The following is a 57097-nucleotide window of genomic DNA, read 5'->3' on the forward strand; positions in this document are numbered from 1 at the left end:
CCCGATGTGACTTTGCTCGAAAGGGTGCTCAGTGGACTTCGCAAGCTCTAGTGGTGTGGCCGGTTCTCCTCCGGCTCGTGCGACCACGTCGGCGAAGATCGTGGTGGCGGGTGGTTTCGGGGTGGGGAAGACCACGTTCGTCGGTTCGGTGTCGGAGATCAATCCGTTGCGTACCGAGGCGGTGATGACGTCGGCGTCTGCGGGGATCGATGATCTGTCGCAGGTGTCGGGGAAGACCACGACGACGGTGGCGATGGACTTTGGTCGGATCACGCTGGATCAGGATTTGATCCTGTATCTGTTTGGGACGCCTGGTCAGGATCGTTTTTGGTTCATGTGGGACGATCTGGTGCGTGGTGCCATCGGTGCGGTGGTGTTGGTGGATACGCGGCGGTTGGCGGATTGTTTCCCGGCGGTGGATTACTTCGAGAACTCGGGGTTGCCGTTTGTGATCGCGTTGAACGGGTTCGATGGTCATCAGCCGTACTCGCCGGACGAGGTGCGTGAGGCGTTGCAGATCGGGCCGGAGACGCCGATCCTGACGACGGATGCGCGGCAGCGGTCGGAGTCGAAGTCCACGCTGATCACCCTTGTCGAGCACGCCCTCATGGCCAGGCTGCGCTAACCCGTTTTGGAGTGCGGTCCGCGATCGGGTAATGTTCTGTCCGTCGCCGGGAACGGCGGCCACCTGACCAGAGCCCCCGGGACGGGGGTTGTGTTTTGGTGGGGTATGGTGTAATTGGCAGCACGACGGATTCTGGTTCCGTTAGTCTAGGTTCGAGTCCTGGTACCCCAGCGCAACGAAGTTGCTGATGTGCTCGCCCCCGTTGTGTAGCGGCCTAGCACGCTGCCCTCTCAAGGCAGTAGCGCCGGTTCGAATCCGGTCGGGGGTACAGGTCCTCTCCATCGCGAGGAGGGGATCGTCCAAGGCCCCCGTTGTGTAGCGGCCTAGCACGCCGCCCTCTCAAGGCGGTAGCGCCGGTTCGAATCCGGTCGGGGGTACCGGTCAGGATCTCTGAGGGCCTCCCGCGGCGCGGGAGGCCCTTTCCCTTTGCCGTGCCGCCCCCGTGCCACTACCCGGACCTCGACGCGTCCGTCATCCCGTCCTGCGCAGCGCGTCCGTGAGCCGCGCGGCGGCGTCCACGACCGCCTGGGCGTGCATCCGCCCCGGGTGCCGGGTCAGCCGCTCGATCGGCCCGGAGACCGAGACGGCGGCCACCACGCGGTTCGACGGGCCGCGCACGGGCGCGGAGACGGACGCGACGCCCGGCTCCCGCTCCCCGACGGACTGGGCCCACGCCCGGCGCCGTACGCCCGACAGCGCCGTGGCCGTGAACCGGGCGCCCTGCAGCCCTCGGTGCAGCCGCTCGGGCTCCTCCCAGGCGAGCAGCACCTGGGCCGCCGAGCCCGCCTTCATGGGCAGCGTGGAGCCCACCGGGACGGTGTCACGCAGACCCGAGAGCCGCTCGGCCGCCGCCACGCAGATGCGCATGTCGCCCTGGCGGCGATAGAGCTGGGCGCTCTCGCCGGTGACGTCCCGCAGATGCGTGAGCACCGGCCCGGCCGCGGCCAGCAGCCGGTCCTCGCCCGCCGCCGCCGCCAGCTCGCCGAGCCGGGGGCCGAGGATGAACCTGCCCTGCATGTCCCGCGCCACCATGCGGTGGTGTTCCAGGGCCACCGCGAGCCGGTGGGCCGTGGGGCGGGCGAGACCGGTCGCGGAGACCAGCCCGGCGAGGGTGGCCGGACCGGACTCCAGCGCGCTCAGTACCACAGCCGCCTTGTCGAGTACGCCGACGCCGCTAGAGTTGTCCATGCAACGATACTCGCGTCTCACACTGTGAAACGCAAGTTCAAATATCCGGCGCACGCGTCACCCTGGAGGGACCGGTCCCCGTCCGGCGCGAGGGGAGCGGACGGTGCCGGCGGGCACCGGCACGACACACGGGCGTACGCACACACGCAGTTCGCGATCAACGACGATGGGAATGCGATGGGAAGGACACTCGCGGAGAAGGTCTGGGACGACCACGTCGTCAGGCGTGCGGAGGGCGAGCCCGATCTTCTCTTCATCGATCTCCACCTGCTGCACGAGGTCACCAGCCCGCAGGCCTTCGACGGCCTGCGCAAGGCGGGCCGTCCGGTGCGCAGGACCGACCTGACCATCGCCACCGAGGACCACAACACCCCCACCCTCGACATCGACAAGCCGATCGCCGACCCGGTCTCGCGTACGCAGCTGGAGACCCTGCGCAAGAACTGCGCCGACTTCGGCGTACGGCTGCACTCGCTCGGCGACGTCGAGCAGGGCGTCGTGCACGTCGTCGGCCCGCAGCTCGGGCTCACCCAGCCGGGCACCACCGTGGTCTGCGGCGACAGCCACACCTCCACGCACGGCGCGTTCGGCGCACTGGCGTTCGGCATCGGCACCAGCCAGGTCGAGCACGTGCTCGCCACCCAGACGCTGCCCATGGCCCCGTTCAAGACCATGGCCGTGACCGTCAACGGCGAGCTGCCCGACGGCGTCACCGCCAAGGACCTGATCCTCGCGATCATCGCCCGCATCGGCACCGGCGGCGGCCAGGGCTACGTCATCGAGTACCGCGGCGAGGCCGTCGAGAAGCTCTCGATGGAGGCGCGGATGACGATCTGCAACATGTCCATCGAGGCCGGCGCGCGCGCCGGGATGGTCGCGCCGGACGAGACGACGTTCGCGTACCTGAAGGGCCGCGCGCACGCCCCGGAGGGCTCCGGCTGGGACGCGGCCGTCGCGTACTGGCGGACGCTGCGCACCGACGACGACGCGGTCTTCGACCGGGAGGTCGTCATCGAGGCCGCCGAGCTGGCCCCGTTCGTCACCTGGGGCACCAACCCCGGGCAGGGCGCGCCGCTGTCGGAGCAGGTGCCCGACCCGGCGTCGTTCACCGACGCCAGCGAGCGGCTCGCGGCACAGAAGGCGCTGGAGTACATGGGCCTGACCGCGGGGCAGCCGCTGCGTGAGATCGCGGTCGACACCGTGTTCGTCGGCTCCTGCACCAACGGCCGGATCGAGGACCTGCGCTCCGCCGCCGGGGTGGTCAGCGGGCGGCACGTCGCCGACGGCGTACGGATGCTGGTGGTGCCCGGGTCCGTACGGGTCGCGCTGCAGGCCGTCGAGGAGGGGCTCGACAAGGTGTTCACGGCCGCCGGCGCCGAGTGGCGGCACGCTGGGTGCTCGATGTGCCTGGGCATGAACCCCGACCAGCTCGCCCCCGGCGAGCGCTCGGCGTCCACCTCCAACCGCAACTTCGAGGGCAGGCAGGGCAAGGGCGGCCGTACGCACCTGGTCTCCCCGCAGGTCGCCGCGGCCACCGCCGTGACCGGCCGGCTGTCCTCCCCGGCCGACCTGATCACCGCGGAGGTCTGATCCATGGAAGCCTTCACCACCCACACCGGGCGCGGCGTGCCGCTGCGCCGCGGCAACGTCGACACCGACCAGATCATCCCGGCCCACTGGCTGAAGAAGGTCACCCGGGACGGCTTCGAGGACGGCCTCTTCGAGGCGTGGCGCAAGGACCCGGAGTTCGTGCTGAACAGCGATGCGTACCGGGGCGCGAGCGTCCTGCTGGCCGGCCCGGACTTCGGCACCGGCTCGTCCCGCGAGCACGCCGTGTGGGCGCTGCAGAACTACGGCTTCAAGGCGGTCGTCTCGTCCCGCTTCGCCGACATCTTCCGCGGCAACTCGCTCAAGAACGGCCTGCTGACCGTGGTGCTGCCGCAGGCGGACGTCGAGCGGCTGTGGGAGCTGGTCGAGGCCGACGCGCAGACCGAGGTGACCGTCGACCTCGAAGGTCTGGAGGTACGCGCCGGCGGTACGCCCGGCGCGCCCGCGTTCACCGCGCCGTTCGAGCTGGACGAGAACGCCCGCTGGCGGCTGCTGAACGGTCTCGACGACATCAGCATCACCCTTCGGTACGAAGCCGACATCGCCGCCTTCGAGGCGGCCCGGCCGGTGTTCAAGCCGCAGACCGTACCGAGCTGACCGGCGGTTTTCCGCTGCGCACCCGCCCCGTGCCCGCCACCGACCGGTGGCGGGCACGGGGTTTTGCGTGTCGCCGCGTTGGCATGCCGCCGAGCGACAACTCACCGCAGATGACACAATCGGCGCATGGATCCCGACGGCCAACTCGCGCTCTACGAGGCCGTCGCCGCCGGGCTCAAGGAAGCCCACCGCAAGGTGCGGGAGGTGGCCGCCACGGACGCCGAACGGGCCGAGCTGACAAGGCGCCTGCTCGCCATCACGGGTGCCGCAAAGCACGATCTCGCCGGAGCCGCAAGGCGACTGGAGCGCCTGCGGCGGGAGCTGGACGCACGGTCGTAGCGGGAGTCCGTTGCGACACAAGGGTGATGAGAGACGTTTTGCCTTTGATTTGCGGTATATATCTGCCTAACGTGCGAAAAGGCTTGAACATTTCGTTCGGCAATCAATGCCTCCGAAGGGGAAGACGTGAACAAGGCACAGCTCGTTGAAGCTATTACCGACAAGATGGGTGGCCGGCAGCAGGCCGCCGACGCCGTGGACGCCGTCCTCGACGCGATCATTCGTGCGGTCGTCTCCGGCGAGCGCGTGTCGGTCACCGGCTTCGGGTCTTTCGAGAAGGTGGAGCGGCCCGCGCGCTACGCCCGCAACCCGCAGACCGGCGAGCGCGTCCGGGTCAAGAAGACCTCCGTGCCGCGCTTCCGTGCGGGCCAGGGCTTCAAGGACCTCGTCTCGGGTTCCAAGCGGCTGCCGAAGCACGACACGGCCGTGAAGAAGGCTCCGAAGGGCAGCCTGACCGGCGGCACCAAGACCACCGCCAAGGCCGCTGCCAAGAAGGCCGCCAAGAAGGGCGCGGCGAAGAAGACCACGGCGAAGAAGACGACCGCCAAGAAGGCGCCGGCGAAGAAGACCACCGCCAAGAAGGCGCCGGCGAAGAAGACCACGGCCAAGAAGACCACGGCCAAGAAGACCACGGCCAAGAAGTCCGCGGCGAAGAAGGCCACCGCCAAGAAGACGACCGCCAAGAAGTCGGCCAAGAAGGCGCCGGCGAAGAAGGGCACGGCCAAGAAGGCACCGGCCCGCAAGGCCGCCGGCCGCCGGACCACGGCCAAGAAGACCACTGCCAGGAAGCGGTGACGGATCCGGCGCAGGGTCCGCAAGCGGGGCCGGCTCCCCTCGGGGAGGCCGGCCCGCGGCATGTCCGGAGCCGGCCGGGCGCCGCCGCAGGGGACCGGGCGGTACGGGGCCCCGCCGTACGGGACGGCGCCTCGCTGGTCCGGACGGCGCCGGGGCGCAGTGCCCGTAGCGTCAGAGCGTCTGCAGCGTCACGAGGACGATCCTGCGCCCCTCGCCCTCGCCCTCCGTCTCGATCCGCACCCGCTGTCCCGGCCTGAGCAGCCGTAGCCCCCCCGCGGCGAACGCGACCCCGTCGAAGGGCAGCGGCGTGCCGTCGTCGAGGAGCACGCTGCCGCTGCGGGTCTGCGGGTCGTACGTGAACGCTGTGGCCTGCATGCGCGGCAGGCTACCGGCCCGCGCTCACCGGCACACGCCGTCCGCACCGGCGGCGCCCGCCACGGGTCCGCCGCACGCCGCCAGCCTGGCTAGCGCCGCCGCCGTGTGCGGCCCCACCCCCAGCGCCAGGGCCGCCCGCAGGTCCGCGCCCGTATCGACGTCCTGGCGTACGGAGTCCACCCCGGCGAACACGATCTCCCGCGCCCCGGACGCCAGGTGCCGCGCCCGCGACGCGACCCCGAACCCCGGCGCCAGCGCCACCCCCGCACCCGCCGCGAGCAGCGTCGTGCCCACGCCCGGGGCGTCGGCCAGGAACGCCCGCCCGCCGCCCGCCCCGGCCGCGCCCGCTGCCCCCGCGGCCCCGTCCAGCACCCGGGCCAGCTCCGCCGGGCGCAGCGCCGGCAGGTCCGCGTTCAGCGCCGCGACGGCGGCGCCGGGGCGCTCGGCCCGTACCCGCTGCTCCCCGTGCGCCAGCGCGGCGTTCAGGCCCGCCCGCGGGGCGTCCGGTACGACCCGCGCCCCCGCCGCCGTCAGCCGGCCCGCCGCCTCGGCGTCGTCCGTGACGACCGTCACGGAGCCCACCGCCGGGCAGTCGAGCGCCGCGCCCACCGTGTCGAGCGCGAACGCCAGGGCCAGCCGGCCCCGGCCCGGCTCGCCCGCCGCCGGGCCCAGCCGGGACTTCGCCAGCGCCAGCGGTTTCAGCGGCACTACGACATGCCAGAGCCGCCGGTCCGGCCGGCCGGGGACTTCCGTCTGCGCAGGTGCCATGTGTTTCGCCATCGTCGTTCCGCCCCATTGTCGCCTGCCCGTGCTCCGCCCCGCGGGGTGGGCCGGTCACATGGGCGTACGGTGTTCTCGACAGACGTGAGACCCGGGGCGAGACTGTTTCGGCCACGAAACGTGCACCGAGGAAATCCGGGAAGGTGAAAAGGACCGTGTCACGGCGGAAGATCGGCTTCTGGTACCGGCTGGTCGCGGCCATCTGCAAGCCGCCGCTGCGGGTGCTCGTCAAGCGGGACTGGCGTGGTGCGGAACACATACCGGCCGGCGGCGGATTCCTCACCGCCGTCAACCACAACTCCTATCTCGACCCGTTCTTCTATGCCCACTTCCAGTACAACACCGGCCGTGTGCCGCGGTTCCTGGCGAAGGACGGACTGTTCAAGAAGGGCATCGTCGGCACGGTGATGCGCGGCACCGGTCAGATTCCCGTCTACCGCGAGTCGACCGACGCCTCCAGCGCATTCCGGGCCGCGGTCAAAGCCGTCGAGGACGGCGAGTGCGTGGCGTTCTACCCCGAGGGGACGCTCACCCGCGACCCGCGGCTGTGGCCGATGAAGGGCAAGACCGGCGTCGCCCGGGTCGCGCTCGTCACCAGGGCGCCCGTCATCCCCGTCGCCCACTGGGGCGCCAACGAGGTGCTGCCGCCGTACAGCAGGCCCAGGCTCCTGCCGCGCAAGACCTTCCACTTGCTCGCCGGGCCGCCGGTGGACCTGTCGGAGTTCTACGGCAAGGAGCCCACCCCGCAGGTGCTCGCGGCGGCCACCGAGGTCATCATGGACGCCGTCACCCGCCTGCTGGAGGAGCTGCGCGGCGAACAGGCGCCCGCCGAGCGGTTCGACCCGAAGGCCGTACGCGCCGAACAGCGCCGCCGCTCCGCGGACCGTAAGGAGAACTCGTGACGCGCTGCGCCGTCTTCGGCACCGGCTCGTGGGGCACGGCCTTCTCGCTGGTGCTGGCCGACGCCGGCTGCCGGGTGACGATGTGGGGCCGCAGAGCCGCGCTCGTCGACACCCTCAACGCCACCCGCGAGAACCCCGACTACCTCCCGGGCGTGCGCCTGCCCGACGCCGTCACCGCGACCGCCGACCCCGCACAGGCCGCCCGGGACGCCGAGTTCACGATCCTCGCCGTACCGGCGCAGACGCTCCGCGGCAACCTGGAGCGCTGGGCGCCGCTGCTCGCCGACGGCACCGTGCTCGTCAGCCTGATGAAGGGCGTCGAGCTGGGCACCGCCAAGCGCATGAGCGAGGTCACCGAGGAGGTCGTCGTCAAGGGCGCCGCCAAGGACGCCGACGGCGCCGTACGGGCCGGCGGTGGCGACGGCGCCGACGGCGTGCGCGGCCGGGTCGCCGTGCTCACCGGACCCAACCTGGCCCGCGAGATCGCCGCCCGGCAGCCCGCCGCCGCGGTGGTCGCCTGCGCCGACGAGGCGGTCGCCCGGCGGCTGCAGACCGCCTGCCACACCCCGTACTTCCGCCCGTACACCAACACCGACGTCGTCGGCTGCGAACTCGGCGGCGCCGTCAAGAACGTCATCGGGCTGGCCGTCGGCATCGCCGACGGCATGGGCCTCGGCGACAACGCCAAGGCGTCGCTCATCACCCGCGGCCTCGCCGAGACCGCCCGCCTCGGCGGCGTGCTCGGCGCCGACCCGCGCACCTTCGCGGGCCTCGCCGGCATGGGCGACCTCGTGGCCACCTGCTCCTCGCCGCTGTCCCGCAACCACACCTTCGGCACCAACCTCGGCCGCGGCATGACCCTCGCCGAGACCATCGCCGCCACCAAGCAGACCGCCGAGGGCGTCAAGTCCTGTGAGTCCGTGCTCGATCTGGCCCGCAGGCACGCGGTCGACATGCCGATCACCGAGACCGTGGTGAGCATCGTGCACGACGGGAAGCCGCCGCTCGTGGCGCTGAAGGAGCTGATGTCGCGCAGCGCCAAGGCGGAGGGAAACTGACGTTCCCGGGTGCGTCTACCCAGACCGTTTCCGCCCCCCGGGCGGCCCGCCGTGCACGAGGGGAAGCCGCCGCTCGTGGCGCTGAAGGAGCTGATGTCGCGCAGCGCCAAGGCGGAGTCACACTGACGTTCCCGGGTGCAGCGGGTAGGGTGCGAGCGATGAGCAGCGAGCACTCCTACGAAAACCAGGGCCGCAAGCCGCGCGTCGCCGTCGTTTTCGGCGGGCGCAGTTCCGAGCACGGCATCTCCGTGGTCACCGCGGGTGCCGTGATGCGAGCCATCGACCGCGAGAAGTACGAGGTACTGCCCATCGGCATCACCGCGGACGGCCGCTGGGCGCTCACCGCGGACGACCCCGAGCGGATGGCCATCGCCGACCGCCGGGTGCCGCGCGTGGAGGAGCTGGTCGACGCGGAGGCGGAGGAGGGCGCCGTCGTGCTCTCCGCCGACCCGGGCAGCCGCGAGGTCGTCTACACCGAGCCGGGGCAGGTGCCCAAGGCGCTCGGCGAGGTCGACGTCGTCTTCCCGATGCTGCACGGCGCGTACGGCGAGGACGGCACGCTGCAGGGCATGCTCGACCTGGCCGGCGTGCCCTACGTGGGCTCCGGGGTGCTGGCGTCCGCGGTCGGCATGGACAAGGAGTACATGAAGCGGGTCTTCGTCTCGTACGGGCTGCCGGTCGGCCCGTACACCGTGGTCCGGCCGCGCGAGTGGGAGCAGGGCGCCCCGGGCCGGGAGGGGGCGGCGGCACGCAAGAAGATCGTGGACTTCGCCGCCGACCACGGCTGGCCGGTGTTCGTGAAGCCGGCGCGGGCGGGGTCGTCCATCGGCATCACCAAGGTCACCGAACTCGGCGCGCTGGAGGAAGCGATCGCCGAGGCGCGCCGGCACGACCCGAAGATCCTCGTGGAGGCGGCGGTCAGCGGGCGCGAGATCGAATGCGGCGTGCTGGAGTTCGAGGACGGGCCGCGGGCCAGTGTGCCCGCCGAGATCCCGCCGACCACCAGCCACGACTTCTATGACTTCGAAGCCAAGTACATCGACTCCGCCGACGGCATCGTGCCGGCGCCGCTCACCGCGGAGGAGACCGCCGAGGTGCAACGGCTCGCGGTCGCGGCCTTCGAGGCGTGCTCCTGCGAGGGGCTGGTGCGGGCGGACTTCTTCCGCACCGACGACGGCCGGTTCGTGATCAACGAGATCAACACGATGCCCGGCTTCACGCCCATCTCGATGTACCCGCGGATGTGGCAGGAGAGCGGCGTGAGCTATCCGGAGCTGGTCGACCGGCTCATCCAGGCGGCGCTGCGCCGCTCGACGGGGCTGCGCTAGCGGTCCACGGGCCGGCCCCGTTTTCGTACCGCCGCTTCCGTACGCCGCCGTTTCGTACCGCCGCTTGGTGTGCCGCCGCCGAGGGCGTCAGAGCGTGCCCGGGACGGACGTGTCGACCGCTTCCGCCAGGTCCGTCAGCGCGTTCACCTCCGGCGCGTACGCGTCCGGCACCGTGACCTCCACGAACGCCCGGCGCTGCGTGGTCGTGAAGCGGACGCCGCCGTCGAGCTCCTCGTACAGCCAGTCCACCCCGTTGACCGTCACCCCCTCGGTGCCGGGGTTGTAGTGTTCACTCCCGGGCGTGAGCACCTCCGGCCGGGGCACGCCGCAGCGCAGCTCGACGGCCGGGTCACCCCACCCGGCGGTCAGCCGCGAGACCGGATCGGTCCCGCGACGCTCCTGGCCGTCGACGGTGCCGGGCATCCGTTCGGCGAGCTTGCGGCAGTGGTCCACGGCCTTCCCCTGCGGGGTCGGCACGGCCACCTGCGGCGCGCCGCCGTCGCCCCCGGAACAGGCGAGCGGGGCGGCGAGCAGCAGGAGCGCGGCGGGCAGGCGGAGAGCGGAGCGGTATGGCCGGGTGGGGCGGAAGTGCAGGATGGTGCGGTCGGGCCGGACGGGCCGGGGCGGTGTGCTCAGCGTGGTCACGCGCCGAGCATACGGGGGGCTCAGAGATGAACGACCGGGCAGGTCAGTGTGCGGGTGATACCCGACACCTGCTGGACTCTGGCGACCACGAGACGGCCGAGTTCGTCGACGGTGTCCGCCTGGGCGCGCACGATCACGTCGTACGGCCCGGTGACGTCCTCGGCCTGGATCACTCCGGGGATCTTGGCGATGACTTCGGCCACGGCCGAGGCCTTGCCGACCTCGGTCTGGATCAGGATGTAAGCCTGTACCACGGAACCTCCAGGGGCGGCTTCGAGGATCATGTGGGGAGAGACGCAACCGTATCGCGTAGTCCGGCCGGCGCGGGAGAGTCGGGAGCGGCCACGACGGGCGAGACCGCGGGCGCCGGGTTGACGGAAGGAGCGATCCGATGAAGGGCCACGGGCAGGGCACCGTGGGGGAGCTGGGTGAGTTCGGGCTCATCCGGGAGCTGACCTCCCGGCTGACCACGACGCCGGCGGTGCGGGTCGGGCCCGGCGACGACGCGGCGGTGCTCAGCGCCCCCGACCGCCGGGTGGTGGCCAGCACGGACGTGCTGATCGAGGGGCGGCACTTCCGCCGCGACTGGTCCACGGCGTACGACGTGGGCCGCAAGTCCGCCGCGCAGAACCTCGCCGACATCGCCGCCATGGGCGCCGTCCCCACCGCCCTCCTCCTCGGCCTCGTCGTCCCCGCCGACCTGCTCGTCACCTGGCCCGCGGAGATGATGGACGGCCTGCGCGACGAGTGCCAGGTCGCCGGCGCCGCCGTCGTCGGCGGCGACGTCGTACGTGGCGACGCCATCACCCTCGCCATCACCGCGCTCGGCGACATGCAGGGCCACGAGCCGGTCACCCGCGCCGGCGCCCGGCCCGGCGACGTGGTGGCGGTGACGGGCTGGCTCGGCTGGTCCGCGGCCGGTCACGCCGTCCTGGCCCGCGGCTTCCGCTCGCCCCGCGCCTTCGTCGAGGCCCACCGCCGCCCGGAGCCGCCGTACCAGGCGGGCCCGGCCGCCGCGGGGCTCGGCGCGACGTCGATGACGGACGTCAGCGACGGACTGCTGGCCGACCTCGGGCACGTCGCGGCGGCGGGGAAGGTCCGTATCGACGTCCGCACCGCCGCCCTCGACGTGCCCGGGCAGATGGCGGACATCGGCAAGGCGGTGGGCGTGGACCCGCTGCGGTGGGTGCTCACGGGCGGTGAGGACCACGCGATCGTGGCGACGTTCCCGCCGCAGGTGAAGCTGCCGGCGCGGTGGCGGGTCGTGGGCGAGGTGCAGGCGCCGTCGGCGGCGGCGCAGGTGACCGTGGACGGCGAGCCGTGGCGGGGCGCGGCGGGCTGGGACCACTTCGGTGGGTGAGCCGGCGGGGTCCGGGCAGGCGCCGCCGCGGGTGCTGACGGTCGCCGGCTCCGACTCCGGCGGCGGCGCGGGCATCCAGGCCGACCTGAAGACGATGCTGGCGCTCGGGGTGCACGGTATGAGCGTCGTCACGGCCGTGACCGCGCAGAACTCCCGCGGGGTGCAGGGCAGCTGGGAGCTGCCGGTGGCGGCGGTGCGCGGGCAGTTCCGCAGCGTCGTCGACGACATCGGGGTGCAGGCCGTGAAGACCGGCATGCTGGCCGGTGCCGAGACCGTGGCGGCGGTCGCGGAGCTGCTGGCCGGGACGGCCGCGCCGGTCGTCGTCGACCCGGTGGGCGCCTCTTCCCACGGCGACCGGCTGCTGGCGGCCGAGGCGCTGGACGTGGTGCGGACGCGGCTGCTGCCGGCCGCGGCGGTGGTGACTCCGAACCTGGCCGAGGCGGCGTGGCTGACCGGGATCCCGGTGGCGGGCGAGGCGGACATGCCGCGGGCGGCGGCGGCGCTGCTGGCGTACGGGCCGCGGTGGGTACTGGTGAAGGGGGGCCACCTGCCGGCGGCCGGCGCCGCCGTCGACCTGCTGACCGACGGCACCCGGGAGCACTGGCTGCGCGCGCCCCGGCTCCCCGTCCGGCACACCCACGGCACGGGCTGCACGCTGGCGAGCGCCGTCGCGGCGTATCTGGCGCGGGGGCGGGCGGTGCCGGAGGCGGTGGCGGCGGCGAAGGAGTACGTCACGGGGGCGATCGCGGGCGGGTTCCCGCTGGGGGCGGGGACCGGGCCGGTGGACCACGGGTGGCGGTGGCGGGCGGACGCGGGGGAGGAGGCCCGTAGGGCCTGAGCCTCCGTGCCGTAGGGAACTGCCGCCCGAACTTCCCGCTCTGGACGCTGCGCTGGGAACCGCCCGCCCTGAACTGGCGGGCCTGCGAACGCGAGAGAGCCGGCCCACCCTCCGGTGGACCGGCTCGCTGTGCGTGCCGGGGCGGCCGCGCTACGTCAGCGCGAGACCTTGCCCGCCTTGATGCACGAGGTGCAGGCGTTGAGGCGCTTCGGCGTTCCCCCGACGACGGCGCGCACCCGCTGGATGTTGGGGTTCCAGCGGCGGCGGGTGCGGCGGTGCGAGTGGGAGATGCTGTTGCCGAAGCCCGGCCCCTTGCCGCAGACGTCGCAGTTGGCAGCCACGGGTTACTCCAAGCTTCTGATGCACGTACGGTCGGATCCCGGCAGCGCGCCCTTCTCCTCGGAAGGAGCAGGTCGGCTGTGCCGGGGAAGGAAGGCCCGGTACGGGACCGGGCAACCTGAGCAGCATACTACGGCGCTTCCCGGCGGAGGAAATCGCCGGTCCAGCGGCTACGCTGCGGCTACACCGTACTCGGCCCTGCCGTCGTCCGTTCCGAGGGGGTTCCGCAGGTGCTCGACGCCGCTGCCGTGCGGGCCTGGTGCGCCCTGGCCCTGGAGGCGCTGGGCCGCGGCCGGGAGGAGATCGACGCCGTCAACGTCTTCCCGGTCGCCGACGGCGACACGGGGACGAACCTGTATCTGACGGTGGAGTCGGCGGCGCAGGCGGTGGACGCGGTCTACGGGGCGTTCGCGGGGGAGGGCGGGGGCGACGGCGCGGGCGACGGCGGCGACGCGGAGCCGGCGGTGGCGGACGTGCTGCGGGCGATGGCGCACGGCGCGCTGATCGGTGCGCGCGGCAACTCGGGGACGATCTTGGCGGAGCTGCTGCGCGGGCTGACGGGCGCGGTGGTGGACGCCGGTGCTGGGGCTGGTGCTGGTGCTGGTGCCGGGGACGGTGCCGGGCGGCTGCTGGCCGGAGCGCTGCGGCGCGGCGCGGACGCCGCGCGGGCGGCGGTGGAGCACCCGGTCGAGGGCACGATGCTGACGGTCGCCGACGGGGCCGCCGACGCCGCCGCCGTGGCGGCGGAGCGGCCGGCCGCGGACGGTCCGGCGCCGGTGGCGCGGGTGGCGCGCGGCGCGTACGACGGCGCCCGGTCGGCGCTGGCCGCGACGACCGGGCAGCTGGACGTGCTGCGCCGGGCGGGCGTCGTGGACGCCGGCGGGCTGGGTCTGGTGGCGGTGCTGGGCACGCTCGCCGACGCCCTGAGCGGCGCCGCCCGACCCACGGAGCCGGCCCTCTCCGGCCAGGCGGGCAGCGGCACGGGGAGCCGCGGGGCCGCCGCCCGGCACGACGACGAGGCCTGTGCGGTGCCCGGGGCGGCCGTGGCGGCCGGGGACGGGCCCGCGTTCGAGGTGATCTACCTGCTGGAGGCCGGCGACGACGCCGTCGCCCGGCTCCGGCCGCGGCTCGACGCGCTCGGCGACTCACTCGTCGTCGTCGGCGGCGACGGGCTGTGGCGGGTGCACGTGCACGTCGACGACGCCGGCGCCGCCGTCGAGGCCGGCGTCGAGGCCGGCCGCCCGTACCGCATCCGGATCACCCACCTCCGGACCGACGCATCCGCCGACGCCCCCCGGCCCGGCACCCCCGCCCGCGGCGCCGGCGAGCGCGCGGGCCGGGCGGTCGTCGCCGTCGTGCCGGGCGACGGGCTGGCGGCGCTGTGTGCGGAAGCGGGTGCGGGGGTCGTGACCGTACGGGAGGGGGAGCCGCCCGCGAGCGGGGAGCTGGCGGAGGCGATGCGCCGTACCGGTGCGCGGGAGGTCGTCCTGCTCCCGAACGACGCGGAGTTGCGGCACACCGCCGCGGTGGCCGTGGCGGAGGCGCGGGCGTCCGGCGTACGGGCGGCCCTCATCCCCACGCGCGCGGCGGTGCAGGGGCTGGCGGCGCTGGCCGTGCACGACCCGGGGCGCCGGTTCGACGAGGACGTGGTCTCCATGACGGCGGCGGCCGGGGCGACGCGGCACGCGGAGTTGGCGGTCGCGGAGCAGGAGGCGTGGACGACGGTGGGGATCTGCCGCCCGGGCGACGTGCTCGGGGTGGTGGAGGGCGACGTGGCGGTGGTCGGCGGCGACCTCGCGGAGACCGCGGCGGCGGTGCTGGACCGGATGCTGGCGGGCGGCGGCGAGTTGGTCACGCTGGTGCTGGGTCCGGACCTGCCGCCGGGCTTCGGCGGGCGGTTGGAGGCGCATGTGCGCGGGGGGCATCTGGCGGTCGACACGGTGGTGTACGACGGGGGGAGCCAGTCGGCGCCGCTGCTGATCGGGGTGGAGTAGCGGGGGCGCGACGCCGGTTCGCCGGTGGCGGAGCCCGCAGCCGCGGCCCGGGCGGCTCCGGTTACCAGGGGTTCCCGCGCTCTGTCGGCCCGATGGTGTGCAATGGACGCGTGTCCGTGCTGGAAGAGCCCCTGAAGAAGTCCGTCGGCGACCGGACCGCCAAAGCGATGGCGGAGCACCTCGGGCTGCGCACCGTCGGCGACCTGCTGCACCACTATCCGCGGCGGTACGCCGAGCGCGGCGAGCTGACCCGGCTGGCCGACCTGGAGGTCGACGAGCACGTCACCGTCGTCGCGCAGGTGGAGAAGGCCGGCATGCTCGGTACGGGCCGGGGGCGCCGCCTCGAAGCGGTCATCACCGACGGCAGCGGCCGGCTGACGCTCGTCTTCTTCGGACGCGGCGCGTACCACCCGCAGAAGGAGCTGCTGCCCGGCCGCCGCGCCCTCTTCGCCGGCAAGGTGACCGTCTTCAACCGCAAGCGGCAGCTCGCCCACCCCGACTACAAACCCCTGGCGGGCCGGTCCGGTGACGGCGAGGACGCCGCGGCCGACGAGTGGGCGAACAAGCTCCTGCCGCTGTACCCGGCGTGCCGGCAGCTCGCCTCCTGGCAGCTGCAGCAGGCCGTCGACACCGTGCTGGACGGCCTTGAGGCCACCGGCTGGGAGGGCGTCGCCGACCCGCTGCCCGCCGCGCTGCGCGCCGAGCGCGGGCTCGTACCGCTGCGCGAGGCGGTGGTGAAGGTGCACCGGCCGCGGACCAGGGCCGACCTGTGGGCGGCGCGGGAGCGGCTGAAGTGGGACGAGGCGTTCGTCCTCCAGGTCGCGCTGGCCCGGCGGCGGCACGCGGACGGGCAGCTGCCCGCCGTGCCGCGGGTGGCGCCCGCCGAGGGGCTGCTCGCGGACTTCGACGCCCGGCTGCCGTTCACCCTCACCGAGGGGCAACGGGCGGTCTCCGCCGACGTCTTCGCCGATCTGGCCACCGACCACCCCATGCACCGGCTGCTGCAGGGCGAGGTGGGCTCCGGCAAGACGCTCGTGGCGCTGCGCGCGATGCTCGCCGTCGTGGACGCGGGCGGGCAGGCGGCGCTGCTCGCCCCGACCGAGGTGCTGGCGCAGCAGCACCACCGGTCGATCACCGGGATGATGGGCGAGCTGGCCGAGGCCGGTCTCCTCGGCGGCGCCGAGCACGGTACGAAGGTCGTGCTGCTCACCGGCTCCGCGGGCGCGGCGGCGCGCCGCAGGACGCTGCTCGACCTGGCCACCGGCGAGGCCGGGATCGTCGTCGGGACGCATGCGCTGATCGAGGACCAGGTGCAGTTCCACGACCTGGGGCTGGTCGTCGTCGACGAGCAGCACCGCTTCGGCGTCGAGCAGCGCGACGCGCTGCGCGCGAAGGGCAACCGCGGGGACACCAAGCGCACCCCGCACCTGCTGGTCATGACCGCCACGCCCATCCCGCGCACGGTCGCGATGACGGTCTTCGGCGACCTGGAGACCTCCGTGCTCGACCAGCTCCCGGCCGGGCGCTCGCCGATCGCCAGCCACGTCGTGCCGGCCGCCGACAAGCCGCACTTCCTCTCCCGAGCCTGGGAGCGGGTGCGCGAGGAGGTCGAGGGCGGCCACCAGGCGTACGTCGTGTGCCCGCGCATCGGCGACTCCGCGGAGGAGACGGAGGCCGAGGGCGGGAAGGCGGCGGGCGGCAAGGGCGAGAAGGGGGCGAGGGGCGCGAAGCAGGCGCCGTCGCCGGAGGACGAGGCGGAGAAGAGGCCGCCGCTGGCGGTGCTGGACATCGCCGCGCAGCTCTCCGCCGCGTCCGGGGCGCCGCTGGCGGGGCTGAAGGTCGAGGTGCTGCACGGGCGGCTGCAGCCGGACGCCAAGGACGACGTGATGCGCCGCTTCGCCGCCGGCGAGGTGGACGTGCTGGTCGCCACGACCGTCATCGAGGTCGGCGTCGACGTCCCCAACGCCACCGTCATGGTCATCATGGACGCCGACCGCTTCGGCGTCTCCCAGCTCCACCAGCTGCGCGGCCGGGTCGGCCGCGGGTCGGCCGCGGGGCTGTGCCTGCTGGTCACCGAGATGCCGGAGGGCACCCCGGCCAGGATCCGGCTGGACGCGGTGGCCGCCACGCAGGACGGCTTCCGGCTCTCCCGTATCGACCTGGAGCAGCGCCGCGAGGGCGACGTGCTGGGGCAGGCGCAGTCCGGCGCCCGCTCCAGCCTGAAGATGCTGGCGGTCATCGACGACGAGGACGTGATCGCCGAGGCCCGGGACGCCGCGGCGGCGATCGTGGCGGAGGACCCGGAGCTGGCCGCGTACCCGGAGCTGCGCGGCGCGCTGGCGAGCCTGCTGGACGACGAGCGGGAGCAGTTCCTCGACAAGGGCTGAGCCAGGGCTGCGGCGAGGCTGCGGCGAGGGCTCAGCCAGGGCTGCGGCAAGGCTGCGGCAAGGCTGGGGCAAGGGCCGCGGCACAGGCTGCGGCAAGGCGCCGGGGCGCGCACCGGGGAAGGGGCCGCGGCGCAGGCCGTGACGGCCCCGGCACCCGCCCGTCACCGGGCGGCACCGCGGCCGTCACCCCGGAGGCATATCGTGGGACGTACCGCGCCCGTGAGGACAAGGACACCCAGCACCATGACCCGCGTGATCGCCGGCACCGCCGGCGGGCGGCGCCTGGCCGTGCCGCCCGGCACCGGCACCCGGCCCACGTCCGACCGAGCCCGCGAGGGTCTCTTCTCCACCTGGCAGACCCTGCTCGGCCCACTCGACGACCTGCGCGTCCTCGACCTGTACGGCGGCTCCGGCGCCGTCGGCCTGGAGGCGCTGTCCCGCGGCGCCGGGCACGCACTGCTCGTCGAGGCCGACGCCCGCGCCGCCCGCGTCATCCGGCAGAACGTCCGCGCCCTCGGCCTGCGCGGCGCCGAGGTGCGCGCCGCCCGCGCGGAGCAAGTCGTCGCCGGGCCGCCCCCGGACCCGTACGACGTGGTCTTCCTCGACCCGCCGTACGAGGTCGGCGACGCCGCGGTGGCCGAGATACTCGTCACACTCCGTACCCACGACTGGCTGTCCCCGGGCGCGCTCGCCACCGTGGAGCGGAGCACGCGAGGCGGCGAATTCCCCTGGCCCGACGGGTTCGAGGGGCTGCGGGCCAGGCGCTACGGCGAAGGCACGCTCTGGTACGGTCGCGCCGCCTCACCCGCCTCACCCGCCTCACCCGCCTCACCCGCCCCATGACCGCCGTCCCGCCCCCGACCTCTGTCCCCGCCCCCACCTCGTCTGCCGAAACCCCATGACCCTCACGACCGGATCCGAGAGCGAGGAACCTCCGTTGCGCCGCGCCGTCTGTCCGGGGTCCTTCGACCCCATCACCAACGGACATCTCGACATCATCGCCCGAGCCTCGAAGCTCTACGACGTCGTGCACGTCGCCGTGATGATCAACAAGTCGAAGAAGGGCCTGTTCACCGTCGAGGAGCGGATGGACCTCATCCGCCAGTGCACGAGGGAGTACGGCAACGTGGAGGTCGAGAGCTTCCACGGGCTGCTCGTCGACTACTGCAAAGAGCGCGACATCCCCGCCATCGTCAAGGGCCTGCGCGCCGTCAGCGACTTCGACTACGAGCTGCAGATGGCCCAGATGAACAACGGCCTCTCGGGCGTGGAGACGCTCTTCGTCCCCACCAACCCGACCTACAGCTTCCTCTCCTCCAGCCTGGTCAAGGAGGTCGCCACCTGGGGCGGCGACGTATCCCACCTCGTACCCCCGGTTGTCAACCGGGCACTTGGCGAACGCCTCACCAACTCCTAGCCGGGCGCCGTAGAGTCTTCAACCATGGACGTGCAGAGGAAGCTCGACGAGATCGCGGAGGCCCTCCAGGGCGCGCGGTCCATGCCCATGTCGGCGTCGTGCGTGGTCAACCGCGCCGAGCTGCTCGGCATGCTGAACGAGGTGCGCGAGGCCCTGCCCGGGTCGCTGGCCCAGGCGCAGCAGCTGCTCGGCGGGCGTGAGCAACTGGTCGAGGAGGCGCGCCGCGAGGCCGAGCAGATCCTCGAAGAGGCGCAGAGCCGGCGCGGCGCGCTGATCTCGGACACGGAGGTGGCCCGGCGCGCCCAGGCCGAGGCCGACCGGATCCTCGGCGAGGCCCGCCAGGAGGCCGAGCAGATCAGCGTCGAGGCCGACGACTACGTCGACAGCAAGCTCGCCAACTTCGAGGTCGTCCTCACCAAGACCATCGGCTCGGTCGACCGCGGCCGGGACAAGCTGCTGGGCCGCGCCCCCGGGTACGACGACCCGCAGGTCTTCGACGCGGCCGGCCAGGGCGAGGGACTCGACGCGGCGCCGGAGCGCAGCGCCGACCCGCAGGAGCAGCGCAGGCGCGCCGACGACTACGTAGACGCGCAGTTCCAGGCCTTCCAGTCGGTGCTGGCCAAGACCCTGGAGGCGGTCGGCCGCGGCCGGCAGAAGCTGCAGGGCGCGCGGCCCACGGACCAGCTCGGCGAGACCTTCGGGCAGGCCGGCGTGGGGCACACGGGCACGGACGAGAGCTACCTGGCGGAGCTGGCCGAGCTCGCCGACGGCCCGGCGCCGGGCCCGGCGCACCAGCGGGCCGGCGCCCCGGAGCCCGCGGCCCCGCCGCACCCCGCCGCGCCGCACGCCGTCCCGCAGCCCGCCGCCGCGGCGTACTACGACGGCACCGCCGCGCAGGGCTACGCCCAGCCCGGCTACCCGCAGCCGGACCAGCCGGACTACCCGCAGGACTACGGCCAGAACTACGGCCAGGGCTACCAGCAGGGCTACGAGCAGCCCGACCCCGGCTACGGCTGGCCGCAGCAGGCCGGGCAGCAGGAGCCGGCCCAGCCCGGTTCGTACGCCGACGCCGCCCAGCAGGCGCCGTACGGCCAGGGCGAGCCGCACCTGCCGCAGCAGGGCGGCTACACCCCGACGCCGGCCGCGCTCGACGAGACGAGCCTCTTCGACACCAGCATGATCGACATGGAGCAGCTCCGGCAGTACGACGACCGCGGCCGCTGAGCCGCCGGTGGGGCGCCCGCGGGGGCGCCGCCGGGGGCCCGTCCGCTGACCGGCGCCCGGATTGGGTCCTGGGCGGGGTCTCAAGTATTCTGGATCCTCGCCCTATCGCACCGCAGCCCGTCCCTGCCCGTCACGCGCAGGGTGCACGAAAGCAGGAAAGCCCTGAAAGCCCATCCGGACCACCGCGCCCCTCTCGTGTTCGACACACGGGACCTGGGCCGGCGTCCCGGTACGCTCAAGCGGCTGACCCGCACCGTGCCGGCGCCCAAGGACCTCGGCAACGAGGTGGTGGGCGTGCCGGAGGGCGACCCCGTCGAGCTTGAGCTGCGGCTGGAGTCCGTGATGGAGGGCGTGCTCGTCACGGGCACCGCCCGGGCACGGGCGACGGGCGAGTGCGTAAGGTGTCTGGAGCCGCTCGGGCAGGAGCTTCGAGTGGATTTCCAGGAGATGTACTCCTACCCGGAGACGGACGCCAGGGGCCGCGTGGCCCGCGGCGGCGGCTCCGGCGCGGACGCCGAGGAGGCGGACGCGGAGGAGGAGACGCTGTACCTCGAGGACGACCTGTTCGACCTCGAACCGGAGCTGCGCGACGCGGTGGTGCTCACGCTGCCGCTGCAGCCGGTGTGCCGGGAGGACTGCCCGGGCCTGTGCCCCGACTGCGGGGCGCGGCTCGCGGACGACCCGGACCACCGCCACGACGCCGTCGACCCCAGGTGGGCGGCGTTGCAGGGACTCGCCGAGACCGTCTCGGACGGCGAGAAGGACGATACGAGCGGCGCTGACGACGGCGCCGGCGAGAAGCAGGAGAAGTAGCCGTGGCCGTTCCGAAGCGGAAGATGTCACGCAGCAACACGCGCCACCGCCGGTCGCAGTGGAAGGCTGCGGTCCCGCACCTGGTGGCATGCGAGCGCTGCCACGAGCCGAAGCAGCAGCACATCGCCTGCCCGAACTGCGGCACGTACAACCGCCGCCAGGTCCTCGAGGTCTGAGCGACGGGGAGAAGGCTCATGTCAGATGCCACTACGCCGCGGAAGGCGCCGGCTGGACATCCGGATACGGCCTCGTCCCCCAAGATCCTGGAAGGGCGGCTCGGGTACGAACTCGAGCCCGCCCTTCTGGTACGCGCCCTGACCCACCGCTCGTTCGCGTACGAGAACGGCGGTCTGCCCACCAACGAGCGGCTGGAGTTCCTCGGGGACTCGGTGCTCGGCCTGGTGGTCACCGACACGCTGTTCCGGGGCCACCCCGACCTGCCCGAGGGTCAGCTGGCCAAGCTGCGGGCCGCGGTGGTCAACTCGCGTGCGCTCGCCGAGGTGAGCCGCGGGCTCGACCTCGGCGCGTTCATCCGGCTCGGCCGGGGCGAAGAGGGCACGGGCGGCCGGGACAAGGCGTCGATCCTCGCGGACACGCTGGAGGCCGTCATCGGCGCGGTCTATCTGGACAAGGGACTCGACGCGGCGTCGGAGCTGGTGCACCGGCTGTTCGACCCGCTGATCGAGAAGTCCTCGAACCTCGGGGCGGGTCTTGACTGGAAGACGTCGCTGCAGGAGCTGACGGCCGCCAGGGGACTGGGCGTGCCGGAGTACCTGGTCAGCGAGACCGGCCCGGACCACGAGAAGACCTTCACGGCTGCCGCCCGCGTCGGTGGTGTCACGTACGGCACCGGCACCGGCCGCAGCAAGAAGGAAGCGGAGCAGCAGGCGGCGGACACCGCGTGGCGCGCGATCAGCGCCGCGGGGGCGGCCGGCGGCGGCGAAGCGGGCAAGGGCGCGGCGGGGAGCAACGGCTCCGCGGCGTCGGCGGACGAGCCGGGCCCCGCGCCGCAGGACTCCGCGGACGGGGACGCCGCCGCGGGCTCCGCCGGGGAACCGCAGTCCGCCGACCGGTAGCGCGCCGATGCCGGAGCTGCCGGAGGTCGAGGTGGTGCGCCGCGGCCTGGCGAAGTGGGTTGCGGGCCGGACGGTGGCGTCCGTCGACGTGCTGCACCCCCGGTCCGTACGCCGGCACCCGGCGGGCGCGGGCGACTTCGCCGCCCGGCTGGTGGGGCACCCGCTGGGGGAGCCGCGGCGCCGCGGCAAGTACCTGTGGCTGCCGCTGGCGGACGGCCCGGATTCGGTGCTCGCGCACCTCGGCATGAGCGGCCAGCTGCTGGTCCAGCCGGAGGCGGCGGCGGACGAGAAGCACCTGCGGATCCGGGTCCGCTTCGCGGACGCGACGGGCACGGAGCTGCGCTTCGTCGACCAGCGGACGTTCGGCGGCCTGTCGCTGCACCCGAACGCGGCCGAGGGGCTGCCCGACGTCATCGCGCACATCGCCCGGGACCCGATGGACCCGGCGTTCGACGACGCGGCGTTCCACACGGCGCTGCGCGGCAGCCGCACCACCATCAAGCGGGCCCTGCTGAACCAGTCGCTGATCAGCGGCGTCGGCAACATCTACGCGGACGAGGCCCTGTGGCGCTCCCGCATCCACTACGAGCGCCCCACCGCCGGCTTCACCCGGCCCCGTACCGCGGAACTGCTCGGGCACGTACGGGCGGTGCTGAGCGCCGCGCTCGACGTCGGCGGCACGAGCTTCGACAGCCTCTACGTGAACGTCAACGGCGAGTCGGGCTACTTCGCCCGCTCGCTCGACGCGTACGGCCGCGAGGACGAACCCTGCCGTCGCTGCGGCACCCCGATCCGCCGCCGCCCGTGGATGAACCGCTCCAGCTACTTCTGCCCCCGCTGCCAGCGCCCCCCGCGCCGCTGACGCGGGCGGCGGAACAGCGGAGGGCCGCCTCGGAAGGCGCCTTCAGAAGCCGAAGTTCTGCGTCCACCAGGGGCCGCCGTCGGCGAAGTGCGCGCCGACGCCCAGGGTGCGGAAGTCGCAGTTCAGGATGTTGGCGCGGTGGCCCTCGCTGTTCATCCAGGCGTCCATCACCGACTGCGCGTTCGCCTGGCCGCGGGCTATGTTCTCGCCGCCGAGGTCCGTTATGCCGTACTCCTGCGCGCGGTCCCACGGGTCGTCCCCGTCGGGGTCGGTGTGGTCGAAGAAGCCGCGCTCGGCCATGTCCTCGCTGTAGTCGCCGGCCAGCTTCGCCAGCTCCGGGTCCCTCGTCAGCGGGCGGCAGCCCGCCTGCGCGCGCTCCTGGTTGACCAGCCGCAGGACCTCCGCCTCCGCGACGGTGGCCGCGTCGGCCGTGGCGGTCGGCTTCGCGCTGCGGGTGGGCTCGGAGGTCTCGGTCTCGGTCTTCGTCGGGGACGGGGCCTTCGACGTCGTACGGGACGGGGTCGGGGACTCGGACGACGGCTCCGCCGAGTCCGAGGGCTCGCGCTCGGGGGCCGTCGTGGACGGCGAGGCGCTCTTCGACTCCCGGCCGTCCGCGGCCTTCGTGTCGTCCGCGCCGTCCTTCTTCGCGTCCGGCGTCCCGCTCTCCGGCCGGTCCGAGCCGCGGCCCGCGGTCGGCGACGCCTCCCGCGGCGGCAGCTCCGAGGAGCCCTGCGTACTCGGCGCCGGCGGGTCGCCGGCCTCTACGTGGCCGGCCGGGCCGCCGTCGTCGCGGTCGAGGTCGAACCCGTTGCCGAGGACCCCGGAGGCCATCGCCACCGCGCCCACCGCCAGCGCCGCCGACGTACCGAGCATCCCGGCCCTGGCCGGGCTCTGCTTGCGGTGCTGCCCCCGCGGCCGGCCGGAGCCGTACACCTCGTGGCCGCCGTAGGCGTCGTACGCACCGGGCGTGCCCCGGCGGCGTACGGAAGAGGGCTGGGGCTCCGAGCGTCTGTGGCGGCCCATCCGGCTGACACCTCACGTCCGACGACAACTGTTTCACACGTTCACATCACCCACACGGGCGAATTACTGTCGGGAGACTGTACGCCATGCCCCCCGTCCCGTACGTGCCCGTGGGCCGATCGTCCGGATAGCGTGCGTTACATGAGTGCAGACGTACGCATGACGGCATGGGTGCGCGGCACGGTCCAGGGGGTCGGCTTCCGCTGGTTCGCCCGCGCGCGGGCGCTGGAGATCGGCGGCCTCGGCGGCTTCGCCGCCAACCTCGCGGACGGCCGCGTGCAGATCGTCGCCGAGGGCCCGCGGGAGCAGTGCCAGGAGTTGCTGGAGTGGCTGCGGTCCGACGACACGCCGGGCCGTGTCGCGGGTGTGACGGAGATCTGGGACGAGCCGCGCGGCGGATATCACTCATTCGCGATCCGCTGAGCACGCTCCGCCATAAGGGCTGGTCCAACAGGGATGACCAGCGGGTTGCCAAGGGCTTCCGGGCGTGCAAAGCTCTCACACCAGACGGGTCCCGCCGCCCCCCGCGGCCTGCATTTCCCGGGGCTGCGCCCGATGCGGGGTGTGATCGTGTTGACCGTCAAACTATTTGGTGAGACGCTTGAAGCCCCGCGCACCCTAGCTGTTTGTGCCATGGGCAGACACGCGGGTGCGAATCCCTCACGACCCACACCGCTCGGTCGGTCACTCAGTGTGGAGGACCTTCAATCATGGCAAAGGCGCTTCTCGGTTACGTCGGCGGCACTGACCCGCGACTCCTCGCCGAGATGCGACGGCTGCAGCAGCGTGTCCAGGACCTGGAGTCGGAGCTCGTCCGCGTCCAGGCCGAGAACGATATGCTCGCCGCCGCCGCTGCTCACAACAGCGAGTCACTGCTCGACGTATCCCAGGCGGAGCCTGCGCTCACCTGACATTCCCGCAACTTCCGTCAGGTCTGCACCTCAACCGCTTGAGATAACTGTCAAGGGACGCTTAGCGGCGTCCCTTCGTCGTTTCTCCACGGTCTTACGGATCCCCGAGCACGGAACCCGCCCCCGAAGCCGGCGCACCGGGGTGATGCTCAGTAATTGATGTGCCCCGGCGGTTACCCAGTGAAACCGGCTTGCGCGATAGAGTCTCGGGCACATGTTTCGTCGGCGGAGGAGAGTTCGCCAGTGCACTTGAAGGGCCTCACGCTCCGGGGGTTCAAATCCTTCGCCTCCGCCACCACCCTCCGCTTCGGGCCGGGTATCACCTGTGTCGTCGGTCCGAACGGCTCGGGAAAGTCCAATGTGGTGGACGCGCTGTCCTGGGTGATGGGGGAGCAGGGGGCGAAGTCCCTGCGGGGCGGCAAGATGGAGGACGTCATCTTCGCCGGGACCACCGGCCGGCCGCCGCTCGGCCGCGCCGAGGTCTCGCTCACGATCGACAACTCCGACGGCGCGCTGCCCATCGACTACTCCGAAGTGACCATCACCCGGACGATGTTCCGCAGCGGCGGCAGCGAATACCAGCTCAACGGCGACACCTGCCGCCTCCTCGACATCCAGGAGCTGCTCTCCGACTCCGGCATCGGCCGCGAGATGCACGTCATCGTCGGCCAGGGCCAGCTCGACTCCGTCCTGCACGCCGACCCCTCCGGCCGCCGCGCCTTCATCGAGGAGGCAGCCGGCGTCCTCAAGCACCGCAAACGCAAGGAGAAGGCGCTGCGCAAGCTGGACGCGATGCAGGCCAACCTCGCCCGCGTCCAGGACCTCAGCGACGAACTGCGCCGCCAGCTCAAGCCGCTCGGCCGGCAGGCCGCCGTCGCCCGCCGCGCCGCCGTCATCCAGGCCGACCTGCGCGACGCCCGGCTCCGGCTGCTCGCCGACGACCTCGTCACCCTGCGCGCGGCGCTCGCCGCCGAGATCGCCGACGAGGCGGCGCTGAAGGAGCGCAAGGAGGCCGCCGAGGCCCAGTTGGCCGCCGCCCGCACCCGCGAGGCCGCCCTGGAGGAGCAGGTGCGGGCCCTCACCCCGCGGCTCACCGAGGCGCAGGGCGCCTGGCACGAACTCGGCCAGCTCGCCGAGCGGGTCCGCGGCACCGTCAGCCTCGCCGACGCCCGCGCCAAGCACGCCACCGCCACGCCCGAGGAAGAGCGCCGCGGGCGCGACCCGGAGGACCTGGAGCGCGAGGCCGAACGCATCCGGCAGCAGGAGGCCGAACTCGAAGCCGCCCTGGAGGCCGCGGAGCGGGCGCTGGAGGACACCGTCGCCCACCGCGCCGAGTTGGAGCGGGAACTCGCCGCCGAGGAGCGCCGGCTGAAGGACGCCGCCCGCGCCGTCGCCGACCGCCGGGAGCGGCTCGCCCGGCTCAGCGGCAAGGTCACCGCCGCCCGCGGTCGTGCCGCCTCCGCGCAGGCCGAGATCGACCGGCTCGCCACCGCGCGCGACGAGGCCCGGGAGCGGGCCGCCGGCGCGCAGGAGGCGTACGAGACGCTGCAGGCCGAGGTCGACGGGCTGGCGGCGGACGACGGCGAACTGGCCGCCGAGCAGGAGGCGGCGAAGAGCGCCTTGAAGGCCGCCGAGGCGGAGCTGGGCGCCGCCCGCGACGCCGCCGCCGAGGCCGAGCGCGCCCGCGCCGCCACCACCGCCCGCCGCGACGCGCTCGCCCTCGGGCTGCGCCGCAAGGATGGCACCGGCACCCTGCTGCAGGCGCGCGACAAGCTGACCGGCGTGCTCGGCCCGGCCGCCGAACTGCTCACCGTCGCCCCGGGGTACGAGGTCGCCGTCGCCGCCGCCCTCGGCGCCGCCGCCGACGCCCTCGCCGTCTCCGGCCCGGCCGCCGCGGCGGACGCGCTGCGGCTGCTGCGCAAGCACGACGCCGGTCGCGCCGCGCTGCTCCTCGGCGACGCCCCGTACGAGCCGCAGCCCGACGGCGCACTCCCGCCCGGCGCCCGCCACCTCGCCGCCCTCGTCTCCGGCCCCGACCAACTGCTGCCCGCCGTGCGCCGGCTGCTGGCCCGTACCGTGTACGTCGCCACCCTGGAGGACGCCGAGGACCTCGTCGCCGCCCGGCCCGAGCTGACCGCCGTCACCGCCGACGGCGACGTCTTCGGCGGCCACTTCGCCCACGGCGGCTCCGCCGGCGCCCCCAGCCTGCTGGAGGTGCAGGCGTCCGTCGACGAGGCGGCGGCGGAGCTGACGGAGCTGGACGCCCGCTGCGCGGAGCTGCGCGAGCGGCAGGAGACCGCCGTCGCCCGGCGCGCCGGGTGCGCCGCGCTCGTCGAGGAGCTGGGCGGCCGGCGCAGCACCGCGGACCGGGAGAAGTCCCGCGTCGCCGGCGAGCTGGGCCGGCTCGCCGGGCAGGCGCGTGCCGCCGCCGGCGAGGCCGAGCGCAGCGCCGCCGCGGCGGCCCGCGCCGAGGAGGCCCTGGCCCGCGCCGTCGCCGAGGCGGAGGAGCTGGCGGCGCAGCTGGAGACCGCCGAGGAGGAGGCTGGCGCCGACGACGACGGGGACGACGGTTCCGATACGTCCGTACGGGACCGGCTCGCCGCCGACGGTGCCAACGCCCGGCAGACCGAGATGGAGGCCAGGCTCCAGGTCCGTACCCACGAGGAGCGCGTCAAGGGCCTCGCCGGCCGCGCCGACGGACTCGACCGCGCCGCCCGCGCCGAGCGCGAGGCGCGCACCCGCGCCGAGCGCCGCCGCGCCCGGCTGCGGCACGAGGCGGCCGTCGCCACGGCGGTCGCCGCCGGCGCCCGGCAGCTCCTCGCGCACGTCGAGGTCTCCCTCGCCCGCGCCGAGGAGGAGCGCGCCGCCGCCGAGCGGGCGCGCGCCGAGCGCGAGCAGGACCTCGGCCGGCAGCGCCGGCTCTCCCGCGAGCTGGCCGACGAACTGGACAAGCTGACGGACTCCGTCCACCGCGGCGAGGTGCTGGGCGCGGAGAAGCGGCTGCGCATCGAGCAGCTGGAGGGGCGGGCGCTGGAGGAGCTGGGCGTCGAGCCGGCCGACCTGGTGGCGGAGTACGGGCCGGACCAGCTCGTGCCGCCGTCGCTGCCGGCGGAGGGCGAGGAACTGCCCGAGGACCCCGAACACCCGCGTAACCGGCCGCGGCCGTACGCGCGGGCCGAGCAGGAGAAGCGGCTGAAGGCCGCGGAGCGCGCGTACACCAGGCTCGGCAAGGTCAACCCGCTGGCGCTGGAGGAGTTCGCGGCGCTGGAGGAGCGGCACAAGTTCCTCACCGAGCAGCTCGACGACCTCAAGCGCACCCGCGCCGACCTGCTGCAGGTGGTCAAGGAGGTCGACGAGCGCGTCGAGCAGGTCTTCACCGACGCCTTCCACGACACCGCCCGCGAGTTCGAGGGCGTCTTCTCCCGCCTCTTCCCCGGCGGCGAGGGCCGGCTGATCCTCACCGACCCGGACGACATGCTCAACACCGGCGTGGAGGTGGAGGCGCGCCCGCCGGGCAAGAAGGTCAAGCGGCTGTCGCTGCTGTCCGGCGGCGAGCGGTCGCTGACGGCGGTGGCGATGCTGGTGGCGATCTTCATGGCCCGGCCGAGCCCGTTCTACGTGATGGACGAGGTCGAGGCGGCGCTCGACGACACCAACCTGCAGCGCCTGGTGCGGCTGATGCAGGAGCTGCAGCGGACCTCGCAGCTCATCGTGATCACGCACCAGAAGCGCACGATGGAGGTCGCGGACGTCCTGTACGGCGTCTCGATGCAGGGCGACGGGGTCTCCAAGGTGATCAGCCAGCGGCTCAGCTGACCGATTGACGTGGCTGCCCCGGCCCAGGGCCGGGGATCTACGCCCACGCACGCGCGCGATACTGGAGGCGCTGTGACTCCGCCCGCAGAGGGCTTCTCACTCTGCCGCCGGAGCAGCTTCGTGACGGTCAAGCCCTGACCGCTTCCTGGGAAGGCGGCCAGAACAGCACCCGGCAGGGCTGCGATGATGGGGTCGTGGACATCATCGCCATCGTCATCGCCATCGCCGTCGTCGCAGTCCTCGCCGCGGGCGGCCTGGTCGTCGGCTCCCGCCGCCGGAAGCAGCTGCCCGCGCCGCCGCCGTCGCCCGGCGCCCGGACCCCCGCCGAGCCGCAGGTCGGCGACGAGGCGGGGGAGCCCGGCGACGAGCAGCGCAGGACCATCGAGGAGGTGGGCCTGCCCGGCGAGGGCCCGGCCGCCGTCGGCACCGCCGTCGCCGAGCCGCCCGCGGTCGAGGCGCCGCCCGAGCCGGAGGTCCCCGCGCCGTCGGCGGGCCGGCTCGTACGGCTGCGCGCCCGGCTGGCCCGCTCGCAGAACTCCCTCGGCAAGGGACTGCTCGGCCTCCTCTCCCGCGAACACCTCGACGAGGACACCTGGGAGGAGATCGAGGACACGCTGCTCACCGCCGACGTCGGCGTACAGCCGACGCAGGAGCTGGTGGAGCGGCTACGCGAGCGCGTCAGGGTGCTCGGTACGCGCACGCCGGAGGAGCTGCGCACGCTGCTGCGCGAGGAGCTGCTGGCGCTGGTCGGCACGGACGCCGACCGGACGGTGCACACCGCCGAGTCCGTCGGCCCCGAGGGCGCCGAGGTGCCGGGCATCGTGCTGGTCGTCGGCGTGAACGGCACCGGCAAGACCACCACCACCGGCAAGCTCGCCCGGGTGCTCGTCGCCGACGGCAAGTCCGTGGTGCTCGGCGCCGCCGACACCTTCCGGGCCGCCGCCGCCGACCAGCTGCAGACGTGGGGCGAGCGGGTCGGCGCCCGTACCGTACGCGGGCCGGAGGGCGGGGACCCGGCGTCCGTCGCGTACGACGCGGTGAAGGAGGCCGTCGCCGAGGGCGCCGACGTGGCGCTCATCGACACCGCCGGGCGGCTGCACACCAAGACCGGGCTCATGGACGAGCTGGGCAAGGTCAAGCGGGTGGTGGAGAAGCACGGGCCGGTCGGCGAGGTGCTGCTCGTACTGGACGCCACCACCGGGCAGAACGGGCTGGTGCAGGCGCGGGTCTTCGCGGAGGTCGTGGACATCACCGGGCTGGTGTTGACGAAGCTGGACGGGACGGCCAAGGGCGGGATCGTGATCGCGGTGCAGCGGGAGCTGGGCGTGCCGGTCAAGCTGGTGGGCCTGGGCGAGGGCGCGGACGACCTGGCGCCGTTCGAGCCCGAGGCGTTCGTGGACGCGCTGGTCGGCGACTGAGCCGAGCGCTGGCCCGGTCGCGGCACGGCAGGGCTTGGCGGGGCAGGGGTCGGCGGGCAGGGCTCGGCGGGGCACCGCACGGCACGGGCACGGCACGCCTCGGCGGCCGGCGACGAAGCGCGGCGCCGGCGTCAGCCGGAGCGCAGCCAGCAGCTCTGTGCGTACGCCAGCGTGCCCAGCAGGAGCCGCGCCGGCGGCGGGCCGCCCGCCGTGTCCAGCGTGGGCGGGCGCAGCCAGCGCACGGGTCCGAGGCCGCGCAGGTCGCAGGGCGGGGCGAGCAGATGGTCGCCGCGGCCCAGGCAGCGCAGGTCGAGCCGGGCGCCGTCCCAGCCCATGCGGTACAGCAGCCGGGGCAGCTCGGCGGCGGCGCCGGGGGCGACGAAGAAGTGCGCCCGACCGTCCGGGGTGGCGCTGACCGGGCCGAGCGGCAGCCCCATGCGCTCCAGCCGGGGCAGCGCCCGCCGGCCGGCGACGGCGCTGACTTCCAGGGCGTCGAACGCCCGGCCCACCGGGAGCAGCACCGCGGCCGCGGGCGTGTCCGCCCAGGCGTCGGTCACCTCGTCCAGCGGGGTGCCGGCGGGGACGGGACGGGCGTCGGGCAGCGGATGCTCGCCGGGGGCGGGGCAGGCGGCGCCCGCCGCGCAGGAGCAGACGCGCCCGCCGCCGGGGGCGCGCACGAGGGGCGCGCCGGGCAGCACGTCCCAGCCCCAGAGCCCGGTGTACTCCGCCACGGCCGTCGCCGCGTGTCCGGCGGACGTACGGGCGCGCCGGACGGATCCGAAGTCGCGCCGGCCGATGTCGCGTCGGCCGCGGATGCCGCCGATCGTGAAGCCCATGCCCCCTCCAACTGCTCGCCGGTGCGGTTGGTCACCGCACCTGTCTCACTCACAGCAGTTTGCTGGTAACACTGTGTTGTCGGGGAGGTGCATCCGGGGTGTGCTGGCGCGCCAGGGGGTAGCGTGGCCCGCGGCGCGCGCCCGGCCGAACACCACTCCGCCTGTTGCGGTGTCGCCCCTCGTCAAGTCAACCGCGTGTCCGAGACGCGGCGTTCACTCGTAGGGGTGGCGAATGGTGGCGTTTCCGGGATCGCGCTCGCGAAACGGTGATCGTAGGATTACTTTCGGTGCAAGCGGCGGCGGCATGCGACATGTGGATATGCCAACGGCAGGAATTGCCCCCGGGCTTCGGGGGCTCCGGTTCCGGGGATAATCCGGGGGCACCACGACGGCCGAGGCGGGATGGGGGCGTTGGAGTTGGACGGCACGGGCGGCAGCCGTACCGGCGCCACCGGCGCGGGCAAGAGCCCCAACGAGGAGCTGACTTCCTGGTTCATGCGCAGTGGCTGGTCCAAGGGCGAGCTGGCCCGCCAGGTCAACCGCCGGGCCCGCCGGCTCGGCGCGCACCACATCAGCACCGACACCTCCCGCGTCCGCCGCTGGCTCGACGGCGAGCAGCCGCGCGAGCCGATCCCGCGGATCCTCTCCGAGCTGTTCTCCGAGCGCTTCGGCTGTGTCGTGGGCGTCGACCAGCTCGGTCTGCACGCCGCCCGCCCTCGCCCCGCGGTCTCCGGCATCGACCTGCCCTGGACGGCCGAGGAGACCGTCGAGCAGATCAGCGAGTTCTCCCGCAGCGACCTCATGCTCGCCCGCCGCGGCTTCCTCGGCACCTCGCTGAACGTCGCCGCGGGCCCCGTCCTCGTCGAGCCCATGCAGCGCTGGCTGGCGCAGCCCCCCACCGGCCCCGCGGCCCCCGCCCCTGCCGCTGCCGCCTCCGCCGCGCCCGGCGGCGCCCCGCCCGGCCCCGTCGCCCTCTCCGGCCCCGAGCTGGACCTGCTGGAGACCACCACCGCCAAGTTCCGCCAGTGGGACGCCCAGTGCGGCGGCGGCCTGCGCCGCAAGGCCGTCGTCGGCCAGCTGCACGAGATCACGGACCTGCTGCAGGAGCCGCACCCGCCCGCCGTCGCCGGGCGGCTGTTCCGTATCACCGCCGAACTCTCCCAGCTCGCCGGCTGGATGAGCTACGACGTGGGCCTCCAGCCCACCGCCCAGAAGTACTTCGTCCTCGCCCTGCACGCCGCCAAGGAGGCCGGCGACCGGCCCCTCGGCGCGTACGTCCTGTCCAGCATGGCCCCCCAGATGATCCACCTCGGCCGCGCCGACGACGCCCTGGAGCTGATCCACCTCGCGCAGTACGGCAGCCGCGACAGCGCCACGGCCCGTACCCAGTCGATGCTGTATGCGATGGAGGCCCGCGCGTACGCCAACCTCGGCCGCCCCGACCGCTGCCACCGCGCCGTCCGCATGGCCGAGGACTGCTTCACCGAGATCGACCCCGGCCGGCCCGAGCCCGACTGGATCCGCTTCTTCTCCGAGGCCGAGCTGAACAGTGAGAACGCCCATTCCTACCGCGACCTCGCGTACGTCGCCGGCCGCAGCCCCACATACGCCGCCCTCGCCCGGCCCGTCATGGCGCGCGCCGTCGAGCTGTTCGCCGCCGACGCCGAGCACCGCCGCTCGTACGCGCTGAACCTCGTCGGCCTGGCCACCGTCCACCTGCTGGAGGAGCAGCCCGAGCGGTGCGCCCTGAGCGCCGGCGAGGCCCTCACGGTGGCCCGCCAGGTGCGCTCTGAGCGGGTCAACACCCGGCTGCGCAAGACCGTCGACACCGCCGTGCGCCGCTACGGCGAGGTCGGCGAGGTCGCCGACCTCGCCGACCGGCTCGCCCGCGAGCTGCCGGAGAACCTGGAAGCCGCCGGCTGAGTCCGGGCCCGCGGCTTCCAGGCCACCCGGCCCGTCCCCCGGACGGGCCGCCCCCGTGGTGCGGCCGAGAGTAACCGCGCCGCCGCGGGCCCGCGGGGAGTTCACAGCCCCGTAACACCCCCGCGGCCTTCGTCACACCCTCGAAACACCGGGGGGCGGTGGCGGAAACCCCGCTGCGCCAGCCTCTTGCGCATTCCGGCCCGCACACCTCATACCGCATGGGCCGCACGCAGAGGAGACGCGACGTTGAATGGCGCTGATACCGCATTCGTCCTGATCAGCGCGGCGCTGGTCATGTTGATGACGCCCGGTCTTGCCTTCTTCTACGGGGGCATGGTGCGGGTCAAAAGCACCCTGAACATGCTGATGATGAGCTTCATCTCGCTGGGCATCGTCAGCATCCTGTGGGTCCTCTACGGCTACAGCCTCACCTTCGGCGACGACATCGGCGGAGGCGTCCTCGGCAACCTCGACCACGCCGGGCTGGCGGAGATCACCCCCGACACGCTGACGGGAGGTGACGAGGGCATCCCGGTGCTGGCGTTCGCGGCGTTCCAGCTGATGTTCGCCATCATCACCCCGGCCCTGATCAGCGGCGCCCTCGCGGACCGGGTGAAGTTCACCGCCTGGGCCCTGTTCGTCGCCCTGTGGGTCACGGTCGTCTACTTCCCCGTCGCCCACTGGGTCTGGGGCCCCGAGGGCTTCATCGGCCTCAACGGCGACATCAAGGCCATCGACTTCGCCGGCGGCACCGCCGTGCACATCAACGCCGGGGTCGCGGCGCTGGCCGCCGTCCTGGTCGTAGGAAAGCGCATCGGCTTCAAGAAGGACCCGATGCGGCCGCACAACCTGCCCTTCGTGCTGCTGGGCGCCGGGCTGCTGTGGTTCGGCTGGTTCGGCTTCAACGCCGGCTCCGAGCTGGCCGCCGACGGCATCGCCGCGACGATGCTCCTCAACACACAGGTCGCCACGGGCGCCGCGGTCGTCGGCTGGCTGATCTACGAGAAAGTGCGCCACGGCTCCATCACCATGCTCGGCGCGGCCTCCGGCGCCATCGCCGGCCTGGTGGCGATCACTCCCTCCGGCGCGTCCGTGAACGCCATGGGCGCCCTGGCCATCGGGATCATCGCCGGCGTCGTCTGCGCCTGGGCCGTGGGCCTGAAGTACAAGCTGGGCTACGACGACTCGCTCGACGTCGTCGGCGTCCACCTCGTCGGCGGGATCGTCGGCACGCTGGCGGTCGGCTTCTTCGCCATCGACGACATCGGCCTGTTCTACGGCGGCGGGCTGGAGCAGCTCGGCCGGCAGGCGGCCGGCGCGGGCGTGGTGCTCGTGTACACGTTCGTCGTCACCTGGCTGCTTGCCAAGGGCATCGACCGGCTGGTGGGCTTCCGGGTCGGAGAGGACGAGGAGCTCGCGGGCGTCGACCAGTCGCAGCACGCGGAGAGCGCGTACGACTTCAGCGGCGTCGGCTCGGCCGCGTCGGTGGCCGCGGCGCCGGCGGCGGTGGGCGGTCAGGCGACGGGCACGGAGAGGGCGGCTACGGCCGCGGAGAAGAAGGTGGACGCGTGAAGCTCATCACGGCAGTGATCAAGCCGCACCGGCTGGACGAGGTCAAGGAGGCCCTGCAGGCCTTCGGGGTGCAGGGGCTGACGGTCACGGAGGCCAGCGGCTACGGCAGGCAGCGCGGCCACACCGAGGTATACCGGGGCGCGGAGTACACCGTCGACCTCGTACCGAAGGTGCGGATCGAGGTGCTGGTGTCGGACGACGACGCCGAGGAGCTGGTGGATGTCGTGGTGAAGGCCGCGCGGACCGGCAAGATCGGCGACGGCAAGGTGTGGAGCGTACCGGTCGACACGGCGGTACGGGTACGGACGGGCGAGCGCGGCCCCGACGCGCTCTGACCTCGCGGTCGGCGACCCCCGCCCGCGGCCGGCCCCGCGACGCGGCGGGCCGGCCGCGGGCGGACCAACTGGCGGGAGTACGTGGGTGACGGACACCGGGCGACAGCAGCCGGGCGGACAGCAGGGGGAGCCCGCGCCCGCGGGCGGGGAACCGGGGGAGTCCGGGACCGCGGCGGGTGCCGGGGGGTCCTCGCGGGGCGCGTCGGCGCCTGCGCCCGTGGCGCGGGCGCAGACGCCGACCGCGGAGGCCGCGCAGTCGGACGGCCTCGCCGGCGGGGCGTCGGCGACGGCGTCGGCGTCGGCCGAGACGGTCGCCGGGGCACCACCGCGTGAGCGCCGCAGAGATGCGCTCGCGCCCGCGGCGCTGACGGTGCCCGGCGGGGCGGACCGGCGGGACGCGGTGGGAGGGCCCGCGGCCGAGACTTCGGCGGAGCGGAGCGTGGCCGGCTCGGCGCCCGCCGGTACCGGGCCGGGCAAGCGCGCGGCCGGTGTGCAGGCGAGTGCGCGGCGCGGTCCCGGTGACGCACCCGTGGCCGGGCTCGTACCGTCGGCCGGAGCGGACGGAGTGCAACCGGCGGGCGGCGTGGCGTCCTTCGTACCGGAATCCGGTGAATCCGGCGAATCCGGGGCGCCGCAGGCCGAGGAGACGTACGCCGCGACGCGGGTGCGGCTGCTCCGCGCCGAGGGCGGCACGGAGCGGCGTGCCGCGCTGGCCCGGGCCACCGACCGGTGGCTCGCCGGCCTGCTCCACGGGGCGACCGGCGGCGAGGGGCCCGGCGGATCGGGCGGGGCCCGCGAACCTCACGAGCCCGGTGACACCGGCGGGTTCGGCGAGGCCGGCGATGCCCGCGGACCCCACCGGCCCACCGGTGCACCCGAGTTGCGCATGCCCGGTGACGCCGGCGGCACCCCCGCGCCCGACGACGCCCGCGGAACCCGTGCCGACCGCGGCCCCCACGGACCCGGTGCCGTCCGCGGAACCGGCGGCGCCCGCGGCCCGCGTGGCGTGGCCCTCGTCGCCGTCGGCGGCTACGGGCGCGGTGAGCTGTCCCCGCGCAGCGACCTCGACCTGCTGCTCCTCCACGACGGCTCCCTCCGCCCCGGCGCACTCGCCGCACTCGCCGACCGCCTCTGGTACCCCGTCTGGGACATGGGCCTCGCCCTCGATCACTCCGTCCGCACCCCCGCCGAGGCGCTCAAGACCGCCGGCGAGGACCTCAAGGTCACCCTCGGCCTGCTCGACGCCCGCCACGTCGCCGGCGACGCCGCGCTCACCGCCGCGCTGCGCACCGCCGTCTTCGCCGACTGGCGCAACCGCGCCGCCCGCCGGCTCCCCGAGCTGCGCGAGCTGGGCCGGGAGCGCGCCGAGCGCCACGGTGAGCTGCAGTTCCTGCTGGAGCCGGACCTGAAGGAGGCCCGCGGCGGCCTCCGTGACGCCACCACCCTGCGCGCCGTCGCCGCCTCCTGGCTCGCCGACGCCCCCCGCGCGGGCCTGGACCGCGCCCGCGCCCGGCTCCTCGACACCCGCGACGCGCTGCACCTGACCACCGGCCGCGCCACCGACCGCCTCGCGCTGCAGGAGCAGGACCAGGTCGCCGGCGCCCTCGGCCTGCTCGACTCCGACACCCTGCTGCGCGAGGTCTACGAGGCCGCGCGCACCATCGCGTACGCCACCGACGTCACCTGGCGCGAGGTCGACCGCGTGCTGCGCGCCCGCGGCGGCCGGCGCGGCACCGCCCGCCTGCGGAGTCTCCTCGGCGCCTCCCCCCGCTCCGCGCAGCGCGACCCCGCGGAGCGCACCCCGCTCGCCGAGGGCGTCGTCGAACAGGACGGCGAGGTCGTCCTCGCTCGTACCGCGCGTCCCGCCCGCGACCCCGTGCTGCCGCTGCGTGCCGCTGCCGCCGCCGCGCAGGCGGGGCTGCCGCTGTCGCTGCACGCCGTACGGCTGCTGGCGGCGCAGGCGCCGCCGCTGCCCGTACCGTGGCCGGACGAGGCGCGCGAGCAGCTGGTGACGCTGCTCGGGGCCGGCGAGGCCACGGTGCCGGTGTGGGAGAGCCTGGAGGCGGAGGGGTTCATCACCCGGCTGCTGCCCGACTGGGAGCGGGTGCGCTGCCGCCCGCAGCGCAACCCCGTGCACCGCTGGACCGTCGACCGCCATCTCGTCGAGACGGCGGTACGGGCCGCGGCGCTCACCCGCCGCGTCGGCCGGCCGGATCTACTGCTGGTCGCCGCGCTGCTGCACGACATCGGCAAGGGCTGGCCCGGCGGCCCGGGCGGGCACAGCGTCACCGGCGAGACCATCGCCCGGGACATGGCCCGGCGCATCGGCTTCCCCGCCGCCGACGTCGACGTCGTCGCCGCCCTCGTCCGTCACCACCTGCTGCTCGTGGAGACCGCCACCCGGCGCGACCTGGACGACCCCGCGACCGTACGGCTCGTGGCCGACGCCGTCGGCGGGCGCGGCACGCTGGAGCTGCTGCACGCGCTCACCGAGGCCGACGCGCTGGCCACCGGGCCGGCGGCGTGGAGCGCCTGGCGGGCCTCGCTGGTCGCCGACCTGGCCGGACGGGTCGGCGGTGCGCTGGCCGGCGAGCCGGTCGGCGCGGCGGCGGGGGAGCGGGCCGACCGGGCGCCGGGCGCGGAGGAGGAGCGGCTGGCGGTCGAGGCGTGGCGTACGCGCGGACCGGCGCTGACGGTGCGCGCCAGGACCGAGGAGCCGCCGCCGGCGGCGGAGCCGGGCGCGGGCACAGCCGTGCAAGCGGACTCGGGCGCAGGCGTGGACGCGGGCGCAGGCGTGGACGCGGGCGGTACGGAAGACGCCGGCACCCTGCCGCTGGGCGTGGAGCTGCTCGTGGCCGTCCCCGACCGGCCGGGCGTGCTGCCGGCGCTCGCGGGCGTGCTGGCGCTGCACCGGCTGACCGTACGCACCGCCGAGCTGCGCCCCCTGCGGCTGCCCCCGGGCGTCGCCGACGACTCGCCCGCGCCGCGGGCCCCGGCACCCACCACCGCCCCGGCCGGCCCCGACGCCGCCGGCTCCACCCCCGCCGACCCCGGCGCCGCCCCGCACGTCCTCCTCCTCAACTGGCGCGTCGCCGCCGAGTACGGCTCCCTCCCCGCCGCCGACCGCCTCCGCGCCGACCTCGTGCGCGTCCTCGACGGCACCCTCGACGTCCCCGCCCGGCTCGCCGAGAGGGAGAAGGCGTACCGCCCCCGCCGCCGCGGCACCCCGGCCCCGCCGCCCCGCGTGACCGTCGCACCGGGCAGCTCCCAGGTCGCCACCGTCATCGAGGTCCGCGCCCAGGACGCCCCCGGCCTGCTGCACCGCATCGGCCGCGCGCTGGAGGCGGCCGGCGTGCAGGTGCGCGGCGCGTACGTCAGCACCCTCGGCGCCAACGCCGTCGACGCCTTCTACGTCACCGACGCCGCCAGCCGCCCGCTCGCCGATCCGGAGGCCGGAGAGCTGGCGCTTGCGGTGGAGGCGGCGCTGAGTTGAGCCGAGCGTGACTTCTACGGCCTGCCCGGCGGCGGCGATCCGCAGGGTGCGCTGCCGCCCGATGCGCTCTCCGCCGACGCGGTGGTGTGCCGCGGGGATGCCGCCCTCGCCCGGGCTTGCCCCTGGCGAGGGTGTTTGTTTCGCGCGCCGGATACCCTAGAGAGCGCGATTGCCTCCACCCCCGACCTGAGGACCGACGAGCGCCGTGTTCGACACTCTTTCCGACCGCCTGGCGAGTACGTTCAAGACCCTCCGCGGGAAAGGCCGGCTCTCCGAGGCGGACATCGACGCGACCGCGCGGGAGATCCGCGTCGCCCTCCTGGAGGCGGATGTCGCGCTGCCCGTCGTACGGGCCTTCATCAAGCAGGTCAAGGACCGCGCGCTCGGCGCGGAGGTCTCCCAGGCGCTCAACCCCGCCCAGCAGGTCATCAAGATCGTCAACGAGGAGCTCGTCGGCATCCTCGGCGGCGAGACCCGTAGGCTCCGGTTCGCCAAGACCCCGCCGACCGTGATCATGCTCGCGGGCCTGCAGGGCGCGGGCAAGACGACCCTCGCCGGCAAGCTCGGCAAGTGGCTGGCGGGCCAGGGCCACACGCCCATGCTCGTCGCCGCCGACCTCCAGCGCCCCAACGCCGTCAACCAGTTGCAGGTCGTCGGCGAGCGCGCGTCCGTCGCCGTCTTCGCCCCCGAGCCGGGCAACGGCGTCGGCGACCCGGTCCGGGTCGCGAAGGACTCCCTCACGCACGCCCGCGACAAGCAGTACGACGTCGTCATCGTCGACACCGCGGGCCGCCTCGGCGTCGACGCCGAGATGATGCAGCAGGCCGCCGACATCCGGGACGCGGTCGGCCCCGACGAGATCCTCTTCGTCGTCGACGCGATGATCGGCCAGGACGCCGTCAGCACCGCGGAGGCGTTCCGCGACGGCGTCGGCTTCGACGGCGTCGTGCTCTCCAAGCTCGACGGCGACGCCCGCGGCGGCGCCGCGCTGTCGATCGCGCAGGTCACCGGCAAGCAGATCATGTTCGCCTCCAACGGCGAGAAGCTGGACGACTTCGACGCGTTCCACCCGGACCGCATGGCGTCCCGCATCCTCGGCATGGGCGACATGCTGTCGCTGATCGAGAAGGCGGAGCAGACCTTCACCCAGCAAGAGGCCGAGAAGCTGGCGGCCAAGCTGGCGAAGGGGCCGAAGGAGTTCACGCTCGACGACTTCCTGGCGCAGATGGAGCAGGTCCGCAAGATGGGCTCCATCTCCAAGCTGCTCGGCATGATGCCCGGCATGGGCCAGATGAAGGAGCAGATCAACAACCTCGACGAGCGGGACGTGGACCGTACCGCCGCGATCATCAAGTCGATGACGCCGGGCGAGCGCCACGACCCGATGATCATCAACGGCTCGCGCCGGGCCCGTATCGCGCGCGGTTCCGGTGTCGAGGTGAGCGCGGTGAAGGGCCTGGTGGAGCGGTTCTTCGAGGCGCGCAAGATGATGTCGAAGATGGCCCAGGGCGGCGGCATGCCGGGGGTGCCGGGCATGCCCGGTATGCCGGGCGCGGTCGGCGGCAAGCGCAAGGGCAAGCAGCAGAAGAAGGCCAAGGGGCGCCAGCGCAGCGGCAATCCGATGAAGCGCAAGGCCGACGAGCAGGCCGCGGCCGAGCGCCGGGCCGCCGCCGCGGGCAGCCCGTTCGGCGGCGGCGCGGATCAGGCTCCGCAGGACTTCGAGCTGCCGGAGGAGTTCAAGAAGCTGCTCTGACGGCTCTGACGGCTCTGACGGCTCTGACGGCTCTGGCCGCGCGGGCCGCCGGCGTCCGTCGTAAACGAGTATCTGCGGCCCGCGGCCAGCCCCTACGATCTCCGCCATGGCAAAGGCACCCGTACTCACCCCCCAGGCGGACGACTTCCCGCGCTGGTATCAGGACCTGATCACCAAGGCCGAGCTGGCCGACAACGGTCCGGTGCGCGGCACGATGGTCATCCGACCGTACGGGTACGGGCTGTGGGAGCGGACGCAGCGGGAGATGGACGACCGGATCAAGGCGGCGGGCGCGCAGAACGCGTACTTCCCGCTCTTCATCCCGCAGTCCTACCTGGCCAGGGAGGCCGAGCACGTCGAGGGCTTCGCGCCCGAGCTGGCCGTCGTCACCCACGCCGGCGGCAAGGAGCTGGAGGAGCCGGTCGTGGTCCGGCCCACCTCCGAGACGATCGTCAACGACTACTTCGCCAAGTGGGTGCAGAGCTACCGCGACCTGCCGCTGCTGATCAACCAGTGGGCCAACGTGGTGCGCTGGGAGCTGCGGCCGCGCATGTTCCTGCGCACGACGGAGTTCCTCTGGCAGGAAGGGCACACCGCCCACGCGACGTACGAGGAAGCGCGCGACTACGCGGCCCGTATCCAGCGCGACGTGTACGCCGACTTCATGGTGAACGTGCTCGCGGTCGACGTGCTCCCGGGCCGCAAGACCGCCGCCGAGCGGTTCGCCGGCGCACTCAACACCCTGACCCTCGAAGCGATGATGCGCGATGGCAAAGCGCTGCAGATGGGCACCAGCCACGAGCTGGGCCAGAACTTCGCCAGGGCCTTCGGCACGCGGTACCTCACCGCGGACGGCACCCGCGAGCACGTGTGGCAGACCTCCTGGGGCTCCACGACCCGCATGGTCGGCGGCATGATCATGGTGCACGGCGACGACGACGGACTGCGCGTCCCGCCGCGGCTCGCGCCCGTGCAGGCCGTCGTGCTGGCCGTGAAGGGCGACGGGGACGTGCTCGCCAAGGTGCGCGAGGCCGGCGACCGGCTGGTCGCCGCCGGCGTACGGGTCCACGTGGACGACCGCGTCGACGTCCCCTTCGGCCGGCGGGCGGTGGACTGGGAGCTGAAGGGCGTGCCCGTACGCGTCGAGATCGGCCCGCGCGACCTGGCCGCCGGCACGGCGACGCTGGTCCGGCGCGTGCCCGGCACCAAGGAGCCGGTGGCGCTCGACGCCCTGCTCGACGAGCGCGCGGGGCTGCTGCCGAAAATTCTTGAAGAGGATCAGGAACGGTTGCTGCGCGAGTCACGTCGAATGCGTGAGGAGCGGACGACGGACGTGCGTACGGTCGCCGAGGCGGCCGAGGCGGCGGTGTCCGGCGGCTGGGCCCGTATCCCGTGGGCGGACCTCGGCCCCGAGGGCGAGGCGAAGCTGGCGGAGCAGGCCGTGTCGGTGCGCTGTCTGGTCACGGCGGATGGGGCGGTGCCGGGGGCTGACGACGAGCCCGGTACGCTCGCGGTCGTCGCCCGGGCGTACTGACCGCCGCGGGTTTCGGGCCGCCGGAGGACGCGGCCGGAACGCAGGGCGCGAAGGGTGCATGACGGTGCACAAGCGGTCACGTACAACTTTGTTGTGACCTGATCGTTTATGCGGCGAACCTTCACAGATCTGTGCAAGCGCCCCCTCCCAACCGCATCATCGTGAACTGACGGGTAGATGCAAATTATTTGGGATGCCGGGAATCGGAACACCGAAGGCGTCCCGCTCGTTAGTCCCGACGTGAGCACGACACCACTTGTACTTGCCGCGGAGCTGGCAGCCGCGTGGGCCGAGATTCAGCGGCACCACCCCGAGCTGCCGGACCTCGCCGCGCCGGAATCACTGATCGGGGAGTCCTCGTCCGCCTGCGGGGCGGAGCTGTCCTTCGAGAGACTCCTGCACGAAGCCGTTCACGGCATTGCCGCAGCCCGCGGGGTCAGGGACACCTCCCGGGCCGGCCGCTACCACAACAGACGTTTCCTCGCCATCGCGGAGGAGCTGGGCCTCGACCACCCCGACGAGCCCCACCCCAGCAGCGGGTTTTCCCTGGTCACCCTCACCCCGGCCGCCAAGAAGCGGTACCGCGCGGCTGGCGAGCGCCTCCGCAAGGCGCTGCGGGCGCACGACGCGGCCACCGCCGCCGACAGCCCGCGCAGCTTCCGCGGTCCCGCGGCCCGGCACGGGTCGTCGGGCGGTGGTGTGCGGGTGAAGGCCGTATGCGACTGCGGACGGAACGTCCGCGTCGTGCCGTCGGTCCTGGCCCAGGCCCCGATCGTGTGCGGCGGCTGCGGCAAGCCGTTCCGCATCCCGGAGACCGCCGCGGCGGCCTGACCCCCGCCCGCGCTCCCGATCGTCGAACCCGCTCGCCGAATCCCTCCCCCTGATCCGCGATCCGATCCCGTACGCGCGCCGGCGGACCGCCGGCCGGATCGCCGGGGCGGCCACCTGAAGCGGCGTGGGCCGCCCCGTACGGGGACGTCGCGCAACCGCCCGACCGGGCGGCGCCCTCGCGGGCACCGGCGGGCGGTACGAGGCGTGCGACGGCGCGGGCGGGGCGGGCGGGGCGTCGGGACCGTGTGGCACAATGGTCAGCTGAACTCGACAGCCGCACAGGAACCCTCTCTCCTCCGGCTGGCGCGTCCATCGGGCGCCAGGGCACTGCAACCCCACGCAGCACCTCGGACCGCCCAATCACGTCAACTTCAGGAGACACCACTCCCGTGGCAGTCAAGATCAAGCTGAAGCGGCTGGGCAAGATCCGGTCGCCGCACTACCGCATCGTCGTCGCCGACTCGCGCACCCGCCGTGACGGCCGGGCCATCGAGGAGATCGGGCTGTACCACCCGGTCCAGAACCCCTCGCGCATCGAGGTCGACTCGGAGCGGGCGCAGTACTGGCTGGGTGTCGGCGCGCAGCCGACCGAACCGGTGCTCGCCATCCTCAAGGTCACCGGCGACTGGCAGAAGTTCAAGGGCCTGCCGGCGCCCGAGCCGATGAAGGTCCCGGAGCCGAAGGCCGACAAGCGTGCCCTCTTCGAGGCCGCGGCCAAGGACGCCGCCGACGAGCCCAAGGGCGACGCGGTGACTCCCAAGGCGAAGAAGGCTGAAAAGGCCGACAAGGCTGAAAAGGCCGACAAGGCTGAAAAGGCCGAGAAGGCTGAGAAGACCGACAAGGCCGAGAAGGCTGACAAGGCTGACAAGGCCGAGAAGAAGGCCGACGCCGAGCCCGCCGGGGCCTGACGATGCTCGAAGAAGCCCTTGAGCACCTGGTGAAGGGCATCGTCGACAACCCCGACGAGGTCGAGGTCAGCGAGCGCAACCTGCGCCGCGGGCGGGTGCTGGAGGTCCGGGTGCACCCCGAGGACCTCGGCAAGGTCATCGGCCGCAACGGCCGTACGGCCCGCTCCCTGCGCACCGTCGTCGGCGCGCTCGGCGGCCGGGGCATCCGCGTCGACCTCGTCGACGTGGACCAGGTCCGCTAACCCGCCGCCGCACGGCGGCGGCGCAGCGGAACAGTCGTCACCGGCACGGGCCGGGGAGGCCGGCAGGCGCCCCGGCCCGTCGCCGTACGCGAACACCCGGCCGTCCCCGTCCCGTACGCCCGCGGCGTACCGGCCGGCGGCCCATGTCGTACGAAGAGGAAGGCACCCGTGCAGCTGGTAGTCGCGCGGATCGGCCGCGCCCACGGGATCAAGGGCGAGGTCACCGTCGAGGTACGCACCGACGAGCCCGAACGGCGGCTCGGCCCCGGCGCCGTCCTGACCACCGACCCGGCGTCCGCCGGGCCGCTGACCATCACCGCCGGGCGGGAGCACAGCGGGCGGCTGCTGCTGCGCTTCGAGGGCGTCGCCGACCGCACCGCCGCCGAAGCCCTGCGCAACACCCTCCTCATCGCCGACGTGGACCCCGACCAGGTCCCGGACGACCCCGATGAGTTCTACGACCACCAGCTCGCCGACCTCGACGTCGTGCTCCGCGACGGCACTCCGGTGGGGCGCGTCGCGCAGGTGGCGCACCTGCCGTACCAGGACCTGCTGGTCGTCGAACGACCGGACGGCGGCGAGGTGCTGATCCCGTTCGTCACCGAGATCGTGCCCGAGATCGACCTCGGCGCGCGGCGCGTCGTCGTCGAGCCGCCGCCCGGGCTGCTTGACGCGGCCGGCGGCGGGGGAGCGGGTTCCCCGTGAGGATCGACGTCGTCTCGATCTTCCCCGCGTACCTGGAGCCGCTGAAGCTCTCGCTCCTCGGCAAGGCCGTCGAGCGCGGCCTGCTCGACGTACGCGTCCACGACCTGCGTCAGTGGGCCTTCGACCGGCACAACACCGTGGACGACACCCCGTACGGCGGCGGCCCCGGCATGGTCATGAAGCCCGAGCCGTGGGGCGCCGCCCTGGACGCCGTCGCCGGCTCCGGCCCCGGCGACCCGGTGCTCGTCGTCCCCACCCCCAGCGGCCGGCCGTTCACCCAGGAACTGGCCGTGGAGCTGGCCGCCGAGCCCTGGCTGGTCTTCGCCCCGGCCCGGTACGAGGGCATCGACCGCCGCCTGATCGAGGAGTACGGCGACCGCTACCGCCTGCACGAGGTGTCCATCGGCGACTACGTCCTCGCCGGCGGCGAGGCCCCCGTACTCGTCATCGCCGAAGCCGTCGTACGGCTGCTGCCCGGCGTCCTCGGCAACGTCGCCTCCCACCGGGACGACTCCTTCGCCCCCGGCGCCATGGCCGACCTCCTGGAGGGCCCCGCCTACACCAAGCCCCCCGACTGGCGCGGCCGGCCCGTACCCGACATCCTGCTCAGCGGCGACCACGGCCGCATCGCCCGCTGGCGCCGCGACCAGGCGCTGCGCCGCACCGCCGAGATCCGCCCCGACCTGATCGAACGGGCCGGCCCCGGGGCGTACGACGAGGACGACCGCGCGCTGCTCGCCGAACTCGGCTGGGCCGAGGGGAGCGACGGACGATTTTGGCGTACGGGCGCCGACGTGGAAGAATAGGCGGCTGTTGCCTGCCGTCCGACGCGGCGCCCCTGCCACAGGGGGACACGACGCCCGTACGACGCTGCAGCATCCTCTGTCCCACTTCGGACTCTTGTCGATGACCTGTGGCATCGGCGAAGAAAGCAGACGGTCATGAACCTTCTCGAAAGCGTCGACGCAGCCTCCCTGCGCAGCGACATCCCGGCCTTCCGGCCCGGCGACACGGTCAACGTCCACGTGCGCGTCATCGAGGGCAACCGCTCCCGTGTCCAGCAGTTCAAGGGTGTCGTCATCCGCCGGCAGGGCGCCGGGGTCCGCGAGTCCTTCACCGTCCGCAAGGTGAGCTTCGGCGTCGGCGTCGAGCGCACCTTCCCGGTGCACACCCCGGTCGTCGAGAAGATCGAGCTCGTGACCCGCGGCCAGGTCCGCCGCGCCAAGCTGTACTACCTGCGCGACCTCCGCGGCAAGGCCGCGAAGATCAAGGAGAAGCGCGAGAGCTGACGCAGCCGGTCCACGCGGGCGAACGGCCATATTAGGCTTCGCTGCGATGGACACTGAGCTGCGGCCCGAGGAGCGCGACGGCTCCTCCTCCCCGGAGTCCGGGCGGGAGGAGACATCGCGCTCCTCTTTTGTACGTCCGCTGCGCTGGGCCCTTGCGCTCGCGGCCGGCTGCACCGTCATCGGGTTGCTCGTCAGCGCCTTCGTCGTCCAGCCGTTCCTGGTGCCGAGCAGTTCCATGGAGCCGATTCTCCAGCCCGGCGACCGGGTATTGGTCAACAAGCTCGCTTACGCGTTCGGGGACGAACCGAAGCGCGGAGACGTTGTGGTCTTCGACGGCACCGGAACCTTCGCCGCCGCCGCTGGCGGCGGCGGACCGGTGCCGGGCCTGCTGCGCAAGGCCGGAGCGGCCACCGGCCTTGCCGAGGCCGACGGCACCGACTACGTCAAGCGCGTGATCGGTGTCGGCGGTGACCGGGTGGCCTGCTGCGACGCACGGGGGAGGGTGACGGTGAACGGAAAGCCGCTCGACGAGCGGGAGTACCTGTATCCGGGCGACGCCCCGTCGCTGGTCGAGTTCGACGTGATCGTGCCGCCGGACCGGCTGTGGGTCATGGGCGACCACCGGAGCGACTCCCGCGACTCCCGTGACCACCTCGGGTCGCCGGGCGGCGGCACGGTGTCGGTGGACAAGGTCGTCGGCAGGGCGGACTGGCGTGGCTGGCCGCCGGACCGGGTCGGTTCACTGGGGCGGCCGGCATATGGGGGGTAGCCACGCGCGTCACGCTGGCCGCGGTCCGGGGGACGGGCGCGGTGCGGGCAGGGGGCGCGGCGGCGGCCGTGGTGCGGGCGAGGGGCGTGGTGCCGGTGGTGGGCGCGGTCCGCGTGATCCGTACGGTGCCGGCGGCGGGGGCGGTCCGCGTGATCCGTATGGTCCCGGTGGCGGGGGCAGGCCGCGTGATCCGTACGGTCCCGGCGGGGGAGGCAGGCCCCGTGATCCGTACGGTCCCGATGGCGGTGGCGGTCCGCGTGATCCGTACGGTCCCGGCGGCGGAGGCAGGCCGCATGACCCGTACCCGCCCGGAGGTGCGGACGGGAACGGCGGCACGTACGGACCGGATGAGAGGCACGGACAGGACGGTGCGCGCGGCCGGAGCCGCGCAGAAAGCCAGGGCGGCGGGCCGGGACCGCGGATCGGCGGCCGGGCGGAGCGCCGCAAGGCGGCCAAGCGGGCGCGGCGGCGCAGAACGCGCTCGCGGATAAAGGAGATCCCGCTCATCATCGGCGCGGCCCTGCTGATCGCGCTGGGCGTCAAGACCTTCCTGCTGCAGGCGTTCGTCATCCCCTCCGGATCGATGGAGCAGACGATCCGGATCGGCGACCGGGTCGTCGTGGACAAGCTCACGCCCTGGTTCGGTGCGAAGCCGGAGCGCGGTGACATCGTGGTCTTCAAGGACCCGGGCGGCTGGCTCAGCAACCGGGAGGAGGACCGGCTCGACGACCCGGTGGGCATCGCGCAGGCCAAGGACGTGCTGACGTTCATCGGGCTGCTGCCCTCGGAGCACGAGCAGGACCTCATCAAGCGGGTCGTGGCCGTCGGCGGCGACCGGGTGGTCTGCTGCGACGACTCGGGGCGGGTCACGGTCAACGGCACCGCGCTGGTGGAGCCGTACCTGCATCCGGGTGACAGGCCGTCGCAACGTACCTTCGACGTGACCGTGCCGGACGGCCGGATCTTCGTCATGGGCGACCACCGCTCCAACTCCGCCGACTCGCGCTACCACCTGGACGGTCCGTACCACGGCACCATCGCGGAGGAGGACGTCGTCGGCAGAGCCATGGCCATCGCCTGGCCGCTCGGCCACTGGGACAAGTTCGACTCACCGGATACCTATGCCTCGGTTCCGGAATCCGACGAGCAGGCGAATAAGGTGTCCTCGAAAGAAGTGCGCCGAATGGACCCCCTCCCGACTCCTGCGGAACTTTCGCTCGTTATGGGAGTGGTGGGCCTGCACCTGACCCGGGGCAGGCAGCGGCAAGGTGAGGAGTGGATGTGGGGGACGTGGCAGTCAGCGCCCGGTCCGGTCACGAGGGCCCCGAAGACAGGCCCGGTCAGGAGCGTGCGCAGGAGTCGGCCGACCGTCCTCCTGGCGGCCCTCCGGGGCAGGCGGCCGGCGGACCGGCGGACGCCCCCGGGGACGACGCCTACCGCACCTCCCTCGCCAGGGGCGACGTCCCGCCGGTTGCCGCGTCCGGTGCTCCCGGCGGTCCTGCGGCGACGGAAGCGGGATCGATGAGCGATGGCGGGTCCGGCGGTACTGACGGGTCGGACGGCGGTGACAGGGCGTCCGGCGCCGGCACGGCCGACGCCGGCGGGAAGAAGCAGCGCTCCTTCTGGAAAGAGCTGCCGATCCTCATCCTCGTCGCGCTGGTGCTGGCGCTGATCATCAAGACCTTCCTGGTCCAGGCGTTCTCCATCCCCTCCAACTCCATGCAGAACACGCTCCAGGTCGGCGACCGGGTGCTGGTGGACAAGCTCACGCCGTGGTTCGGCGCCGAGCCGGAGCGCGGCGAGGTCGTCGTCTTCCACGACCCGGGCGGCTGGCTGAACGAGGCGCCGCCGTCGGACTCCGGCCCCGTACTCGAAGGCATCCAGGAGGGCCTGAGCTTCATCGGCCTGATGCCCTCGGCGGAGGAGCAGGACCTCATCAAGCGCGTCATCGCGGTCGGCGGCGACACCGTGGAGTGCAAGGGCGTCGGCCCCGTGAAGGTCAACGGCAAGGCGCTGGACGAGACTTCGTACATCTTCCCCGGCGACACCCCCTGCGAGGACAACGACTTCGGGCCGGTGACGGTGCCGGAGGGCAAGCTGTGGGTGATGGGCGACCACCGGCAGGACTCGCTCGACTCCCGGTACCACGAGAAGTCGCCGGACGAGGGCTTCGTGGACGAGGACCTGGTCGTCGGGCGGGCCATCGCCCGGGCCTGGCCGATCGACCGCTGGGGCACGCTGCCCGTGCCGGGCACCTTCGACCAGCCCGGGCTGAACGCCGCCGCCGGCGCGGCGCCGGCCGCGCTGGGGCTGGTGGGGGCGGTGCCGCTGGTGCTGTGGCGGCGGCGCCGGCTGATCCGCAGGGCGGACCTGAACGGCTGACGCCGGCGGGGAGGCGTGCCTGCAGGCCGGCTCGGGCGGCCCCGCTGCGGGGCCCCGGCCGGTGCTCGGGGCGCCGTGGCGTCCGGCGTGCGGCGTGCGGCTGCCGGGCTTGCGGTGCTACGGGGCCGTCCGGGTGACGCTGCCACGGGGGCGGCGCTGCCCCTCCCGCGTACGGGATCGGCCTGGCCTGCGGCTTCACCGGCCCGGGCGGCGACGGCCGCGGAAGCGGGCGTCGCTGATCGAGGCGGTTCACCGGGCGGGCTGACTGGCCGCCGAACCTCTGGGTAGTGTGCGGCCATGAGCAGCAGCGGAGCCGGTCGCCGGGGGAACGTGCTGTCGGGCTTGGCCGTGGCCGTCGGGTGCGTGCTGTTCCTCGGCGGCTTCGCGTGGGGCGCCGTGGTGTACCAGCCGTACACCGTGCCGACCCCCTCGATGGCGCCCACCGTCGCCTCCGGCGACCGGGTGCTGGCCGAGCGGATCTCGGGCGACGAGGTGCGCCGCGGCGACGTCGTGGTCTTCGAGGACGCGACGTGGGGCGACCTGCCCATGGTCAAGAGGGTCGTCGGGGTCGGCGGCGACACGGTCGGCTGCTGTGACGGACAGGGGCGGCTGACGGTCGACGGCACGCCGGTGGCGGAGCCGTACGTCACGGACAGTGAGCGCGCGGCGCAGGAGGACTTTCCCGCGACCACCGTGCCGGAGGGGAAGATCTTCCTGCTCGGCGACCACCGCGGCGACTCCGTCGACTCCCGTAACCACCTCGCCGAATCCGGCGGCGGCGCCATACCCCGCGACGCCGTCAAGGGCCGGGTCGACGCGACGGCGTGGCCGCTCGGCGGCGCGGGCATGCTCGACCGCCCGGACGGCTTCGCGGCGCTTCCCGGCGGGATCTCCGAGCCCGGGCCGCTGCGGATGCTGCTGTTCGCGATCGTCGCCGGGGTGGCGCTGATCCTGGGCGGCGCGGCCTACGGGCCGGTTTCCGGCTATGCCCGGGCCCGTCGCGCCCGGGCGACGCACAATGGGGTCACGCAAAGGCGGAAGGGGAACGTGCCATGAGCGCCGAGGACCTCGAGAAGTACGAGACCGAGATGGAGCTGAAGCTCTACCGGGAGTACCGCGACGTCGTCGGCTTGTTCAAATACGTGATCGAGACCGAGCGGCGCTTCTACCTCACCAACGACTACGAGATGCAGGTCCACTCGGTGCAGGGTGAGGTCTTCTTCGAGGTGTCCATGGCGGACGCCTGGGTCTGGGACATGTACCGGCCGGCCCGCTTCGTCAAGCAAGTGCGGGTGCTCACGTTCAAGGATGTGAACATCGAGGAGCTGAGCAAGTCCGACCTGGAGCTTCCCTCCGACGACCTCGGCTGAACCCGCCCACCCCTCACCCTGACGGGTGAGGGAGTTGTCCACAACCCGTCGGTTATCCACCAAGATCCACAAGTGTTCCCGCGGCCCGGCACAGTCGGACGCGGGAGGTGGTGCCGGATGCCGAAGCAGCGGCAGGCGCTCGGACAGTACGGGGAACGGGTCGCGGAGCGGCGCCTCGCCGAGGCGGGAATGACCGTCCTGGCGCGGAACTGGCGATGCAGTGACGGCGAGATCGACATCGTCGCGCTCGACGGCGAAGCCCTCGTCGTCTGCGAGGTCAAGACCAGACGGGAAGGCGGCTGGGAGCACCCGATGGCCGGCGTGCCGCCGGCCAAGGCCGACCGGCTGCGCCGGCTCGCCGAAGCGTGGGTGCTGCGGCACGGCGGCGCCCCGCCGGGCGGCGTCCGGATCGACGTGGTCGGCGTCGTGGTGCCGGAGCGCGGCGCCCCCGTCGTCGAGCACGTGCGGGGGGCCGCCTGATGGGATTCGCCCGTACGTGCTCGGTCGCGCTCGTGGGCGTGGAGGGCGTCGTCGTCGAGGTCCAAGCCGGCCTGGAGCCCGGCGTCGCCACGTTCACGCTGGTGGGACTTCCCGACAAGAGCCTCACCGAAAGCCGCGACCGGGTGCGCGCCGCCGTCGTCAACTCCGGCGTCGACTGGCCGCAGAAGAAGCTCACCGTCGGCCTCAGCCCCGCCGCCGTACCCAAATCCGGCAGCGGCTTCGATCTGGGCATCGCCTGCGCCACCCTCGGCGCCGCCGGGCGCATCGCCCCCGACGCGCTCGACGGGCTCGTCATGGTCGGCGAGCTGAGCCTCGACGGCCGCGTCCGGCCCGTGCCCGGCGTCCTGTCCGCCGTGCTCGCGGCGGCCGACGCCGGTTGCCGCCAGGTCGTCGTACCCGAAGCCGCCGTCGGCGAGGCCACTCTGGTGCCCGACGTCTCCGTCCTCGGCGTACGCAGCCTGCGGCAGCTCATCGCCATCCTCAACGACGAGCCGCCCCCCGACGAACCCGTCGACCCCGACACCACCCCCGCGGCCCCCGCGGTCCGCCTCGCCGTGCCCGGAGCCGGCTGGTGCACCCCCGCGGCCACCGGCCCCGGCGCGTACCGGCCCGACCTCGCCGATGTCGCCGGGCAGCACCGGGCCCGCTTCGCCCTCGAGGTCGCCGCCGCCGGCGGCCACCACCTTTACCTGAAGGGCCCGCCGGGAGCAGGCAAGACGATGCTCGCCGAACGGCTGCCCGGGCTGCTGCCGCCCCTGACGGAGACCGAGTCGCTCGAAGTGACCGCGATCCACTCGGTGGCCGGCACCCTGCCCGCCGGCCAGCCACTCGTCGGCGAAGCCCCCTACGCGGCCCCGCACCACTCCGCGACGCTGCCCGCCCTTATCGGCGGCGGCAACGCCCTGCCGAAACCAGGAGCGGTCTCCCTGGCTCACCGAGGGGTGCTTTTTCTGGACGAAGCGCCAGAATTCAGCGGGCGGATCCTCGACGCACTCAGACAGCCGCTGGAATCCGGGCACGTCGTGGTGGCCCGGAGCGCGGGCGTCGTGCAGTTCCCCGCCCGCTTCCTCATGGTCCTCGCGGCCAACCCCTGCCCCTGCGGCCGCTTCACCCGCCAGGAAGGCGGCTGCGAGTGCGCGCCCACGGCCATCCGGCGCTACCAGGGCAGGCTCACCGGCCCTCTCCTCGACCGCGTCGACCTCCGCGTCGCCGTCGATGCCGTCAGCCGCGCGGAGCTCTCGGCCGCCGGCGAACGCGCCGAACCCACCGCCGGCGCGGCCTCCCGGGTACGGGCCGCCCGCGCCCGCGCCGCCGCCCGCTACGCCGGTACCGCCTGGCGCACCAACGGCGAAGTCCCCGGCCACGAGCTGCGCCGCCGCTGGCACCCCGCCCCCGGCGTCCTCGCCCCGGCCGAACGCGACCTGGAACGTGGCCTGCTCACCGCCCGCGGCCTCGACCGCGTCCTCCGCGTCGCCTGGACCATCGCCGACCTCGCAGGACACGACCGACCTGGGCCGGAGGACGTGGCCGCGGCGCTGGAACTCCGCACGGGGGTGCCCCGTGGCGCCCGTATCCCGGCAACGCTGGAGCCCGCGGAATGAACACGAACCGGAAGACCGCATGGAAGCCGCGGAGCGGCCTGCCGAGCGTGCCACCGAGCGGCATGGCGGACGATTCGCCGAACGGGACGGCACACGTGCCGACGAGCGGGACGGCGAGCAGGCGGGCGACGGGCCCGTCGGCCGGGATGCCGATCGAGCCGTGCGCGTGTCCGGCCGCAGGCCCGGCGCCGGGCCCTGTGCGGGAACCGTCGGGATGGCCGGGGCGCGGCAGCGCCTCCGGCCCCCGGCCGGAGACCCGTACCGGCCAGGGGAGCGCACCCGCCCCGGAGACGCTCCCCTCCGCCCCCACCGGGGACCGCGAGGCGGAGCGGTTGGCGCGGGTGACGCTGACACGGCTGGTGGAGCCCGGCGACGAGGTCGCCGGCCGCTGGCTGCGTACGCACGGGGCCGTGGCCCTCCTGCGCTGGGTCACCGGCGACGCCCCGCCGCCCACGCCGGAGGCCGAACCCCGACTCGCCCGGTACCGGCGCCGGCTCGGCGGGCCCGACGCCCGGCAGGACCTCGCCGCCGCCGAGGCCGTCGGAGCGCGGTTCGTCTGCCCCGGCGACACCGAATGGCCCCGCCAGCTCGACGACCTCGCCGCCGCCCGCCCCCTCGGCCTGTGGGTCCGCGGCCGCGTCGACCTGCGGCTGTGGGCACTGCGATCCGTCGCCGTCGTCGGCGCCCGCGCCTGCACCGAATACGGCGCACACGTCGCCGCCACGCTCGCCGCCGGCCTCGCGCACTCCGGCTGGGCCGTCGTCTCCGGCGCCGCCTACGGCATCGACGCCGCCGCGCACCGCGGCGCGCTCGCCGCCACCGGAGCCACCGTCGGCGTCCTGGCCTGCGGCGTCGACCGCGTCTACCCGCCCGGCCACACCGAACTCCTCGGCCGCGTCGCCGAACAAGGGCTGGTCGTCGCCGAACTCGCCCCCGGCGACCACCCCACCCGCTCGCGGTTCCTCCTGCGCAACCGCGTCATGGCCGCCCTCACCCGCGGCACCGTCGTCGTCGAAGCCGAGCGCCGCAGCGGCTCCCTGGTCACCGCCCGCTGGGCACAGCGTCTGGGCCGCGCGACGATAGGTGTACCCGGCCCGGTCACGTCGGGACTCAGCGCAGGAGTGCACGAGCTGCTGCGCGGCGAGGCGGAACTGGTCACCGAGGCCGCCGAGATCGTCGAACTCGTCGGCCGCATCGGCGCCGACCTCGCGCCGGCCCGGTGCGGGCCTGTGGTGCCACGCGATCTGCTCCCGGCCGCCACCGCACGCGTGCTCGAAGCCGTCCCCGGAAGAGGGGCCGTCGGGCCCGAGCAGATCGCACAAGAGGCGGGCACGGAGCGCGACGAAGCCTTGGGCAGGCTTCATGAGCTGCAGTCCCTCGGCTTCGTCGCCCGCGACGGCACCGGCTGGCGCCTGGCCCGGCGCTCCACCGAGCACCCCATCAGGTGACGAGCCGTTCCTTGACCTGGGACGTTCGGGTGAAAGGGTGGGGGAGATGCAAACCCACCCCCACCCGGCGCCGCGGCGGCCGTCCCCCCGCCGTGACCTCCCGATAACCCGCAGGTGCGGTGCGCGGAACGAATCTGCGTACTCATGAAGAGCCGTCAGTCGCAGAATGCGACCGTACGGTCACGCTACGCTCGCGGAACGTTCCCTCACTCCCCAACGCCTCACCCTCCCCGCTCCGCTCCCTCCCCCACCCCCTGGCTCCCCCTCAGCCCCACCGAACCCCGTCCCCCACCAGAACGGTTCAAGGCGACGACGCATGCCCCAGCACATCTCCGGGTCCGACCGTGCCGCACCACGCACAGCACCATCCTCGGTGGACGAGTTGTGGCGGTCGTACAAGGAGACGCGTGACGGCCGGCTTCGCGAGCAGCTGATCCTGCACTACTCCCCCCTCGTGAAGTACGTGGCCGGGCGCGTCAGCGTCGGCCTGCCGCCCAACGTCGAACAGGCCGACTTCGTCTCCTCCGGAGTCTTCGGACTCATCGACGCCATCGAGAAGTTCGACCCCGAGCGCGCCATCAAGTTCGAGACGTACGCCATCACCCGCATCCGCGGCGCGATGATCGACGAGCTGCGGGCGCTGGACTGGATCCCGCGTTCCGTACGACAGAAGGCCAGGGCCGTCGAACGCGCCTACGCCACCCTCGAAGCGGCCCTCCGCCGCACCCCCTCGGAAGCCGAGGTGGCCGCGGAGATGGGCATTCGGCTGGAGGAACTCCACGGCGTTTTCAGCCAGCTTTCCCTCGCCAACGTCGTCGCCCTCGAAGAACTGCTGCACGTCAGCTCCGACAACGGCGACCGCCTCAGCCTCATGGACACCCTCGAGGACACCGCCGCCGACAACCCCGTCGAGGTCGCCGAGGACCGCGAACTGCGCAGGCTTCTCGCGCGGGCCGTGAACACCCTGCCCGACCGGGAGAAAACCGTGGTCACCCTCTACTACTACGAGGGCCTCACGCTCGCCGAGATCGGCCAGGTGCTCGGCGTCACCGAGAGCAGGGTGAGCCAGATCCACACCAAGTCCGTCCTGCAACTGCGGGTAAAGCTGGCCGACTCCAGCGGCTGAAGCGCCGCCGCGGTCTAAAGTTGGACTGTGCCGAAGATTCGAGCGGCCTCCGTGGCCGAGCACCGGACCATGCAGCACCGCGCGCTGCTCGACGCCGCGCGCGAACTCCTCGGCGAAGGCGGCACCGAAGCGCTGACCTTCGCCGCGCTCGCCGAGCGCACCGGCCTCGCACGCTCGTCGGTATACGAGTACTTCCGCAGCCGGGCCGCCGTGGTCGAGGAGCTTTGCGCCGTCGACTTCCCGCGCTGGGCCGCGGACGTGGAAGCGGCCATGGACCGCGCCGACACCCCCGAGGCGAAGGTCGAGGCATATGTGCGAACGCAGCTCGCGCTCGTCGGCGACCGCCGCCACCGGGCCGTCGTCGCGATCTCCGCGGGCGAGCTGGACGCCGGCGCCCGCGAGAAGATCCGCGCCGCGCACGGCGGGCTGATCACGATGGTGGTCGAGGCCCTCGCGGCTCTCGGCCACGACGAGTCCCGCCTCGCCGCCACGCTGCTCCAGGGCGTCGTCGACGCGGCCGTCCGCCGCATCGAACTCGGCGCGGACGCCCCGGAAACCGTCGCCGACACGGCCGTCGCCGTAGCTCTCCACGGCGCCGCCCGCTGACCCCGGCCGCCGGGGCCCCTGCCCCGTCGGTCGCCGTCAGCCGTCGCCCGCCGGCGGCGGCCGGCCGAACACCGGCAGCAGCCGGGGATGCCCGGCCGTGAGCAGCCGGGGCGGCAGCAGCGACAGCGGGTCAAGGTACGACACGCCGCGGCGCAGTCCCCAGTGGAGACAGGCCGCCGCGCAGTGGTACGGGCCGCCCTGCACATGCCCCACGATCTGCCCCGCCTCGACCCTCGCCCCCTTCCGCACCGTGGGCAGCACCGGCTCGTACGTCGTACGCAGCGGCGGACGGCCCGTACCCGGGTGATCGACGGCCAGCACCCCGCGCCCCGCCACCCGGCCCGCGAACGACACCCGGCCCGCGGCAGCCGCCCGCACCGGCTGCCCCGCCCCGGTGCGCAGATCGACCCCGCGATGCCCCGGCCCGTACGGCGAACGGGGTGGCTCGAAGCCCCGCTCCACCACCGGCCGGCCCCGCGCACTCCCGTCCACCGGCCACGCCACGTCCCCCACCCCGGCCACCCCGCTCTCCACCACCCCGCCCGGCGGATCGCTCTCCGCTGCCCCCGCGCCCGTCGACCGAACCCCGGGCTCCGCTGCAGCCCGCATCCCCCGTTCCCCCCGCCCCGCCCCCGCCCCCTCCCCCTCCCCACCCGCCTCCGTGCCGGTCGTCGTGAACGGGGGCGTCTGCCAGGCGCCCGTCGCCAAGGCCGCGGCGAGGGCCACGGCGAGCAGCCACCGCAGCACCCGCCCCGCCCCGGCCGACGCCCCGGCCGACGCCCCGGCCGACGCCTGGGCCGGCCCCATCGGGCCGGGCTTCCGGGCCGGCACGGCTCCCGTCCGCCCCGGGCCGGCGGCAGCCCGGCCTGCTGTGCCGGCCGCGTGGCGGTCGCGTCGTCCGTTCATGGGGACAGCTTGGCCGGGGTGGCGGGGAGGTTGGGGATCACGGACGGTATCTGTGGATTACCGGCCGGTTGTGGACAACCGGCGCTCCGGACTCCGGCGGCCCGCTCCGCAAACCCGTGTACCTCGCCCCGTGAGTGGGCTCCGTGGCGCAGGCAGGTGACGCCGTCCCGTACACTTCTAGTGGCGACCCGGCTGTCCGGGTCGACTTCGCACGCCCCGCCACCTGCCTGAAGGTGGCCGCGTCACTCGGTCCCCCGGCTCCCCGCCGGAGGCGCGACGCGCAGGGGCGTCAGGAGCGGTGGCCGGCCGGCTGCCGCGCACAACCGAGACACACGAGGAGGACGGCCATGGCCGTCGTCACGATGCGGGAGCTGCTGGAGAGCGGCGTCCACTTCGGGCACCAGACCCGCCGTTGGAACCCGAAGATGAAGCGCTTCATCTTCACCGAGCGCAACGGCATCTACATCATCGACCTCCTGCAGTCGCTGTCGTACATCGACCGCGCCTACGAGTTCGTGAAGGAGACCGTCGCGCACGGCGGCACCATCATGTTCGTGGGCACGAAGAAGCAGGCCCAGGAGGCCATCGCCGAGCAGGCCACCCGGGTCGGCATGCCGTACGTGAACCAGCGCTGGCTGGGTGGCATGCTCACCAACTTCTCCACGGTCCACAAGCGGCTGCAGCGCCTCAAGGAGCTGGAGGCCATCGACTTCGAGGACGTGGCCGCCTCCGGCCTGACCAAGAAGGAGCTGCTCGTCCTCTCCCGCGAGAAGGCCAAGCTGGAGAAGACCCTCGGCGGCATCCGCGACATGCAGAAGGTGCCGAGCGCCGTCTGGATCGTGGACACGAAGAAGGAGCACATCGCCGTCGGCGAGGCGCGCAAGCTGCGCATCCCGGTCGTCGCGATCCTCGACACCAACTGCGACCCCGACGAGGTCGACTACAAGATCCCGGGCAACGACGACGCGATCCGCTCCGTCACGCTGCTGACCCGCGTCATCGCCGACGCCGTCGCCGAGGGTCTGATCGCCCGCTCCGGTGCCGCCGCCGGTGACGAGAAGGCCGTCAAGACCGACGCCGAGCCGCTCGCCGAGTGGGAGCGCGACCTTCTCGCCGGCGAGAAGGCGGAGAAGGACGCCCAGGCCGCGAAGGACACCGCGGTCGAGAAGAAGGACGAGAAGGCCGCCGAGGCCGAGGTGCAGACCTCCGCCGCGGATGCTGCCGTGAACGACGGAGCCGTGGCCGCCGA

General features: G+C 73.7%; 54 protein-coding genes, 3 tRNA genes and 1 pseudogene (1 of these 58 cut by a window edge). 49 read left to right on the forward strand and 9 right to left on the reverse strand.

What is annotated here, in order from left to right; all coding sequences use genetic code 11:
• Nucleotides 1-31 precede the first annotated feature (31 nt).
• From T328_RS26235 to T328_RS26250, 4 genes are all read left to right on the forward strand, one after another.
• Nucleotides 32-625: a GTP-binding protein gene (locus T328_RS26235; protein WP_078627698.1), complete on the forward strand. Its 594-nt coding sequence runs from the start codon at nt 32-34 to the stop codon at nt 623-625.
• Nucleotides 626-724: 99 nt separating this feature from the next.
• A tRNA-Gln gene (locus T328_RS26240) sits at nt 725-796 on the forward strand.
• Nucleotides 797-820: 24 nt separating this feature from the next.
• Nucleotides 821-893 (forward strand) — tRNA-Glu (locus tag T328_RS26245).
• A 36-nt stretch (nt 894-929) separates the two neighbouring features.
• A tRNA-Glu gene (locus T328_RS26250) sits at nt 930-1002 on the forward strand.
• Between the two features lie 94 nt (nt 1003-1096).
• Here the strand turns inward: T328_RS26250 and T328_RS26255 are convergent.
• The gene (locus T328_RS26255; RefSeq protein ID WP_281621774.1) at nt 1097-1813 is read right to left on the reverse strand and encodes an IclR family transcriptional regulator; all 717 of its coding nucleotides are present in this window, start codon (nt 1811-1813) and stop codon (nt 1097-1099) included.
• A gap of 177 nt (nt 1814-1990) precedes the next feature.
• Here T328_RS26255 and leuC point away from each other — a divergent pair, with 177 nt between their 5' ends.
• The 4 genes from leuC (at nt 1991) to T328_RS26275 (ending at nt 5152) form a co-directional block, all read left to right on the forward strand.
• Nucleotides 1991-3403, forward strand: a complete 1413-nt coding sequence (gene leuC / locus T328_RS26260; RefSeq protein ID WP_496498650.1) for a 3-isopropylmalate dehydratase large subunit — start codon at nt 1991-1993, stop codon at nt 3401-3403.
• A gap of 3 nt (nt 3404-3406) precedes the next feature.
• The gene (gene leuD, locus T328_RS26265) at nt 3407-4018 is read left to right on the forward strand and encodes a 3-isopropylmalate dehydratase small subunit (protein ID WP_496498651.1); all 612 of its coding nucleotides are present in this window, start codon (nt 3407-3409) and stop codon (nt 4016-4018) included.
• A gap of 126 nt (nt 4019-4144) precedes the next feature.
• Entirely contained in the window at nt 4145-4357 is a 213-nt protein-coding gene (locus tag T328_RS26270; RefSeq protein ID WP_496498652.1) for an SCO5555 family protein, read from the forward strand.
• Between the two features lie 126 nt (nt 4358-4483).
• Nucleotides 4484-5152 carry an HU family DNA-binding protein gene (locus T328_RS26275; protein ID WP_496498653.1) on the forward strand — a complete coding sequence of 223 codons (669 nt, stop codon included), beginning with the start codon at nt 4484-4486 and terminating at the stop codon, nt 5150-5152.
• Between the two features lie 171 nt (nt 5153-5323).
• Here the strand turns inward: T328_RS26275 and T328_RS26280 are convergent, their stop codons facing one another.
• Together T328_RS26280 and cofC are read right to left on the reverse strand one after the other, a co-directional pair.
• Nucleotides 5324-5527 (reverse strand): hypothetical protein, encoded by a 204-nt coding sequence (locus T328_RS26280; RefSeq protein ID WP_496498654.1) that lies wholly within the window; start codon nt 5525-5527, stop codon nt 5324-5326.
• A 24-nt stretch (nt 5528-5551) separates the two neighbouring features.
• Nucleotides 5552-6307, reverse strand: coding sequence for a 2-phospho-L-lactate guanylyltransferase (gene cofC / locus T328_RS26285; protein ID WP_496498655.1), 756 nt, complete (start codon nt 6305-6307; stop codon nt 5552-5554).
• 155 nt (nt 6308-6462) lie between these two features.
• On the opposite strand from cofC, the gene T328_RS26290 reads away from it, so the two are divergent.
• The 3 genes from T328_RS26290 (at nt 6463) to T328_RS26300 (ending at nt 9595) form a co-directional block, all read left to right on the forward strand.
• Complete coding sequence (locus tag T328_RS26290; RefSeq protein WP_496498656.1) at nt 6463-7209, forward strand: lysophospholipid acyltransferase family protein; 747 nt, start codon at nt 6463-6465, stop codon at nt 7207-7209.
• Nucleotides 7206-8267, forward strand: coding sequence for an NAD(P)H-dependent glycerol-3-phosphate dehydrogenase (locus tag T328_RS26295; protein WP_496498657.1), 1062 nt, complete (start codon nt 7206-7208; stop codon nt 8265-8267). Before T328_RS26290 ends, T328_RS26295 begins: the two co-directional genes overlap by 4 nt.
• 158 nt (nt 8268-8425) lie before the next feature.
• Nucleotides 8426-9595, forward strand: a complete 1170-nt coding sequence (locus T328_RS26300) for a D-alanine--D-alanine ligase family protein (protein ID WP_496498658.1) — start codon at nt 8426-8428, stop codon at nt 9593-9595.
• A gap of 87 nt (nt 9596-9682) precedes the next feature.
• Here the strand turns inward: T328_RS26300 and T328_RS26305 are convergent, their stop codons facing one another.
• Nucleotides 9683-10240, reverse strand: coding sequence for a DUF3515 domain-containing protein (locus T328_RS26305; RefSeq protein ID WP_496498659.1), 558 nt, complete (start codon nt 10238-10240; stop codon nt 9683-9685).
• 20 nt (nt 10241-10260) lie between these two features.
• The gene (locus T328_RS26310; protein WP_018839656.1) at nt 10261-10494 is read right to left on the reverse strand and encodes an Lrp/AsnC family transcriptional regulator; all 234 of its coding nucleotides are present in this window, start codon (nt 10492-10494) and stop codon (nt 10261-10263) included.
• Between the two features lie 137 nt (nt 10495-10631).
• On the opposite strand from T328_RS26310, the gene T328_RS26315 reads away from it, so the two are divergent.
• Both T328_RS26315 and thiD read left to right on the forward strand, forming a co-directional pair.
• Entirely contained in the window at nt 10632-11600 is a 969-nt protein-coding gene (locus tag T328_RS26315) for a thiamine-phosphate kinase (RefSeq protein WP_496498660.1), read from the forward strand.
• A complete protein-coding gene (gene thiD / locus T328_RS26320) occupies nt 11593-12438 on the forward strand; it encodes a bifunctional hydroxymethylpyrimidine kinase/phosphomethylpyrimidine kinase (RefSeq protein ID WP_496498661.1) in 846 nt (281 codons plus the stop codon). The genes T328_RS26315 and thiD overlap by 8 nt, the downstream gene beginning before the upstream one ends.
• 155 nt (nt 12439-12593) lie before the next feature.
• Here thiD and rpmB read toward each other — a convergent pair whose 3' ends face one another.
• Nucleotides 12594-12779, reverse strand: coding sequence for a 50S ribosomal protein L28 (gene rpmB / locus T328_RS26325; protein ID WP_180929172.1), 186 nt, complete (start codon nt 12777-12779; stop codon nt 12594-12596).
• Between the two features lie 228 nt (nt 12780-13007).
• Here rpmB and T328_RS26330 point away from each other — a divergent pair, with 228 nt between their 5' ends.
• From T328_RS26330 to mutM, 9 genes are all read left to right on the forward strand, one after another.
• Complete coding sequence (locus tag T328_RS26330) at nt 13008-14771, forward strand: DAK2 domain-containing protein (protein WP_496498662.1); 1764 nt, start codon at nt 13008-13010, stop codon at nt 14769-14771.
• A gap of 110 nt (nt 14772-14881) precedes the next feature.
• Nucleotides 14882-17158 (forward strand): ATP-dependent DNA helicase RecG, encoded by a 2277-nt coding sequence (gene recG / locus T328_RS26335; protein WP_496498663.1) that lies wholly within the window; start codon nt 14882-14884, stop codon nt 17156-17158.
• 243 nt (nt 17159-17401) lie between these two features.
• Complete coding sequence (gene rsmD, locus T328_RS26340; protein WP_496498664.1) at nt 17402-18001, forward strand: 16S rRNA (guanine(966)-N(2))-methyltransferase RsmD; 600 nt, start codon at nt 17402-17404, stop codon at nt 17999-18001.
• Between the two features lie 94 nt (nt 18002-18095).
• Nucleotides 18096-18575 carry a pantetheine-phosphate adenylyltransferase gene (gene coaD / locus T328_RS26345; RefSeq protein ID WP_496498763.1) on the forward strand — a complete coding sequence of 160 codons (480 nt, stop codon included), beginning with the start codon at nt 18096-18098 and terminating at the stop codon, nt 18573-18575.
• 24 nt (nt 18576-18599) lie between these two features.
• Nucleotides 18600-19799, forward strand: coding sequence for a F0F1 ATP synthase subunit B (locus tag T328_RS26350; protein WP_496498665.1), 1200 nt, complete (start codon nt 18600-18602; stop codon nt 19797-19799).
• A 195-nt stretch (nt 19800-19994) separates the two neighbouring features.
• On the forward strand, nt 19995-20612 hold the full coding sequence (locus T328_RS26355) for a YceD family protein (RefSeq protein ID WP_496498666.1): 618 nt from the start codon (nt 19995-19997) through the stop codon (nt 20610-20612).
• A gap of 2 nt (nt 20613-20614) precedes the next feature.
• Nucleotides 20615-20788, forward strand: a complete 174-nt coding sequence (gene rpmF / locus T328_RS26360; RefSeq protein ID WP_018844671.1) for a 50S ribosomal protein L32 — start codon at nt 20615-20617, stop codon at nt 20786-20788.
• A gap of 18 nt (nt 20789-20806) precedes the next feature.
• The gene (gene rnc, locus T328_RS26365) at nt 20807-21688 is read left to right on the forward strand and encodes a ribonuclease III (protein ID WP_496498667.1); all 882 of its coding nucleotides are present in this window, start codon (nt 20807-20809) and stop codon (nt 21686-21688) included.
• A 7-nt stretch (nt 21689-21695) separates the two neighbouring features.
• Nucleotides 21696-22550 carry a bifunctional DNA-formamidopyrimidine glycosylase/DNA-(apurinic or apyrimidinic site) lyase gene (gene mutM, locus T328_RS26370; protein ID WP_496498668.1) on the forward strand — a complete coding sequence of 285 codons (855 nt, stop codon included), beginning with the start codon at nt 21696-21698 and terminating at the stop codon, nt 22548-22550.
• Between the two features lie 42 nt (nt 22551-22592).
• Here the strand turns inward: mutM and T328_RS26375 are convergent, their stop codons facing one another.
• Entirely contained in the window at nt 22593-23573 is a 981-nt protein-coding gene (locus tag T328_RS26375; protein ID WP_496498669.1) for a CAP domain-containing protein, read from the reverse strand.
• Between the two features lie 141 nt (nt 23574-23714).
• Between T328_RS26375 and T328_RS26380 the strand changes: the two genes are divergently transcribed.
• The 4 genes from T328_RS26380 to ftsY all read left to right on the forward strand — a co-directional run bounded on the left by T328_RS26380 (nt 23715) and on the right by ftsY (nt 29718).
• Nucleotides 23715-23996 (forward strand): acylphosphatase, encoded by a 282-nt coding sequence (locus T328_RS26380; RefSeq protein WP_496498670.1) that lies wholly within the window; start codon nt 23715-23717, stop codon nt 23994-23996.
• A 287-nt stretch (nt 23997-24283) separates the two neighbouring features.
• A complete protein-coding gene (locus T328_RS26385) occupies nt 24284-24484 on the forward strand; it encodes a hypothetical protein (protein ID WP_018839639.1) in 201 nt (66 codons plus the stop codon).
• 243 nt (nt 24485-24727) lie between these two features.
• Nucleotides 24728-28300, forward strand: a complete 3573-nt coding sequence (gene smc, locus T328_RS26390) for a chromosome segregation protein SMC (protein WP_496498671.1) — start codon at nt 24728-24730, stop codon at nt 28298-28300.
• Nucleotides 28301-28494: 194 nt separating this feature from the next.
• Complete coding sequence (ftsY, locus tag T328_RS26395) at nt 28495-29718, forward strand: signal recognition particle-docking protein FtsY (protein ID WP_496498672.1); 1224 nt, start codon at nt 28495-28497, stop codon at nt 29716-29718.
• A 131-nt stretch (nt 29719-29849) separates the two neighbouring features.
• Here the strand turns inward: ftsY and T328_RS26400 are convergent, their stop codons facing one another.
• Nucleotides 29850-30554 carry a bifunctional DNA primase/polymerase gene (locus T328_RS26400; protein WP_496498673.1) on the reverse strand — a complete coding sequence of 235 codons (705 nt, stop codon included), beginning with the start codon at nt 30552-30554 and terminating at the stop codon, nt 29850-29852.
• Nucleotides 30555-30956: 402 nt separating this feature from the next.
• Here T328_RS26400 and nsdA point away from each other — a divergent pair, with 402 nt between their 5' ends.
• The 22 genes and pseudogenes from nsdA to T328_RS26510 all read left to right on the forward strand — a co-directional run bounded on the left by nsdA (nt 30957) and on the right by T328_RS26510 (nt 54942).
• Entirely contained in the window at nt 30957-32477 is a 1521-nt protein-coding gene (nsdA, locus tag T328_RS26405; RefSeq protein WP_496498674.1) for a transcriptional repressor NsdA, read from the forward strand.
• Between the two features lie 246 nt (nt 32478-32723).
• Nucleotides 32724-34049 (forward strand): ammonium transporter, encoded by a 1326-nt coding sequence (locus tag T328_RS26410; protein ID WP_496498675.1) that lies wholly within the window; start codon nt 32724-32726, stop codon nt 34047-34049.
• Entirely contained in the window at nt 34046-34384 is a 339-nt protein-coding gene (locus T328_RS26415; RefSeq protein WP_496498676.1) for a P-II family nitrogen regulator, read from the forward strand. Before T328_RS26410 ends, T328_RS26415 begins: the two co-directional genes overlap by 4 nt.
• 217 nt (nt 34385-34601) lie before the next feature.
• Complete coding sequence (locus tag T328_RS26420; protein ID WP_496498677.1) at nt 34602-37877, forward strand: [protein-PII] uridylyltransferase; 3276 nt, start codon at nt 34602-34604, stop codon at nt 37875-37877.
• Nucleotides 37878-38082: 205 nt separating this feature from the next.
• Nucleotides 38083-39630 (forward strand): signal recognition particle protein, encoded by a 1548-nt coding sequence (gene ffh / locus T328_RS26425; protein WP_496498678.1) that lies wholly within the window; start codon nt 38083-38085, stop codon nt 39628-39630.
• Between the two features lie 106 nt (nt 39631-39736).
• Nucleotides 39737-41164, forward strand: a complete 1428-nt coding sequence (proS, locus tag T328_RS26430) for a proline--tRNA ligase (protein WP_496498679.1) — start codon at nt 39737-39739, stop codon at nt 41162-41164.
• A 240-nt stretch (nt 41165-41404) separates the two neighbouring features.
• Nucleotides 41405-41995, forward strand: a complete 591-nt coding sequence (locus T328_RS26435) for a hypothetical protein (protein ID WP_407561454.1) — start codon at nt 41405-41407, stop codon at nt 41993-41995.
• Between the two features lie 389 nt (nt 41996-42384).
• The gene (rpsP, locus tag T328_RS26440; protein WP_496498680.1) at nt 42385-42903 is read left to right on the forward strand and encodes a 30S ribosomal protein S16; all 519 of its coding nucleotides are present in this window, start codon (nt 42385-42387) and stop codon (nt 42901-42903) included.
• Nucleotides 42904-42905: 2 nt separating this feature from the next.
• Complete coding sequence (locus tag T328_RS26445) at nt 42906-43145, forward strand: RNA-binding protein (RefSeq protein ID WP_407561455.1); 240 nt, start codon at nt 42906-42908, stop codon at nt 43143-43145.
• Nucleotides 43146-43313: 168 nt separating this feature from the next.
• On the forward strand, nt 43314-43850 hold the full coding sequence (gene rimM / locus T328_RS26450; protein WP_496498681.1) for a ribosome maturation factor RimM: 537 nt from the start codon (nt 43314-43316) through the stop codon (nt 43848-43850).
• Nucleotides 43847-44656, forward strand: coding sequence for a tRNA (guanosine(37)-N1)-methyltransferase TrmD (trmD, locus tag T328_RS26455; protein WP_496498682.1), 810 nt, complete (start codon nt 43847-43849; stop codon nt 44654-44656). Before rimM ends, trmD begins: the two co-directional genes overlap by 4 nt.
• Before the next feature lie 135 nt (nt 44657-44791).
• Nucleotides 44792-45139, forward strand: coding sequence for a 50S ribosomal protein L19 (rplS, locus tag T328_RS26460; RefSeq protein WP_496498683.1), 348 nt, complete (start codon nt 44792-44794; stop codon nt 45137-45139).
• 46 nt (nt 45140-45185) lie between these two features.
• Nucleotides 45186-45908: a signal peptidase I gene (gene lepB, locus T328_RS26465; RefSeq protein WP_496498684.1), complete on the forward strand. Its 723-nt coding sequence runs from the start codon at nt 45186-45188 to the stop codon at nt 45906-45908.
• Nucleotides 45909-46329: 421 nt separating this feature from the next.
• A pseudogene (gene lepB, locus T328_RS26470) lies at nt 46330-47239 on the forward strand (signal peptidase I); the annotation flags it as partial.
• Nucleotides 47199-48290, forward strand: coding sequence for a signal peptidase I (gene lepB / locus T328_RS26475; RefSeq protein ID WP_496498685.1), 1092 nt, complete (start codon nt 47199-47201; stop codon nt 48288-48290). The pseudogene lepB (T328_RS26470) and the gene lepB (T328_RS26475), both read left to right, overlap by 41 nt.
• A gap of 297 nt (nt 48291-48587) precedes the next feature.
• Entirely contained in the window at nt 48588-49346 is a 759-nt protein-coding gene (gene lepB, locus T328_RS26480; RefSeq protein WP_496498686.1) for a signal peptidase I, read from the forward strand.
• Nucleotides 49343-49660 carry a DUF2469 domain-containing protein gene (locus tag T328_RS26485; RefSeq protein WP_018839619.1) on the forward strand — a complete coding sequence of 106 codons (318 nt, stop codon included), beginning with the start codon at nt 49343-49345 and terminating at the stop codon, nt 49658-49660. Before lepB (T328_RS26480) ends, T328_RS26485 begins: the two co-directional genes overlap by 4 nt.
• A gap of 117 nt (nt 49661-49777) precedes the next feature.
• Nucleotides 49778-50140, forward strand: a complete 363-nt coding sequence (locus T328_RS26490) for a YraN family protein (protein WP_496498687.1) — start codon at nt 49778-49780, stop codon at nt 50138-50140.
• Nucleotides 50140-51762, forward strand: coding sequence for a YifB family Mg chelatase-like AAA ATPase (locus T328_RS26495; RefSeq protein ID WP_496498688.1), 1623 nt, complete (start codon nt 50140-50142; stop codon nt 51760-51762). Before T328_RS26490 ends, T328_RS26495 begins: the two co-directional genes overlap by 1 nt.
• Nucleotides 51763-51908: 146 nt before the next feature.
• Complete coding sequence (gene dprA, locus T328_RS26500) at nt 51909-53210, forward strand: DNA-processing protein DprA (RefSeq protein WP_496498764.1); 1302 nt, start codon at nt 51909-51911, stop codon at nt 53208-53210.
• Nucleotides 53211-53526: 316 nt separating this feature from the next.
• The gene (whiG, locus tag T328_RS26505; RefSeq protein WP_496498689.1) at nt 53527-54336 is read left to right on the forward strand and encodes an RNA polymerase sigma factor WhiG; all 810 of its coding nucleotides are present in this window, start codon (nt 53527-53529) and stop codon (nt 54334-54336) included.
• A gap of 51 nt (nt 54337-54387) precedes the next feature.
• Entirely contained in the window at nt 54388-54942 is a 555-nt protein-coding gene (locus tag T328_RS26510; protein ID WP_496498765.1) for a TetR/AcrR family transcriptional regulator, read from the forward strand.
• Between the two features lie 36 nt (nt 54943-54978).
• On the opposite strand, the gene T328_RS26515 is transcribed toward T328_RS26510, so the two are convergent.
• Entirely contained in the window at nt 54979-55848 is an 870-nt protein-coding gene (locus T328_RS26515; protein WP_496498690.1) for a murein hydrolase activator EnvC family protein, read from the reverse strand.
• 347 nt (nt 55849-56195) lie between these two features.
• Here T328_RS26515 and rpsB point away from each other — a divergent pair, with 347 nt between their 5' ends.
• A protein-coding gene (gene rpsB / locus T328_RS26520; protein WP_496498691.1) for a 30S ribosomal protein S2 crosses the window boundary here: on the forward strand, nt 56196-57097 show its 5' portion. It continues 142 nt past the right edge of the window; the window shows 902 of its 1044 coding nt (coding positions 1-902); its start codon is at nt 56196-56198; its stop codon lies beyond the right edge, outside the window.

Source organism: Streptomyces sp. CNX435 (assembly GCF_059570575.1).

Bases quoted from the DNA above. Each gene is read 5' to 3' on its own strand.
- rsmD (WP_496498664.1), top strand. From the start codon at position 17,402: ATGACCCGCGTGATCGCCGGCACCGCCGGCGGGCGGCGCCTGGCCGTG.
- cofC (WP_496498655.1), bottom strand. From the start codon at position 6,307: ATGGCGAAACACATGGCACCTGCGCAGACGGAAGTCCCCGGCCGGCCG.
- mutM (WP_496498668.1), top strand. From the start codon at position 21,696: ATGCCGGAGCTGCCGGAGGTCGAGGTGGTGCGCCGCGGCCTGGCGAAG.
- lepB (WP_496498684.1), top strand. From the start codon at position 45,186: ATGGACACTGAGCTGCGGCCCGAGGAGCGCGACGGCTCCTCCTCCCCG.
- leuD (WP_496498651.1), top strand. From the start codon at position 3,407: ATGGAAGCCTTCACCACCCACACCGGGCGCGGCGTGCCGCTGCGCCGC.
- proS (WP_496498679.1), top strand. From the start codon at position 39,737: ATGGCAAAGGCACCCGTACTCACCCCCCAGGCGGACGACTTCCCGCGC.
- lepB (WP_496498686.1), top strand. From the start codon at position 48,588: ATGAGCAGCAGCGGAGCCGGTCGCCGGGGGAACGTGCTGTCGGGCTTG.
- nsdA (WP_496498674.1), top strand. From the start codon at position 30,957: ATGGGGGCGTTGGAGTTGGACGGCACGGGCGGCAGCCGTACCGGCGCC.
- T328_RS26300 (WP_496498658.1), top strand. From the start codon at position 8,426: ATGAGCAGCGAGCACTCCTACGAAAACCAGGGCCGCAAGCCGCGCGTC.
- T328_RS26350 (WP_496498665.1), top strand. From the start codon at position 18,600: ATGGACGTGCAGAGGAAGCTCGACGAGATCGCGGAGGCCCTCCAGGGC.
- T328_RS26280 (WP_496498654.1), bottom strand. From the start codon at position 5,527: ATGCAGGCCACAGCGTTCACGTACGACCCGCAGACCCGCAGCGGCAGC.
- T328_RS26515 (WP_496498690.1), bottom strand. From the start codon at position 55,848: ATGAACGGACGACGCGACCGCCACGCGGCCGGCACAGCAGGCCGGGCT.
- rplS (WP_496498683.1), top strand. From the start codon at position 44,792: ATGAACCTTCTCGAAAGCGTCGACGCAGCCTCCCTGCGCAGCGACATC.
- T328_RS26485 (WP_018839619.1), top strand. From the start codon at position 49,343: ATGAGCGCCGAGGACCTCGAGAAGTACGAGACCGAGATGGAGCTGAAG.
- leuC (WP_496498650.1), top strand. From the start codon at position 1,991: ATGGGAAGGACACTCGCGGAGAAGGTCTGGGACGACCACGTCGTCAGG.
- T328_RS26375 (WP_496498669.1), bottom strand. From the start codon at position 23,573: ATGGGCCGCCACAGACGCTCGGAGCCCCAGCCCTCTTCCGTACGCCGC.
- T328_RS26490 (WP_496498687.1), top strand. From the start codon at position 49,778: ATGCCGAAGCAGCGGCAGGCGCTCGGACAGTACGGGGAACGGGTCGCG.
- T328_RS26255 (WP_281621774.1), bottom strand. From the start codon at position 1,813: ATGGACAACTCTAGCGGCGTCGGCGTACTCGACAAGGCGGCTGTGGTA.
- T328_RS26380 (WP_496498670.1), top strand. From the start codon at position 23,715: ATGAGTGCAGACGTACGCATGACGGCATGGGTGCGCGGCACGGTCCAG.
- T328_RS26385 (WP_018839639.1), top strand. From the start codon at position 24,284: ATGGCAAAGGCGCTTCTCGGTTACGTCGGCGGCACTGACCCGCGACTC.
- T328_RS26315 (WP_496498660.1), top strand. From the start codon at position 10,632: ATGAAGGGCCACGGGCAGGGCACCGTGGGGGAGCTGGGTGAGTTCGGG.
- T328_RS26445 (WP_407561455.1), top strand. From the start codon at position 42,906: ATGCTCGAAGAAGCCCTTGAGCACCTGGTGAAGGGCATCGTCGACAAC.
- T328_RS26270 (WP_496498652.1), top strand. From the start codon at position 4,145: ATGGATCCCGACGGCCAACTCGCGCTCTACGAGGCCGTCGCCGCCGGG.
- rnc (WP_496498667.1), top strand. From the start codon at position 20,807: ATGTCAGATGCCACTACGCCGCGGAAGGCGCCGGCTGGACATCCGGAT.
- dprA (WP_496498764.1), top strand. From the start codon at position 51,909: ATGCCGATCGAGCCGTGCGCGTGTCCGGCCGCAGGCCCGGCGCCGGGC.
- T328_RS26400 (WP_496498673.1), bottom strand. From the start codon at position 30,554: ATGGGCTTCACGATCGGCGGCATCCGCGGCCGACGCGACATCGGCCGG.
- T328_RS26495 (WP_496498688.1), top strand. From the start codon at position 50,140: ATGGGATTCGCCCGTACGTGCTCGGTCGCGCTCGTGGGCGTGGAGGGC.
- whiG (WP_496498689.1), top strand. From the start codon at position 53,527: ATGCCCCAGCACATCTCCGGGTCCGACCGTGCCGCACCACGCACAGCA.